Here is a 57671-nt window from a genome sequence, read left to right as displayed (position 1 = left end):
TTTGATTTTAGGTATTCTGGGATTTATGGAATTGTTTTTCGGTGCATTTCTTGGGATTCTTGTGATGGTTTCATGTAAAATCCTCAAAATGAAGCACATTAAAAACTCCATTGATTTGGAGCTTCTAATAGTTTTGGTCTGCTCGTTGTCAATAGGTGTCGCCATTCAGAAATCGGGTACGGCTGGGTTTATTGTCGAAGGGATAAAGTGGGTTACGGATGAAGGCTCTCCAATTTTCAATATCGGCATCCTATTTTTGATAACTATGGGATTGACCTCTTTGATCACCAACGCGGCTGCAGTATCCATTATGTTTCCGATCGCTTTGGAAATGGGGACCCAATCTGGCGGGATGCTGACCCCCTATTTTGTAGCCATAGCATTTGCGGCCTCTGCGGATTTTATGACCCCCATTGGATACCAAACCAACCTGATGGTCATGGGGCCAGGAAACTACCAATTCTCAGACTATGCAAGAATCGGATTGCCGTTGACTATAATTTATGGTTTAAGTACGCTTGTCTTTATTAATTTTTATTACTTCTGATATGGAAAATCACATACATCCTGCGGTTTTTAAAATTTCAAGGCAGTTGAGAATCGAACGGCTGAATCAAAAGCCCAAATTGATTTGGTTCACTGGGCTCTCGGGGTCTGGAAAATCCACGTTGGCGAATGCGGTGGAAGTCCAGTTGTTTGAGGCTGGATATTCGACCTATCTTTTGGATGGGGATAATATTCGTACGGGATTGAATAAAGATCTGGGGTTTTCAAAAGAGGACAGGGTGGAAAACATCAGAAGGATAGCAGAAGTCGCCAAATTGATGATGGATGCAGGTTTGATCGTGGTTTCTGCGTTTATTTCCCCTTTTAGGGTAGAGAGACAACTGATAGCTGAGTTGGTGGGCGCCGAAAATTTCCTCGAAGTCTATGTGGATTGTCCATTGGAAGTTTGCGAGGAAAGGGATGTAAAAGGACTTTACAAAAAAGCCAGAGCGGGTGTGATTAAGAATTTTACGGGTATAGATTCTCCCTACGAAGCTCCGATAAGCCCTGCAGTGCACATCCACTCGGATAAGGAAGACTTGAAAATTTCAGTAAAAAAAGTAATTGGAGTAATTTCGGCTGCAATCGGCCACTAAGTTTAATAGTTACATTAGCCATGGGATCTTATTATTTGCCTCATTTGAAGGAACTTGAAGCTGAAGCGATTTTTGTAATAAGGGAGGTTGTGTCTCAGTTTGAAAGACCCGCTCTCTTATTTTCAGGCGGAAAGGACAGTATAGTCTTGTCACATCTTGCGAAAAAAGCCTTTTATCCGGCCAAAATCCCTTTTCCATTGATTCATATCGATACTGGCCACAACTTCCCGGAAACCATCGAATTTAGGGATTGGCTTATTGGAAACTTGAGCGTTCAGCTGATCGTGGGATCGGTGCAGGAAAGTATCGACAAGGGGAGAGTAAGAGAAGAGACTGGAGTTAATGCCAGCAGAAACGCCCTTCAGACGGTGACTCTGCTGGATACCCTGGAGGCCTTTAAAATAGATGCTGCAATGGGCGGCGCCAGGAGGGATGAAGAGAAGGCTAGAGCCAAGGAGCGTTTCTTTTCTCACCGGGACGAATTCGGACAATGGGACCCGAAAAATCAGAGGCCGGAATTGTGGAATCTTTTTAACGGTAAAAAACACCATGGGGAACATTTCAGGATTTTCCCGATTTCCAATTGGACGGAAATGGATGTATGGCAGTATATCAAGGAGGAAAACATCGCACTTCCTTCCCTGTATTTTTCCCATGAAAGGGATTGTGTCGTGAGAGATGAGGTCATTTTGGCCAAATCCGAATATTTGCCATTAAAGGAAGGAGAGCGGGTGCAGAGGCTTGTGGTCAGGTATCGAACCTGTGGGGACATGCCTATTACGGGGGCGGTGCTTTCCAATGCTGATACGTTGGAATTGATCATCGAGGAGGTCGCGACAACCAGGACTACGGAACGAGGCACACGGGCTGATGACAAGAGGGGCGAAACAGCCATGGAGGATAGGAAAAAGGCTGGCTATTTCTAAGTTTTAGTTTGCGTGTCAAATGAACCAAAGAAATGAAATTTTACACTGATTTTTTGACTCTTAAGATTCAACGTTTAAATGAGCATACAAGAAAACAATCAACTTCTACGATTCACCACGGCAGGCTCTGTCGATGACGGGAAAAGTACGCTGATCGGAAGATTGCTTTACGATTCAAAATCGATTTTCGAAGACCAAATCGAGGCGGTGAAGACTTCTTCGGAGAAAAAAGGCTTTGATTATGTGGATTTGTCGCTTTTGACAGATGGTCTTAGGTCAGAGCGGGAGCAGGGAATTACCATTGATGTCGCTTATCGATACTTTGCCACGCCAAAGCGAAAGTTCATCATAGCGGATACCCCGGGACATATTCAATATACCCGGAATATGGTCACGGGGGCTTCGACTGCGAACCTTGCGATAATCTTGATAGACGCTCGAAAGGGGCTCTTGGAACAGACACATCGACATTCCTTTATCGCTTCGCTGTTGAAAATCCCGCATGTGGTCGTCTGTGTGAACAAAATGGATCTGGTCGACTACTCTGAGGAAGTGTACAACCGGATTGTTGCCGATTACCAGGCATTTTCCAGTAAGCTGGACATCAAGGATGTCCAATTCGTGCCTATCTCTGCGTTAAACGGAGACAATGTAGTGGCCCGTTCGGAGAATATGGATTGGTATGAGGGGGCCACATTATTGTATCATCTGGAACATGTTCATATCGCGTCTGATTTCAACCACATTGATTGTAGATTTCCTGTCCAAATGGTGATTCGTCCCCATACCTTGGGTTTCCAGGATTTTCGGGGATATGCAGGCAGGGTTGACGGTGGCATTTTTAAGCCTGGGGATGAGGTGAAAGTCTTGCCTTCTGGATTTACTTCGAAAATCAAGAGCATTGAGCTGGACGGTAAATCCATCGTTGAAGCCTACGCCCCCATGTCCGTCACGATGACTTTGCAGGACGAAATAGACATAAGTAGGGGAGACATGATCGTAAGACCAAACAATCAGCCCAATGTGGAGCAGGACTTGGAGGTGATGGTATGTTGGATGAATCAGAAAACCTTGCAAAGCCGAACCAAGGTGATCGTAAAACATACTACCAAGGAATGTCAGGCAATGGTGAAGGACATTCAATACTCCGTGGATGTCAATACGCTGCATAGAATCGAAGGAATAACGGAAATCGGAATGAACGATATTGCCAGAATTTCCCTCCGCACGGCCCAGCCTTTATTTTTTGATTCCTATCGAAGGAACAGACAAACAGGTTCGCTTATTCTCATTGATCCGAATACCAATGAGACCGTCGGCGCCGGAATGATCGTCTGAGAAACAGGGTATAGAAGGAAGTATCCGAAACAGGTTTTGTGAAAAAAAATCCAGCTTGTCAGTGGATCGACCAAAATCTGCCACCAGAAAAAATACTTGTCGGTACTTGGGAGTGTACCATACAGTTCACAGGCCTTAAGAAATAGAGTTATGCATACAATCAATTTAAGGGAACTTACAGCCTTAGCCAAGGAGGCCTCCTTGGCAGCTGGAAATGCGATGATGGACATTTACAAGTCAGACGACTTTGGGATAGAGATCAAAGGGGACAATTCGCCATTGACCAAAGCAGATCTAGCTGCCCATCGAGTGATATGCGGATTTCTGGAGCGAACTGGTTTACCGATACTCTCTGAAGAAGGCAAAGATATATCCTATCACGAAAGGAAAAATTGGGACTACTTCTGGATGGTAGACCCATTGGACGGAACCAAAGAGTTTATAAAGAAGAATGGGGAATTCACGGTAAACATAGCCCTAATCCACAAGGATGTCCCTGTTTTAGGCGTAGTATATGCTCCCGTTTTGGGCTGGCTGTACTGGGGGAATGAAGAGGAAGGGGCATGGAAACAGGCAAATGGAGCTTCTCCATACCAGCTTGAAAGACGAGAAAGGCCCGAGGTCAAAACAATTGTTGCCAGCAAATCCCATTTGAATCCCGAGACGCAGGAGTTTATTGCGCGATACCCCGGTGTTGAAGTGATTTCCATGGGTTCATCCTTGAAATTCATGCTGGTGGCGGAGGGAAAAGCACAGATTTATCCAAGATTTGCCCCAACCATGGAGTGGGATACCGCGGCTGCTCATGGCGTGGTGATTGCTATGGGTGGGAGTGTCGAAATCTATCCAAGCGGAGACCCACTTCCCTACAATAAGGCAGATTTGCTGAATTCCTGGTTTCTCGTTTCTTAAAAAGATTATTTTTTTTCTCGTCTAGAGGAATATAGGGACTTCAAGTAGATCCTACCCTTAGTGCCTGAAGAGATCAAGGCACGAGTGAAATTTCAGGAAGTTTTAAAACATAATTGTTATCAGATTTTGGACCATGCCTCAATTTAAAAGGGCATGGTTTTTTGTTTGATCAATGGCCAGAAATGACGATTTGAATACCCGTTAATCGATGGGCTGGTAACGGACTAGAATGTCAATGCGGGTTTTTTGGTAGACTTTTGGGGAAAATTGTCCATAACTGCCGATTGCAGTATAGAACTTCATCAAATAAATTTATTGGAAGGCATGATGGAATCATAGGCGAGACAGCTGCCTGATTTTTTTCCGAAATTTCAAAGAAGTTGATAATTATGGGCTTATCAGTGTCAAAATAGTTCGGGTATAAGTATTCTCTTCGTTTTTGGGAAGGGCTCAAATTTGGCAAATTCTTTGTTTTGCTGGTTGACCATCGACAAGTCGCTTTTGAAAACTTCCCCATTTATTAGGTGAAGTCATACTTTGGGATTTGTATGGCGGCACAAGAGCATTTGCCCATCGATATGAAAAAAACGATAAAAAACAGGAATATAAATGAGTACAAAAATTGCTCGTTTTACTACCTTTGCTGCAATAGAATTTTAGAAAATGCCTCAAATTTTCATGTTGAGGCCGTTTTTTTTTAGCAATAACCCATAATAGCCAAGGTTTAAACTTCTAATGCAGTTGTTAAACCTGCTAAGACCAACGACTTAAAACCGAAAGAAATTCGAAAAGACATCAGGCATTCATTTTTGTCTGGATTTACTTTTCATCTTCCGGAATTTGATCAAGATGGGACTGAAAGGGCGAAGCTGTGTCCGGCTGTCAATTTAGGATAGCGCTTGAAGGGTTGGATGGTATTGGGAAATAGATTTTGTGATTCTTGAGATTTGAAGTTAATTGGGAGGGTGAAGTGGATTTCGGTCAATCAATTGAAAGCAATTTTTGCAACCAATAATTGAAAGTTTTTTAAGATCATGGACACTCGTAGGTTTAGAACATTCAACGTAATTCTTTCAGGTGGGGTAGGGTCAAGGCTTTGGCCACTGTCCCGAAAGAGTAAACCAAAGCAATACTTGCCGATCTTTGAGGGACAGACGCTTTTTCAAAAGACTGTACTCAGAAACAAGAGTTTCTGCGATGAACTGATCGTAGTGGGCAACAGCGACAACTACGGACTTTCCCGTACTGATCTGACGAATGCCGGGATAAACACCTATTCGGAAATCATCGAAGCCTGCCCAAGAAACACCGCGGCAGCGATTGCATTTGCCGCCTTTGCGGTTGATCCAAACGAGATCTTATTTGTCACACCCTCTGACCATCTCATTCATGCGGATGAACACTACGCTTCTGCTGTTTCAAGAGCGATGCAGCTTGCGGGGGAGGGTTTCATTGTGACCTTTGGTTTGAAGCCAACCAAGCCTGAGACGGGCTACGGATACATCGAATCAGATGGAGAAGATGTGAAGAGTTTTAGAGAGAAGCCAGACTTGACGACCGCGCTGGGCTTTTTGGAGCGAGGAAACTTCTACTGGAATTCGGGCATGTTTTGCTTTAAAGCGGGAGTTTATCTGAAGGAGCTTCAGGAATTTGAACCTGAGGTTTTTCTGGCCGCTAAAGAGGCCTACGAAAATTCAGAATCAGGGAAACTGGACTACACCCTATCCATGCGGATCCCGTCCATATCGGTAGACTATGCCGTGATGGAGCGGACCAACAAGATAAAAGTCGTGCCTTCTTTGTTTCAATGGTCGGATATGGGTTCATTCGAGTCCATCTACGAATACCTGGAACAAACCGGGCACCCCAAAGATGAACTGGGAAACATGGTCATCGGGACTTCGATCCACACCGAGTTTACCGGACTCACCAATACCATCCTGATCCAAACCCCAGATGCCATCTTGGTGCTTCGAAAAGAGAATGCCCAAGAAGTGAAGAAAGTGTATGAGCGGCTCGAGAAAGAACACCCTGAGTTGGTATAGTTGGTTAAGAGTTAACTGTTAATCGTTAAACATTGGCAAGAATTGACAGCTTTGAGGACTTGGAAATTTGGCAAGAGGCAAGGGTTTTATGCATGAAAATTCGTATCCTTACGCAAGAAACATCGTTCAAATCAGACTTTCGTTTTTGTTCTCAGTTCAATTCAGCAGCGGGGTCAATAATGGATAATATCGCCGAAGGTTTTGAAAGAGATGGCAACAAAGAGTTTATCAATTTTCTCTATATAGCAAAAGGTTCAAACGGCGAAGCTCGGTCCCAATCCTACAGGGCATTTGACGCAGGTTTCATTTCAAAAGAATCCCTTGAAGATCTATTGGGTAAAACAGAAAGGCTCAAAAGAAAAATCAATAATTTAATTATCACTTTAAAAACAAGCGGTACCAAGGGTTACAAATAATAAATTCTTAACCCTTAACCTCTTAACCCATAACCCTTAACCCATAACCCTTAACCCTTAACCTCTTAACCCATAACCTCTTAACCCATAACCCTTTAACTCTTTAAAATGAAGCGAATTCTTGTCACCGGTGGTGCCGGTTTTTTAGGCTCACATCTTTGTGAGCGTCTGTTGAATGAGGGGAACGAGGTGCTTTGCGTGGACAATCTTTTTACGGGTAGAAAGTCCAATATCCATCATCTCATGGATGATAAGAATTTCGAATTTCTGAGACATGATATTACTTTCCCCCTCTATGCTGAGGTGGATGAAATCTATAATCTAGCCTGTCCTGCAAGTCCTGTCCACTACCAGTTTGACCCGGTACAGACGACAAAAACATCGGTGATCGGAGCAATCAACATGCTCGGATTAGCCAAAAGACTTCGGATTAAGATCCTTCAGGCAAGCACCTCCGAAGTCTATGGAGATCCCGAGGTCCATCCCCAGCCGGAGTCCTACAAAGGAAGCGTCAGCACAACGGGGATTAGGGCCTGCTATGACGAAGGAAAGCGATGTGCAGAAACATTGTTCTTTGACTATCAAAGACAACATAAGGTGGCGATCAAGGTGATGAGAATCTTCAATACCTACGGTCCAAGAATGCATCCCAACGACGGCCGGGTGGTCAGCAATTTCATTGTCCAAGCGCTCAAGGGCCAGGACATCACCATCTTTGGAGACGGCAGACAGACGCGGAGCTTTTGCTATGTGGATGACAATATCGAAGGGATGTACCGCCTGATGAACTCCAGGGACGGCTTTACCGGTCCGGTCAACATTGGCAATCCCGGGGAGTTTACCATGTTAGAACTTGCAGAGTTGGTTATTGCGCTGACCAACAGCACGAGCAAACTCAAGTTTTTGCCCTTGCCTCAGGACGACCCCATGCAACGTCAGCCGATCATTGATCTGGCAAAGAAAGAGCTGGACTGGGAGCCGACGGTGGATCTCCGTACTGGACTTGGGAAGACGATTCAATACTTTGACGAACTGCTGAAAAATAGTTAAGGGTTAAAAGAAACGAGTTAATAGTTAAGTGATAAAAGTTAAGCCTGGCCAGAGAAGAGAATTTTGACGAACTTTTTAAAAAACAGTTAAGAGTTAATCGTTAAAGGTTAAACGTGGCCAGAATTGAGAATTTTGAAGAACTTTTGAAAAATAGTTAAGGGTTAAAAGTTAATTGTTAAGCGTGGCCAGTTTCGCTACATGTCCAAGGGGTCATGTGGAGCGGTTCGCTCTCAGAATTATAGCGCGTCGGATTGCGGGTTTATATCCGAACCAGAATTTGGGGGATGTTCTAGCAAGGACAGAAAGGCTCAAGAGGAAGATACACAACTTGATAGTAACTCTCAAAAAATAGCAGCACGAAAGGATATAGATGAGCAACGTCCTTAACCCTTAACAATTAACCCTTAACAATTAACCCTTAACCCTTAACCCTTAACCCTTAACCCCTTAACCCTTTAACTCTTATCCATTACGATTAACAAACCAACTTTTAGATGCTTACAAACCTAGAAAACAGTAAAATCGCCATCATCGGCTTGGGCTATGTTGGCCTTCCTTTAGCAACCGCTTTTGCGGAAAAATTTAAAACCGTGGGCTATGACATCGACCCCAAGCGTGTCGATGAGTTACAAAAGGGGCACGACCGAACCCTGGAGGTTGAGGATGATCAGTTGCAGGCAGTCTTGGTGAAGACATCCCTGGAACTGGAAGACAAGGGAAAGGGCCTTCTGATTACAGATGCCATCTTGCCCATTTCCTCTGCCAATATCTATATCGTGACAGTGCCCACTCCGACGGATAAGCACAACCGTCCGGTGCTTACTCCCATGCTGAAGGCCTCTGAAGCGATAGGGAAAATCCTGAAGAAAGGAGATGTCGTGATCTATGAATCCACGGTCTATCCGGGAGTCACAGAGGAGGAATGTATACCAGTACTGGAGAAAGTCTCAGGTCTGAAGTTTAACGAAGATTTCTTCGCCGGCTACTCTCCGGAGCGGATCAACCCGGGAGACAAGGAACACACCGTAACCAAGATCCTAAAGGTGACCTCCGGTTCGACTCCCGAGGTGGCGGAGTATGTGGATCAGCTCTATAAAGCAGTCATTACCGCAGGCACCCACAAGGCTTCGTGCATCAAAGTGGCCGAAGCCGCAAAGGTCATCGAAAACTCGCAACGGGATATCAACATCGCCTTTGTGAATGAGTTGAGTAAGATCTTTAATCTTCTGGGGATTGATACTCAGGAGGTCTTGGAAGCGGCGGGAACCAAGTGGAACTTCCTTCCCTTCCGTCCGGGATTGGTAGGGGGCCATTGTATCGGTGTGGATCCGTTTTATCTGGCCCAAAAGGCGCAGGAGGTAGGCTATCACCCGGAGATTATCCTGGCCGGTCGTCGCCTCAATGATTCTATGGGCAAGCATGTGGCTACAGAGGTGATCAAGCTGATGATGCGAAAGGACCTCAAGGTGATCGACTCCAAGGTACTGATCTTGGGTTTTACCTTCAAGGAAGACTGTCCCGATGTTCGTAACACTCGGGTGATCGATATCTACAATGAGCTAAAGTCATTCGATATGGATGTCTGCGTCTACGACCCATGGGCGGATCCCGCCGAGGTAAAGCATGAGTATGGTGTAGATGTGATCAATGGAGGTGCCAAACCGGATCTTGCGGATTATTCAGCAGTGATCTTGGCGGTGGCCCATAAAGAGTTCAAATCCTGGCCGATCCAAGCTTCCAGCGAGTGTGTGGTGTTTGATGTGAAATCAGTATTGGAAAAAGATAAGGTAGATGCACGACTTTAAAAATATACTATGAAAGGTATAATTCTAGCCGCTGGATCAGGAACAAGACTTCATCCATTAACATTAGATGTGTCGAAAGCAATATTTTCCATCTATAGATAGTCCAAAGATCTATTATCCTTTGTCGGTGTCGATGTTAGAATAACGCACCACGAGGAACAAAATCCAATGCTTTAGGAGGTGGTTTTCCATTTTACGCAAATTTGATCGTTTCATTTACTAAAAATGTATAATCTCCAAACAGGGGTGAATTAGGAATTGTTTCCGTGAACCAAGCTTACCTAGCAAATGATCAATTGAAATTCCAAACAAAAACTTACGGATTGCTTCCCTAAATGCCGACACATAAGCATCTTTGAGAGAAGTAAATGTCTATATGAAAGCCGTAGAAAGACGAGGTGTTATAAAGACAGCATGTTTGGAAAAAGTTATATTTAACTATATTGGATTATAAAAAGTAAACGGTCAAATAATGTCAAGTAATTGGAGGGAGATTGTTATGATTATGTTTAAAAACGTTTTTCACTAAAATAATCTTTAAAGCCCATTTTTAGGCTTTGAAAGTGTCTTAATTTAAAAACTGTAATTAAATGATTCCAGTAACCAAACCGTTTCTTCCGCCTGTCGAGGAGTATAAAAAATATATTGATCGTATATGGCGACGGCAATGGTTAACCAATATGGGACCTTTGGCGTCAGACTTGGAAATGAAGCTAAAAGAGTATCTAGAGTTAAAGCATCTGCTTTTTGTTACCAACGGCACAGTAGCGATTCAACTTGCAATTAAGGCTTTAGGTCTAAAGGGAGAAATTATTACCACTCCATTTTCATTTGTGGCAACAACAAGCTCCATCGTATGGGAAGGCTGCTCTCCCGTATTTGTTGATATTGACAAGAATACATTATGTATTGATTCGTTAAAAATTGAAGAAGCAATTACAGAAAACACGTCGGCTATATTAGCCACCCACGTATATGGAAATCCTTGTGATGTGATAGCTATAGAAAGAATTGCTAGAAAACACAATTTGCGGGTGATTTACGATGGTGCACATGCTTTTGGTGTTGAAATTAACGGAAAATCCGTTTTTGAATTTGGGGATATTTCTACTTGTTCAATGCATGCCACAAAATTATATCACAGTATAGAAGGGGGATTTATAGTTACTAATAACGCAGATTTATTAAAAAAAATAGCCTTTATGCGTAACTTCGGTATTTCAGGATTTGATTCATTTTCTGAACTAGGATTAAATGGAAAAAATTCAGAATTGCATGCGGCAATGGGATTGTTAAACTTAAACTATATAGATAATATTCATCAGAAGCGTAAAGAACTGACAGAATATTACGACGAGAAACTAAAATTTCTACGCGCGGTTAAGCCGATCTGGCATGCGGAAGCGAGTTTAAACTTTGCATATTATCCAATAATTCTAGAGAGTGAGGAGTTATTATTAAAAATTAAGAAAGAACTGGATATAAATGAAATATTTACTAGAAGATATTTTTATCCTTCACTAGCTTCTTCCTTACCATATATAGAAAAGCAATCCCTTTCTGTAACTGATGACATTTCTAAAAGAATACTTTGTCTGCCATTGTATTATGAATTGAGCTTGGAGGAAGTGGACTTGATTTGCCGATTGATGTTGAGAATTCAAAATAATTGAGAATATTTTAATATTGGGGCCAATTGGTTTTGCTAAAGAAATCGTGGATGTTTTTAGACCTCACAATTATTTAAAAAGTCATGCTTTTTACGACGATGTTACTTAGAGATATTCTATTTATGATAAGTTTCTTATTTTAACTTCTTTGGACGTTGTGCGAAGCTATTTGAGTGAAATTACGATTAGTGAAGAAGGTAATATTTTAAATGAAGTTAAGATATCAAATGGTGTAAGAATTGATCTGGCCCCGCTCATATATTGTAAAATCACTCATAACATGATTGTAAAATCGGAGATTTTATGATGATTTTCCTAAGGCGATAATCTTGGGAAAAGTCCATATATACGAATTAATACACATATTGGGGCAAACGCCACAATATTACCAGATATTAAATTGGAAATAGTGTGGTAATTACCTCTGTTTCTGCAGTGACAAAAGATATTGTTAGGGGTTATATTGTTGCTGGCGTACGAGCGAAAACTATTGGACTTAAAAATGAGGATACTCCATATAATTGATGATGAGAAGTTTATAAAATTCTGCAAGAATACCTTTGATATTTTTTATGTGGAAAATTACTTTTTGAAAAGTGGAGAAGTTAGTGTAAACTATTTATCAGATAATAGTATAGATGTAATTTTTGTTCATTACTTAAAGGATAAGGAGGTCGATTTTTTCTACTTTAATAGTATACTTTTACCTAAAATTTGGATGTTTTGGGGCGCGGATGGATTTTCACTGCCTTTATTTTACAATAAATTTTTAGATGGTGGCTCAAAGGAATTTCTGAATAAAGTGAAACTAAGTACTAGTTTCACGGAGTATTTTAAACATAAAGTCAAAATTCATTTCAATAAATTGTGGAACCAAAGTTTTGCTACTAGAAAAAAGCTTAAAGTCATCAATCAATTCAATTATATTGTCCCAATAGTTCCAGGGGATTTTAGTTTACTTTCCAGTTCTTATAAAATAAGCTCGAATTTTTTTCATTTTAACTATGTGACTGATTTACAAGGGGATGTGAGTAAAAACACTGAAGGAAATATTTTTTTAGGAAACTCTTCCTCTATTTTTAATAACCATTTATCCATTCTTCGAAAACTGAATGAAGCAAAATTGGGTTCTAGAAAAGTTTATGTTCCGTTAAGCTATGGTGATCAACATTATAAAAAGAGTCTTTTGGATTTCATAATCGATCTTAAAAATCCTAATATTATTCCATTAGCAAGTTTTATACCCTTTTCAGAATATACTAAGATTATAAATAGTTGTGATATAATGATCATGAATCATCAGAGGCAGCAAGCATTGGGCAATATTATTTTAGGACTAATAAATGGCTGCACAATTTTTATGAATGAGTCATCTACGCTTTATAAATTTCTTCTGAGTGAAAATTTTTTGATTAATACCGTAGGCGAATTAGATCATATGCATGTACTATCGCTTCAGGATAGACAGCATAACTCACAAATAGCAAAACAAGTATTTGGTAGAGAAAGACAATTGTTAGCCGTAGATAAATTATTGAGTGTCTTTAGATAGTCAGGTTAAATCCGGAGTAAAATGGACAACAGCCAGTACCATAGTTTTGGCTGTGACGGCAATCCTGAAGATTTCCATTTTAACTCGATTTCTAGACAAAAGTGATTTCGGCTTAATGGCCTTGGTTACTTTTGTGATGGGATTTATGGAGTTGTTTAATGACATGGGTTTGACATCAGCAATACTTCACAAACAGGGAATCACTAAGCAGCAGTATGCTAGCTTATATTGGATTAATTGGTTAGCGAGTGTAGTGATGTATCTTATTTTGGTTTTCATAAGCCCGTTCGTTGCTGCTTTTTACAACCAGCCGCTATTAAGCATTCTAATACCTTTAATAGGGTTAAATCTCCTTTTTACAGGGTTGGGACGGCAATTTAAGACAATTGAGCAGAAACATATGCTTTTTGATAAGACTAGCATTATCGATATCTCCGGTGCATTGCTGTCCCTGGGGATTTCTATTCTGTTAGCGATATATGGATATGGAGTGTATGCTTTGGTGTATTCTGTTGTGTTTCAATCTGTGTTTTCAAATTTTTGTTATTTTTGTATAGGAGTAAAAAAGTACGGAATTTTATTACATTTCAAATTGAATGAAACGAAGGAATTTCTCTCAATAGGAGTTTATCAAGTCGGTGGACAAGTTGTGAATTATTTTAACAGAGATTTGGACATATTGATTATTGGGAAGTTTTTTTCTCCGGATGTTCTGGGAGGGTATAGTTTAGCAAAGCAGTTGGTTTTTCGACCTGCCCAACTGATCAATCCTATTTTGGTTAAGGTGGCTGCTCCGGCTTTGGCTTTGAAACAAAATAATGTTCAGGAATTAAAAGCTGCATATCTTAAACTGGTAAATATTGTAGCATCAATTAATATACCCGTATATTTGGGGATAACTATTTTTACCCCGTGGATCGTAACCATCCTATATGGTGAGGGGTTTGATGATATTTTTTCGCTGGTGAGGATATTATCGATTTATATGATTTTTAGGGCTTTGGGAAATCCGATTGGCAGCCTGGTAGTTGCTACTGGTAGAACCAAGTTAGAATTTATCTGGAATATTGTCACCCTCATTGTGTTACCTTTATTTATTTATTTTGGTTCAAAGTTTAGCATTGAAGGAGTTACTGTAAGTCTAGCATTATCTATGATTATGTTATTCTATCCCTCATGGAAAGTACTTGTTAACAGTCTGTCAACAGCGAGTTTGAGGGAGTATCTCTTGGCTTGCTTTAGATTAAACTGGGAATTTATCTTCTCCTTAAAAAAATAAATGAATATAGCCAATAATCTATTTTATGTATTGTTGTTTTTGGGTTTCTTTATGCCAACTAATAACAGTTTTTATATTCCATTGCCTGGATTTTTTTTGAAGGTTAATGAAATAGCTTTCTTATTGCTTCCGCTAATTAACTTATTCTGCACATCAGTTTACCAAAAGTTCAGGATAGAAAGTAAATTATATAGATATATTTTGTTTTATTTGCTTTTAGTGTTTATTACTGAATTTTTTTTAAAGCCAGTTATTTTCGAGCAGTCAATAAGTGATTCATTCAAAGCTTTTAGATTGGGTATACCCTTGTATTCTTCCCTGCTCCTTGTTTTTGTCGGAATTAAAGCCGATGTTAAGATTATATGGAACGTATTGCTATGGGCTATTGGATTTTCTGTTTTGCTTTCTGTTATATCAATGTTTGTGGATTTGCCAATTTATTATAACCTGGAAGATGAGGATATACTAGAAATGTCTAATGGTCGTATAGTGAATTCAAATGCTTCATTTGGTATAATTGGGCTATGTCTTTTATTTTCAAGTAGAGATGCTTGGTATAATCGGGGTGTGCTTGTTAGGTACGTTTCTATTTTGAGTATAATTTCTCTATTACTAACGTTTAATCGAACCTATCTAGCGCTATTTGTTTTGTTATTTGTTTATCTGTCATATATTACTTTTTCTAGAAAATTTTTTTTAAAGACTGTTTTTATTCCAATTTTATTTCTCGGATTAACATTTATTCTTTATACTAATATTGATACCATTCAGAGACAAATAGATAGGCGTATATTATCTATTATTTTTCAGGAAACATCTCTTGTTGAGTCAACTATCGAAAGCAATAGGGATGAAATTTATATCGGCATTCTAGAGAAAATTGAGAAAGGATATTGGATTATTGGATTACCATATGATGTACCAATATTTGTCCGTTCTGCCAGATTCGGAAAAGAAAGCGTCCTCCTTAGTACTACAGACACTTCATTTGCCAATATACTGTTACGTTTTGGCGTCGTCTCCTTGCTACTATACCTTTTAATACTTGCACGATTTGTGAAAATTGACCGTGCCAAGGCTTTTAGTATTGTGTTCATTATTTATTTACTGGCCTCGTTGAATGTAGATTCTTTAATGGCCCAAAATTCTATTTTATTTTTAGTTTTGTACTTCTATATTACAAATATCCAAATTTATGAAAAGAATAGTATTTATAGCTAAAACAAACTTAAATAACGACGGGAGAATTTTGAATCAAATCAAGTTTTTGCAGAATCACTTTAAGGAAAAGCTAGATCTCCATTTTTTACTTTTACCAGATAGACCTTATTTTGAAAATTTAGGAACGGGTGTAAAAATACATGATTTAAACACTTCTTTTCGGAATAGTAGGTTTTTAAGGATATTTACTGTTCTTGAGTTCACCCAAAAGGCAATACGAAGAATCATACAATTGAAACCATCTGTTATTCATGTTCAAGACATGACAGTTGTTTTACCTGTTTATCTATATAAAAAATGCTTTGGAAATCGCGTTACGGTTATTTATGATGATCACGAGATGCCAAATGAAAATGAGTCCCTGCAATATAGACTTTTTCAATTTTTTGAAAGAAGGTTAATGCAAGTTGCGGATTTTGTCATTTATGCGAACCAAGAGAGACGGGAGATACTTGATAAAGAATTGGGTATTGCGAATAGTTCGTACTTTTTAAATTTACCCTACTATGATGATCAGCGTATTGAAGTCGATGAGAAAATAGATCCAATATTTCAAAGCAAGTTGGATCAGCTCATCAAACTGAAGAAGGATGGAGTGAATATTATTGTTCATCAGGGGCTTTTGGAAGTTGAACGAGGTAGAGAAAAATTGGCAAATTTCAGTAAATTAGATTTTCCTAAAACCAAAATTGTTGTCATTGGAATTACTGAGTTAGATTTTAATCTCTTTATTCAACAATATAATTTAGACTATAGTAATTTTTATTTCGTTGGCAGTGTTCCCTACAAAATCCTGAGAGAATTTTGGAAATTGGCGGATGCTGCTATTATTATGTATTTGCCAACATATATTAATAATAGACTCTGCGCCCCAAACAGGTATTTTATAGCTTTAGAGCTCGGAATTCCTACAATAGTAAATATTGACAATCCTGTTTTATCTAGTTTTACAGAAAAGTATAAATCTGGGTTTTACATAGAGGATATTGTTGTGAAAAAAGATATAGATAGAGTAATTTCTCATTCTTATTCTATAGATACATTGAATAAACTGAAGGAGAAGGAGCTTATTAAATTTGGAGCCATATATGAAAAGTTTATTTAGCTTACTGATCGTTCTGTTGTGTCACACCGTGACTGGCCAACAGAGTGGAAACGACTATACCGAAAAGGACATACAAAGGTACAAAAATAAGCCCAATTATATTGTAACTGATAGAAGTCAGCTGTTAGCTGCTCTTGAAGAAGCAGCACCTTATAGTATTATCTATGTAAAAGGAAATGCACAAATAGATCTGTCTGGAGAAAAAAATATTATTATTAAAGAAGGAATTAAGTTAATTGGAGATAGAAAAAAAAATAAGAAAGAACTTGGTGCAGTTTTATTTACCAGCAATGCAGGGGTACATCCTTTTTTTAAAGTTGATGGGGATAATGTCTTAATATATGGTGTCACCATAGTTGGTGACGATGGGAATGTTTTGGTCAAAGACGATTCTTTTGAGGAAAAAAAACAAGTAGATGTAAAAAATAGTTATATGGAATTGTACCATAATAATATGTATGCTACTCCAGTATCTTCGGGAGTTGCAACCCAGATGAGAAACTTGGTGATCGATAATTGCGAATTGTCACAGTGGACCTATACAGCAGTGTACGTTCGGAAAGGAGCTGAGAATATACAAATAAAAAACTCTTATATCCATCATAATCAAAGATTTGGTCTTGGATATGGTATTACAATTGATCAGGGAGAAGCTATTATTACAAATAATGTTTTTAATTACAACCGTCATTCTATAGCTTCTACAGGAAGGGAAGGGTCTAGGTATACGGTTGAAGGAAATTTATTTTGCAAAGATGGAAATAACACTTGGGCAATCGATATGCATGGTGGAAAAGATTGGAATGATGGGACAAATATAGCTGGAGATTACGCAATTGTAAGAGATAATGTGTTTTATATTACGGGCAAAGGACAAGCGTTTGTTATCAGAGGTAAGTCTTTAAAAAAGTCTATTATTACCGGAAATGTTGTTTATAAAGACAAAATGTCTTTAATTTCAGCTGCGCGGGTCTTTGAACAAGTAAATGCTAAGGGCAATCTTGAAATTAAAGATAATAAGGTTAAGTTAAAATAAGATACATGCTATCCGTTATTATACCTTCGTATAAACCACAAGACTATATATATAGATGTTTAGATAGTGTTTGGGGGCAAACCATAGATAGAAGTAAGTATGAGGTTACAATAATTTTAAATGGGGAAAAGGAGCCTTTTTTTACTTCTATTAACGAATATATAAGTCTTTTTGATAATTTTAAATGCGTTTATAGTCCGGTTAGAGGTGTTTCAGCAGCTAGAAATTTTGGATTAGATAGAACGGTTGATTCAGAATTTATCGTGTTTATTGATGATGATGATTATGTTTCACCAAATTATCTTGAGATTTTGTATAACACTATCGTAGTGACAGAGTCGGAAATAGTACAATCCAATTTTAAAAACGATGTGTGTGGGGCAGTACATGATGACTATATATCAAGAGCATTTGATGAACTGCATGGGAAGTTATTTGATATCGTTTCCTTTAGAAAATTTTTTTCAAGTGTATGCGGTAAGGTTTATAACCGGAAGTTTATAGGTAAGTTTAGATTTAATGAGAATGTTACAATTGCTGAGGATGCTATTTTCCTATTTACGTTGTCAAGAAACTTAACAAGGTTTGAGTTGTCAAGTATGAACTGTATTTATTATCGTTGTGTGAGAGAAGGATCAACTGTACGATCCTATAGAAGTTTCTATAAAATATTTAACAACTATTTTGTGAAGATCTACATCTTTTCTTTAATTTTTTTTCGAAATCCCATTGAATACAGTTTTATTTTTTATTTGACCAGATTGTTGGCTATAACAAAGACATTAGCCGGTGAATTGAAGACGGCATTGACGTATAGAAAATGAAGTTCTATTTTCTGAACTTGAATTTTTATTCGTGTTATATTTGTATTTTTTTCGAATTGGATATGATTCGAGCATAGTTGTTGTGGAAACTAATTGAGATGGGTTTAAATCTTGGTAGTAGTGAAGAACTTCGTATATAGGTTTTTCTATTTGTAATAAATTTTTTGAATTTTTAGACTTTTTCGATTATGATGAATTTTGTAAATTTCAATGCTACTATCAACTAAATTATTTAAAAATAATTGTACATCAGGAGACGTTTAATGCGATTACTATTTATCACCGACAATTTTCCGCCTGAAGTAAATGCTCCCGCAAACAGAACGTTTGAACACTGCAAGGAGTGGGTGAGGGCTGGTCACGAGGTAACTGTCATTACCTGTGCACCTAATTTCCCTCAGGGAAGGGTCTACGACGGATATAAAAATAACTGGAAGTCCGAAGAAATAACAGAGGGGATACGGGTGATTCGGGTATGGTCCTACATCACTGCAAATGAAGGAACATTCAGACGGATCTTGGACTACGTAAGTTTTGGCGCGACGTCATTTTTTGCCGGACTTTCAGTCAAAGCAGATGTTATCTTAGGAACGTCTCCTCAGTTTTTCAGCGCGATGTCCGCGTGGGCGCTTTCTGTGGCAAAACGGAAAAAATGGATCATGGAAGTTCGGGACCTATGGCCGGAGTCTATTGTTGCGGTGGGTGCGATGACTAACAGACGGTTGATTTCGTTTTTGGAGACCCTGGAAATGAGCATGTATAAATCTGCCAATAAGATTGTAGTCGTAACAGACGCGTTTAAAAAGAAAATCTCAGAAAAGGGTATTGTAGCTGACAAGATAGTTGTACATAAAAATGGTGTCGATCTTTCGAAATACTATCCGGGGATTAAACCGGTAGAATTGCTTGATCGGCTCGGATTGCGGGGCAAATTTATTCTCTCGTATATTGGAACTCACGGGATGGCACATGGTCTTGATTTTGTTTTGGATCAGGCAATTGAATTGGAAGCTGTCTATCCGGATTTACACTTTTTGTTGATGGGGGATGGTGCCAACAAAGCAAATCTAATCAAAAGGGCGGAAGAGGCAGGAGTCCAGAATATAACCTTCCTCGACTCTGTTCCCAAGGACGAGGTAATAGACTATCTTCATTTGATGGATGTGGCACTGGTCAATCTCAAAAAATCAGATACGTTTCTTACGGTAATTCCATCTAAGATCTTCGAGGCTGCTGCAGTCGAAAAGCCTATTTTGCTCGGCTTGCAGGGAGAAACTAAGGGTATTATTGAACAGTATGGGGCCGGAGTATGCTTTGAGCCCGAAAATGGAAAGGAATTTAAGGAGGCGTTAAACATACTGTATTCATCCAGAGGTAATTTTGAACACTACGAGCAAGGCTGTAGAAATCTGGCAAAGGCTTTTGAAAGAAATAGGATCGCCAATTTGATGCTGACAACAATTCAATCGGTCTGATTAAAGTTATGAAATACCTGTACGTCCTCCTATTGATGACATTCCTTGTCCCTTTTTCATTTGGGCAGGTCTTGGGCCCTGGTTTCTGGCTTCAGGAGAGGCAAAGAAGAGATCAGCTTTTAGGTGACAGTCTCGTCGATCAAAGCTTTCTATTAAGACCTATGGTCAATTCCTCCCAAACGAAAGATCGGCTGCAAGAAGAGCCGGATTTTGGAGGCCACTTGTTACCTGCCTTTGTTTCCTTGAAAGCACTGAATAAGAGGTCTTATGGTTGGGGAGATTATGGTCTTATTCCTACTCCCGGAATTCAGGTGGGAGTTATGCCCGGAGGGCGAGCCTTCTTCAAGGATATTGTTGTACTGGATATACAGCCTGAACTAGTGTACGCGAGTAATGCAGCCTATAGGGGATATGAGGGATTTGGTGAAACAATTGATAGAGGGAAGTTTTTCTTATGGAATAGCAGCGAATTTCCAGAGCGTTTTGGAGAGGGGGCGTATAGCTATTTCGGATGGGGTCAAAGCAGCCTTACCCTCGGCACTGGAGCATTTGAAGCGGGAATTTCGACGAAGAATATTTGGTGGGGACCCGGACGGTGGAATTCCCTGATTTTTTCAACCAATGCTCCGGGTTTTCCCCATGCTACCTTAAATACTCGTCGCCCGGCTAAGACTTTTCTTGGCAACTTTGAAGGACAAGTGATCATGGGTAGGCTTCAAAATGGAGGATATCCTGCACTTCAGAATGAGGAGCTCAACGCACTTTATTTCCGTGAGTTTCCAGATGACTGGCGTTACCTCAACGGAATTACGCTGAACTATTCACCCAAATGGGTGAAAGGGCTTAGCGTTGGATTTAGCCGAACATTTCAAGTCTATCGTGCACTCATGGAAGATACTTTTTGGGATTACTTTCCCATCTTCGAGGCCTTTCAAAAAGCCGGATTTTTTGAAAATGGAAACACAGTGGACTATGACGACAACGGACGATCTCAGCAAGTTAGTTTTTTTGGCAGATACTACTTCCAAAAGGCAAAGGCAGAAATTTACTTTGAATATGGTAGAAGGGATCATTCCTATACTTGGAGAGAATTTACTTTAAACCCCGAGCATGCCAGAGCCTATCTGATCGGATTCAATAAAGTGTTCCCTGAACTTGTCCATGGGTTCGATTTTCAGCTAAGTTCTGAGATCACTCATCAACAAGAGTCTATCAATCGAATCATTCGTTATAGTCCATTAGGTGGACTTTCATGGCATTCACATACGAGAGCGGGTGGATTTGCCAATATGGGCCAGCCTCTAGGTGTTGGCTTAGGTCCGGGTTCAAACGTGCAGACCCTTGAACTGGCGCTCGTGAAAGACTTCGATAAGATCGGGCTACTGTTTGAGCGCTTGGAGAATCATCAAGACTTTTACAACAAGGCTTTTGGGCAACAGTCAGAACGCAAGCCATGGGTAGACCTTTCCCTTGGCTTTCTATATGACAAAAAAATAGAGAACCTCATCATAAGTTCCAAGCTTCAGCTGATCCACGCGCGAAACTACCAGTGGCAGCTCGATCCGGCGAGCACGCCGGAATTCCCGAAAGGGGAGAACCTGACATCAGTGATGGCCCAGGTTTCGCTTGTTTACTTTTGGAATAAAACAAAGATTCAATGATTAACATTACCCTAGTCGCAGGGGCGCGGCCCAATTTTATGAAGATTGCCCCCATCGTGCACGCCATCCAAAAAGCCAAAAAAGAAGGCAAGCCCTTGGATTTTAGATTGGTTCACACCGGTCAGCATTATGACAAGAAGATGTCCGGGGATTTTTTTGAGCAACTGAACATCCCCGAACCCCACGCCAATCTCGGGGGAGGAGGGGGGACCCAAGCCGAACAGACTGCTGCTATTATGGTAGCGTTTGAAAGGGAAGTCATGGAAAACCGCCCCACACTGGTCATAGTTGTGGGTGATGTCACCAGTACGCTGGCTTGCTCTATCGCTGCCAAGAAACTCGGTATTGATGTAGCGCACGTTGAGGGAGGAATCCGCTCCGGTGACCTAAGCATGCCAGAGGAAATCAACCGAATGGTCACAGACAGTATTACTGATCATTTCTTTACAACATCCGAAATCGCAAATTCTAATCTAAGGAAGGCAGGCGTCCCTGAGGCTCGCATTCATTTTGTCGGAAACACCATGATTGATACACTCATGGCGCAGTTGCCAAAATTCAAGAAACCGGAAGGAGAGATCTTTGAAGCATTGACTCCCGGTAATTATTTTGTGATGACGATGCACCGACCCGCCAATGTGGATCAGGAGCACTCTCTCAAGGCAATGATTGATGCAATCCTGGAAGGTACCGGTGGCCTTCCCATCATTTTCCCTGTTCATCCAAGGACGGCCAAAAATCTCCAGAACATTGGAATCACTGCCGAAAATCTGCTGATGACAGACCCGCTGGGATATCTCGAATTCAATTACCTCGTAAAAAATTCGAAAGGAGTAATTACTGATTCCGGAGGGGTAACAGAAGAAGCTTCCGTGATGAACGTCCCCTGCGTGACTCTCAGAGACAATACCGAACGTGCCGAGACCATCCATCTTGGAACCAATGAATTGGTTGGCACTGACCCAGGGAAACTGAAACCCTATTTGGACAAGATTATGAAAGGGGAATGGAAACAATATCAAGGGATTCCACTGTGGGATGGTAAAACCTCAGAGAGGATTGTATCCAAGATTGTAGAGGCCTATTTATAAAGTCTGTCCACCTCATTTCTACACCATGTCCGAAACTTCTGCCAGCACGCCGGAATTCCCGAAAGGGGAGAACCTGACTTCCGTAATAGCCCAAGCCAGTCTGATATACTTCTGGAATAAAGCGGAAAAATAAGCATTTCGGAATACAGCGGTCTTCTGAAACAGAACTGGAAGAATTAGAACAACAGAAAACGCCTTTGGGGAACAGAGGCGTTTTTTTATGCTCCGGATGGCTGCCGTCGGCTTGCGTTACCCGACATCAATCTGTCCCCCTTGCATTTCTCCATCCCTTTTTTTAAGGAGTCTTGGACGTACCGCAAAGAGATCTTCAGTCTTCGGCCTTCCAGCCCCAAGAACAAAGGGAATTGGGTTAGTGGTACGATTGCTGATAATCATGAATAAAATATCCGGTCCATTCAATCAAATCCTGAAGTCAAACTGGCTTAAAATCCGAATCCGTCATTCTTTGTCCCAAAAAGACGGTCAAATTTCAAGATCCCTTGTCAGAGTCGGAGAATTGGAATAATTTAGTTTTAGGAGCAAGGTAAAAAGCCTTATTTTTCCAGTAGCTATAATCCCAATACCATGAACGAAAAGATCCACCACGGCCGGAACATCAAGCGCTTCCGTGAGATGATGGGAATCAAGCAGGAGTCACTTGCCTTCGAGCTCGGCCCTGACTGGTCGCAAAAGAAGATCAGCCTCCTGGAGCAAAAGGAAGAAGTGGAGGAGGAGCTGCTCAGGCAGGTAGGCGAGATTCTTCGGATTCCTGTGGAAGCCTTTCAGAATTTTGATGAGGAGCAGGCTGTAAACATCATATCGAATACATTCAATAAAGAGGCATTCATTGCCAATTCAGGAGGAACTTTTCAATTTAATCCATTCGAAGAAATCAAAAAACTCCACGAGGAAAAAATAGCCCTTTATGAGCGGATGCTCAAGGAGAAGGATGAGATGATGGCCAGACTGGAGGAGCTGTTGAGCAAATAGCTCATTTAAAGGATTTCCTTAACTCGAATTTTTTGATTTGGGGTCAATTGTTTCGGGTGAGTATTCTCACCGTGGTGTGTATCCGCGCAGACCAGTTCTCCTTCTCAACAGGCAGCGCAAACTTACCAGTCCCCTCAGTCACGCCAATTGGCGGAATTTTTAGTCTGAAGCGAAAAAAGACAGCCCGAAATTTTGAAATGTAATTTCGTTATTGCTAGATTAACATGGAGCTTTTAGTTCTTCTAATGCATCATACTGTTAAATCTTACTTTAACATGTCCTTATTTTTAAACACAGCTGCTATGGAAAGAAATACATCGATCAATTGCACAGGCCTTTTGATCAAACTTCACGCGATCTTAATACCAACCTTCAATATCCTGCCAGACTCTCCGCATGCTCATCCCTACCTGCCTGCCAGATGCTGGGACAAGGAAAGGCATTTCCGCTAGAACAGCCTAAGGTATAAAACAATCAAAGACTATTCTAAGACCAATACATAAGCAATAGACATGCAATACGATATTGATTTGAAATTGAAAAAAGAATGATATCTATTTGATTACTTATTACGTTACACTAACTTAAACCACATCGGATCAATAGGTTAAGATATGGGGAGGGTAAAAGGAAGTATACTGGAAGGTATCAGAGGCAAGGTAGGAGACTTGGTGTTCTATCAACTGGACGGTCAGACCTATGTACGGCGGGCTCCCGGTAAACAAAGTAAAGCAACAAAACAAAGAACTTCTGACGCAAAAAAAATCAGTCAGTCAGTAAATACACAAACCCATAAATTTCTCCGATTTTTTACGCATTTGGTCCGTTTTGGTTTTCAGGAATGGCAGACTGGCGGGAGGAAAGCCTACCATGCGGCTGTTTCGTTTACGGCCAAGAACAGTTTTTCTTTTATAGGAAGCGGCAGGGAAAAGGAGCTTAATATTTCCTTGGTCAAATTCAGTCGGGGATCACTGCTCGGACCGGCGGAGTCCAAAGCGGAAAGGACCCCAACCGGTGTCCTGTTTACCTGGAAGAACAATTCATGGATAGCAGGGTCCCATCCACGAGATACATCGTTCTTGGTTTTGATCCACGAAAACAGGCAAAACTCGGTATGGGAGTTTATGGGAAATTCCAGGGAAAAGGAAAGCCATTTGTTGACGTTGCCCTTTCCCAAATCCAGTGACAGGTGGCATGCATTCCTGGCTTTCAGCCAAGAGAATGGCTGGACCAAAAAGAGGACGTTTTCAGACTCACTGTATCTGGGAGAAGTGTGACCTCAACCATCTTATCTTCCTTCGATAAGATTTTGGGCCAACGGCAATGGTGGTTCCCTAATGTTCATCAAAGGGCTGCCATATCCTTGGCGCATTTCAATTGTCCTTTCACTTTAACCTTGCGTACCTAATATTTTCGATGGAGGTACTTTTGTAGAAATTTTCCCCCCTTCGTTGATTTTTGCAGCAGCTGATCGATGTCTAATTGGCACTCGGTTTAGGGTCATAGAGAAATTTCTTTCCCAAATAGCGAAGCATCAAGTTTTTAGCACAAGCCCGCTCAAAGTTTTTTACGATTGGACGCATAGCTCCATTTTTAAACACTACAATCGATTGCATAACAAGTTCGAATGAGCAATTTTATCAAATTTGCACATTGATTTTGTGTGTTTGAGTAAAGGTAAAAAGGCCTAGGATAAAAGCCGGGATTGGTCTTTCTGGTATTAAAAATTACTAAACAAAGTCAATGGAAAATCCATTTTGGATGATTAAAATTGGTTCTTGGATTCAAATAAAATCAGTATAAACTAATATTTCATTCATTAGGAATTTTTCAAAGTTCGCCTTGTTTGGTTTTTTATTCGTCAAAAACTAGGTATAGAATTTGCCGACTTGTAAATTTGTAAGAGCTTTCGCCTTTTAGACCAACCTATTATGTATTTTCTTTTAGCTACCCTTACCTCTTTTTCGCTGGGATTTTTGATTACCCCAATCGTGATTTCTATCCTTAGAAAGGCAAAAATTGGCGATGTGCCCGGAGGTCGAAAAATACACGCTAAGTTCACTCCTTCCATGGGAGGGATTGGATTTGTACTGGCAACGTATATTTCACTTGCCATTTGGGGCTGGCAGTTTCCTGTACCGGATATCCGCTATCTCTTGGGAGCAATTGCACTGATGTTTTTTGTTGGTTTGAGGGACGATATGGTCGAGCTGGAAGCCAAGCATAAGCTCCTGGGCCAACTAGTTGCTGTACTCCTAGTGGTGGTGGCCGGAGATATCCGGATAAAAGACTTCCATGGATTTTTAGGCTTGTATGAGATTCCCACGATTATTAGCTACCTATTCAGCTCCTTTGTTCTCCTCGCCTTGACCAATGCATTCAATCTAATCGATGGACTGGACGGTCTTGCAGGCACTATAGCTACCATCACGCTTAGTCTTCTCGGTGGATGGTTTTACATACAGGGTTTGGAAAGCTTTGCCGTTCTCAGCTTCGCACTTTTGGGAAGTGTGCTTGCATTTTTGGTATTCAACTGGCATCCTGCAAAAATCTTTATGGGAGATACCGGATCCCTTGCCCTGGGTTTCTCGTTGGGCAGTCTGACGGTAGCTTTTATGGAACATAATGCGGCTCTACCCTCTGGAGCTTTCCTAAAATTGGAACCTTCCTTTACCGCTGGTGTCGTATTGATGATTTACCCGCTATATGACATGGCAAGAGTATTTGCAAGAAGGATTTCTCAAGGAAAGCACCCCATGTCGGCAGATAAAAGCCATATCCATCATTTTCTGATGAGAATGGGAATGAGACATGATCAAGTTGCATTGATGTTAGGTTTTTTGCAATTCATACTCATTTTATTGGTTTTTATTTTAGGGGATTTTTCAGATAATCTTGTGATGCCGATCTTGTCTGCTCTGGTACTTTTCATGGGCTACAGGCTCGATGCCGTCACGGTTAGGTTTGTTAAGAAAAAGGTAATTAACTCGCCTAGAGTGCTGGAAAACAGGGTGATACATCCGGCGCGAAGAGTTAAAATCAAGCTTGAAAAGCAATCAGTGGAATCGGGCAGGATAAATTCAAACTAGCCCTTTGCCGCAAAAAATGATAAAAAAAAGTCCGTCGTAGGACTTTTTTTATTTTTGGGCCTCGCTTGGTGGTTTGCTTTTTGCATTTAAAGAGTTATGTTTATCCAAGTCTAAATTTCACCCAAAATTCAATGGCTTATATTCTTCCTCTTTCCTCTCCTGTTTTTGACGGTAATGAAAGCCATTATATGCAACAGGTGATAGGCTCTGGCCTGTTAGCGACGAATGGTGAGTTTATAGAGAAGTTTGAGAAAAAGCTTAGCTGGAAAATAAGATCCCATCAGGCCGTCGCGCTAAACTCTGGAACTTCCGCCCTACATCTGGCTTTGATTCTTTTGGGAGTGCAGTCGGGAGATGAGGTGATTTGCCAATCTTTTACTTTTTGTGCCTCAGCCAATCCCATTGTCTATTTGGGAGCGACTCCGGTTTTTGTGGATAGTGAAACCGATACCTGGAATATGTCTCCTGAATTATTGGAGGATGCTATTTTAAGCAGAATATCCCAAGGCAAGAAACCAAAGGCTATTGTCGTGGTTCATTTGTTTGGAATGCCTGCCAAGATGAAGGAAATCCTGGAAATCTCTGAGAGATACGATATTCCGGTGTTGGAGGACGCCGCAGAGGCAGTTGGCAGTACCTACATGGGGAGGAGCTGTGGCTCCTTTGGCAGAATCGGTGTGTTTTCCTTTAATGGGAACAAGATTATTACCACCGGAGGCGGTGGCGCCCTGCTTTCTAACGACGTGAGTATTGTTGAAAAAGGCAAGTACCTTTCCACCCAAGCAAGAGAAGACTTGCCATACTATCAGCATCTGGAGATCGGATACAACTATAGGATGAATAATATGGCTGCTGGAATTGGCCTCGCCCAGCTGGAAAAGCTGGATGAATGCGTATCTAAGCGAAGGGCCGTGAATCAGCTGTACAGAACACTTTTGGAAGGTTTTCCTGGTATTGAATTTCAGCCGGAACTTGCGGAGTCCGCTTCTAATTTTTGGCTGAGTACCATCCTGATAGATGAAAAGAAAACCGGATTTTCAAACGATAAGTTGCGGGTAAAGCTATTCCGAGAGGGTATTGAAACCCGTTTTTTATGGAAACCATTGCATCTTCAGCCGGTATTTAGAGGCGCTCGTTTCTACGGAGGACGGGTTTCCGAAAAGCTTTTTCTAAGTGGCATTTGCTTGCCAAGTTCAGAAAACCTCAGCCATGAGGACCAGAAAAAGGTTGTCCGTGTCTTTGAGAAAACGCTGAGTAAAGTTTTGTGAAGTGGTTTACAGGGATTACGGAAAAAGGGGTTTGGACCTCTTCCTTTCCTCATTGATGCTTATTGTATTTTCGCCCGTCTTTCTATTCCTTTTTTTGGTTCTATCCGTTCACTTTCAAGGGTCCCCTTTTTTCTTGCAAAAGAGACCGGGTAAAGATGCTGTCCTATTTCAGATCCTGAAATTCAAAACCATGAACGACCGGAGGGCGGAAGACGGAATCTTGCTATCTGATGGAATGCGGATTACCTGGCTTGGCAAATTTGTAAGAATGACCTCGCTAGATGAAATACCGCAGCTGATCAATGTATTGAAAGGGGATATGAGCTTGGTCGGACCGCGGCCGCTTCTTCCCGAATATTTGGAGCTCTACAGTTCTGCGCAGAAAAGACGGCATGAGGTCAGACCGGGGGTCACTGGATTAGCCCAAATCAATGGGCGTAACACGATCTCTTGGAGACAGAAGTTCGACTATGATATCCAATATGTAGAAAAGGTGTCACTTGGATTGGACCTGAAGATATTGTTTCAGACCCTGTGGAACGTGCTGCGGGGTAAAGGTGTCAGTCAACAGGGGCAGGCGACAGTAGGAAAATTTAATGGGACAAACTAAATAGTGAGAAATTTTGTGATGAGTTAATATTAATCAACTGATAATCAATCGAATATATTTTGATTGTGTTCATTTTTTTGATTTTTCGAGAAAGCTTTCCTAAAAAATATGCTAAAAACATACAGAAAAAATGTGGTGATTTTTAGGCATAAGTATTGCGAGCTCCAAGCACTGTCGAAAAGTGTAGAAAAGTGGGGGAAATTAAAAAAACTGTTTACTTTGCGGCTGGAAAAAATGATTTAATAGTGGGCGCAACCGTTTTTGGCTATTTGAAACTATCTCTACTATGAATTTTTTGTCCGGCCTCAAGATCCTTCCAAGATGGATCATTGCCACCCTAGACTCACTGATTCTTTTTCAGTGTGCGCTATTCGGCTATTTGGTCAGGTTCAATTTCGAATTGGAGCTAATCGAACAATACGACGCTTTCGCCGGAAGCTTCACTTTTATGGTAGGGGGACTTCTGGTCATGCAGAATACCCGAAGCTATGAGGGAATCGTAAGACACACAGGCTTCCGTGATGGTTCGAACATTTTCAAGACCGTTCTCGCCAATTTCATCCTGTTGCTCTTTCTCAATTTTTTCAATGGGAACCTTCTAAACGATAGATTTCTTCTTCCGACCTCTGTTCTGGTCATAGCCAGTTTGTCGGCGATGTTTATGCTGATTTTTTATCGCTTGCTCGTAAAGGAGCTTTTTGTTTACATCAAAAACGGATTCGCGGAGCGTGAGCTTCGGCATGGTGTCATCTTCGGTGCAGGCGAGGCGGGAATAATCGCACAAAGCGCAATTAAAAAGGACAGCAAGAGCCAGATGAATATCGTCGCGTTTTTGGATGATGACTCAAAAAAAGAAGGCAAGAACATCGACGGAAAGCGGATTTACAAAGGCTTGAATGACTTGGAAAAGCTCGTAAATCTCTATGGAGTCACCGATCTGATCATCAGTGTGAGGGATCTTTCTGTCTCAAGAAAAAACGACATCATCGACGAATGCCTTCGGCTTAACGTTTCGGTGTCCATGGTGCCGCCTGTGGACCAGTGGATCAATGGGGGGCTTACCGCCGGAGCCATACGTGAAATTAAGATTGAAGACCTCTTGAGTAGAGAACAGATCTTATTGGATAACCCGAGGATTGAGGAGGACTTAAAGGGGAAAGTAGTGCTGGTGACGGGCGCGGCTGGGTCCATAGGATCGGAGCTTTGTAGGCAGATTTCCCACTACCACCCTAAGCTGATCGTCATGCTTGATATTGCCGAATCTCCGCTTTATGATATAGAGCAGGAGTTTAAGGAACATCATCCGGATTGTTCGATTAAGGTGATTTTAGGCGACGTAAGGAACAAGAAAAAGATGAAAGAGGTATTCCGGGAATTCAAGCCTGGTGTGGTCTTTCATGCCGCTGCTTATAAGCATGTGCCGATGATGGAGAATTATCCCGAAGAGGCGATTTTATCCAATGTAATTGGCACCAAGATTTTGGCGGACCTATCCGTGTTAGCCCAGGTCGAGAAGTTTGTCTTTGTGTCCACGGACAAAGCGGTGAACCCCACCAATGTAATGGGAGCCAGCAAGAGAGCCGCGGAGATGTACGTGCAAGCCTTGAACCAATATTTGGATACCCATCACAAAAAGATACATACTAGATTTATCACCACGCGATTTGGAAACGTGCTGGGCTCAAATGGATCCGTAATTCCACTTTTCAAAAAGCAAATCATGAATGGGGGGCCGATTACCGTTACACACCCAGAGATAACCCGCTATTTCATGACCATTCCGGAAGCTTGCCAGTTGGTATTGGAAGCTGGAGTAATGGGTGAAGGGGGGGAGATCTACGTCTTCGACATGGGGGAACCCGTGAAAATCCTGGATTTGGCGAAGAAGATGATACAGCTCTCCGGCAAAAAGGTGGATGTCGACATCAAAATCAATTTCAGCGGCTTGAGAGAAGGGGAAAAGCTTTTCGAAGAACTCTTGAATGATTTTGAAACCGTGAAGATTACCCATCATCCCAAAATCAAAATCGCCCAAGTATCACCTTCTTCCTATCATAGAATCGACGGACAGATTGAGTTTTTCCAAGAGCTGATCGGCAAGAACAACGAAACGGACCTTGTCAGACATTTGAAAGCCCTAGTCCCCGAATTTATTTCCAATTCTTCTCGGTTTGAGGTTTTGGACCGGATGAACTGACAGCGTTACATACTAGCCATTCAAAGCCGTTTTTTAAGACGGCTTTTTTATTTCCCAAACTTTCTTTGCCCTTTGTACCTTTGCGGGGATTTAAGGATAAAAACCTTACCATGAAAAAGACACTTACCCTCCAACTGAGTCCCGAAGAGGCCTATAACCCGGACAGTTTTAAACTAGCCGTACTCAAAGCTTCCGGCCTGACGTCTGATACTGAAAATGCATTTGCCAGACAGACCAAAAGGTCTATCGATGCCCGGGGACGTCGTGTCAAAGTGAATGTTGAGGCTGAGCTGTTTTTAAACGAGAAGCCGGGCTCCCTTTTGGATCATTTTTCTGAGTACCCGAATGTAAGGACTGCTGATCCACTGATAGTCGTTGGTGCTGGGCCGGCAGGCCTTTTTGCCGCACTGAGGGCGATTGAGTTGGGCATTAAGCCCATTGTAATCGAAAGGGGAAAAGATGTCAGAACCCGACGCAGAGACCTCGCCGCCATCAACAAGGAAGGAATCGTAAATCCGGATTCAAACTACTGCTTTGGAGAAGGCGGTGCCGGTACCTATTCCGACGGCAAACTATACACCCGCTCCAAGAAGAGGGGGGACATTCGGAGGATTATGGAAATTTTGGTTGCTCATGGAGCAACGGAGGAGATTTTAGTCGACGCGCACCCCCATATTGGAACCAATAAATTGCCCGTTTTAGTCGCCAAGCTTCGGGAGAGTATCCTGGAAGCAGGCGGGGAAATTCTCTTTGAGACGCGTGTCGAAGATTTCATTTTGGAAGGAGGTGAGCTCTGTGGTGTAGTCACCCAGCAAGGAGACCAGATTAAAGGTTTGGGGGTGATTTTGGCAACGGGGCACTCGGCTAGGGATATTTTTCATCTCTTGGACCGCAGAAAGATTCTGGTCGAAGCCAAGCCCTTTGCATTGGGAGTGAGAATAGAGCACAGCCAAAATCTCATCGACCGGATTCAGTATCATTGTGATTTGGATAGGGGACCCTATTTGCCGGCGTCTTCTTATTCACTTGTTCAGCAGACGGATTTCCGGGGAAAGCAAAGGGGCGTTTTTAGCTTCTGTATGTGCCCAGGGGGATTTATCGTCCCGGCTGCCACCGCTCCTGGAGAATTGGTAGTGAACGGGATGAGTCCGAGTCGCCGCGACAGTAAATTTGCCAATTCCGGAATGGTTGTCTCCGTAGAATTGGAAGACCTGCCGGAATATCAAAAGTACGGATCGCTTGCAGCTATGAACTTCCAGGCCGATGTGGAAAAGAAAGCATGGGAGCTCGGCGGCAAAACCCAAGTTGCCCCGGCTCAGAGGATGGTGGATTTTGTAAATGGTAAGGTAAGTGCGTCGCTTTTGGATACGTCTTACCAGCCAGGATTGAAGTCGGTAGACATGAGGGATGTGCTTCCTGGTTTCATCTCGGCTCGATTGGCCATGGCATTTAAGGCTTTTGGTCAAAAAATGAAAGGCTATTTCACCAATGATGCCCAGCTAATCGGTGTCGAGAGCCGAACTTCCTCACCGGTCCGAATTCCGAGAGATAGAGAGACTTTCGAGCATCCGCAGATCAAAAGACTTTACCCTTGCGGAGAAGGCGCCGGCTACGCAGGAGGGATTGTCTCCGCGGCGATGGACGGAGAGCGTTGCGCGGAGAAACTCATTGAGGCATATGCCAAATCAAAGGTCTAAAGCAAAGTCAAACCCATAGATCTCGCCTCGGACTAATCAGCTCTACTTGCCTCCAACTATTACTCACCGATATTGTATTCCGGTTTCCAGTTTTTGATCTCGCCGGAGTAGAGTGACTCATTGGCCAATGCCACGGATATTGCCGTTTTTCCGCCGGTAGCCACGTTGGATTCGGGTTTTGTTGCTTTGGAGAGAGACTCAAAATATGCCTCTAGTGCATAGATAGTTCCGTCTTTCGTTGGCTCCTCGGTGAGTTGGATTCCCTTTTTGTCGCTTGCCCAGATCAGTGGAGTAGCACCGCTTACCCCGTCCACTTCTTCTAACTCTTGCCTAGTCTGAGGCTCAGGATAAAACATCCCCTCGTTGGTCAGCAAGTTTATCATGCCCTTGGAGCCTTTGATCTTAAAGGAATAACCTTCGTGCTGATTTGCGCAGGTAGCGCCAAAATTCCCGACCATTCCCTGATCTTCGTACCGTACAGTCAACTGCACATTATCAAAGGTCTCCCGTCCATCTTGGTAAAAATCAATGCCGCCAGTGCTGAATAGCGTGCTGGGATTGGTCTCAAATGCCCAATGGATGAAGTCCATCTGGTGGGAAAGCAACTCAGCTACGAGTCCGCCAGAGTAGTCTTTGTACATTCTCCAGTTGATTTTTCGCTCGAGGGCCGGGTCATGCACAGGCCGACGCCAGTTCCAGTTGCGATCCCATCGTGCATCTATTGAAGTCACCTTGCCCAGATAGCCTTTTTGGATATAGTCCTTGACTTTGAAATAAAGGGGAGAATAGCGGTATTGGTGGCCGATTTGGACAATCTGTTTGGGGTAGCTATGTGAGATCTTCACCAGATCCAAGGCTTGGTCGACTTGGAAAGTCATCGTCTTTTCCAAGAAAAGATGTTTTCCTGCCTCCAGCGTAGCTTTTCCGTGCTGGTAATGAAGGTAGAGAGGAGTCGCAATAATGACTACATCAACATTCCTATCTTCGAGCAATTTTCGGTAGTCTTTGTAGTAGACGATCGCTTTGCCCGCACTGGCTTTTTTGGCATTTTCCAGTCGGAAATCCAGCTCATCGCAAATGCCAATGACTTCAAATTTGTCTGAAAGCTTGGTGATGGTGTTGTAGATTCCCGAACCCCTATCCCCAAAACCGATGATACCAACCTTGAATTTTTGATTGGCGGGCTTGGCAATACTCCAAAGTCCCGAACTTCCCAAAACCGCAGTAGCCAAACCGGCAGACTTGATAAACTGTCTTCTTTCCAAAACCTGTTCTATTTAACTTATCCCGAAAAATAACGAAATCGCAGAAGGTGCCGTCCTGATTTGGGCAGGAAAGCATGGGATGCGGTGGATAAACTACGCAAACGATTTCACGAAAAGTTGTTTGGGAAACTTTTGTTTACTGGGCTGCATTTTCGTTTGGAACTTCGATCTGTCATTTTGCGTCAGGGATTCTGCTATGCCGGTCAATCGACTTACCTTTGGACCTTAGGAAATGGAATTTGCCATAGTAGATATAGAAACTACCGGGGGCTCACCCTCCGGGGGAGGGATCACGGAAATCGCCGTATTGATACATGATGGGGAGCAGGTAGTCCGTGAGTTTCAGACCTTGATCAATCCAGGACAGTCAATCCCAACCTACATCACCGGTCTTACTGGGATTGACAACCAGATGGTCAGCGACGCTCCCAGTTTTGAAGAGATCGGCGAGGAGCTTTGGGATCTTTTAAATGGACGGGTTTTCGTCGCCCATTCAGTCAATTTTGATTTCGGATTTATCCGAGAAGCATTTTTGAAAATCGGGAAAGACCTAAAATCCCCAAAGCTATGTACCGTGAGACTTTCCCGCAAAGCCTTCCCTGGTTTGAGCTCTTACAGTTTGGGACGGCTTTGTGAAAACCAGAAAATCCCAATCCTGGCGCGTCACAGGGCTATGGGCGATGCAAGGGCGACGGCAATTTTGTTTGACAGAATTATTAAGGAAAATCAGGAAGTGGTTTTTTCATCAATGAAGAGGAATTCGGGCGAGGCATTTCTTCCTCCTAATTTTCCCCTCTCAAAGTTCCGTCAAATTCCGGAGGCCTGCGGCGTCTACTACATGCTGAATGCCAAGGGCAAGATCATCTATGTAGGCAAGGCTCTGAATATCCGGGAGCGCTTCAAGGGACATTTTTCCGGAGGGGTTTTGCCCCAGCTCAAGCAGCAGCTGAAAAGCGAAGTCACTGACCTGCAATGGCAGCTGACTGGATCCGAGGTAATGGCTTTGCTGGTCGAGACTTTGGAGATCAAGCGGATTTGGCCTATCTATAATTCCGCCTTGAAATTGCCGAAAACACTATGGGGTCTTTTCCACTACCAAGACGGTTCGGGATACTATCGCTTTCAGGTAGCTAGGGTGACAAAGAACCTCATTCCCCTCGAAACCTTCTTTTCTTCCGAGGAAGCGATGCAGTTTTTGAAATCCGGGATTGAAACATATCGCCTTTGCCAGAAACTATGTGGACTGAGGAGGGTAAGCTGCGAGGTCGTTCACGACGAAACTTGTCTTGGCGCCTGCAAGTCTTCAGAAGTTCCCGGAGATTACAATTTGCGAGTGGAGGAATTCCTTACCTTAATCCATGAATCCAAAAGGGATCTCATGCTGAGTCTCCCCGGAAGGGTGGAGGGGGAAAAGGCGTTTTGCTACTTCGAAGCGGGAATGCTCAGTAGATATTCCTATTTGAAAATGGATGATTTCCCAAATCCGGATGATCTAGAGGTCGTGCCGAAGGTACCTGAGACCTTTTATGTCCTGAGGCAGTTTATCCACCAACTTGAGCCTGAGCAAATCAGGGTCTTTGCTGGTCGCTAGAAACAGCGCTGAGTGCCGAAAAGCAAAAACACAACCTGATTTACGTATGTTGATTCATGCATTTAGTTTCCACTCGCCCTCTATAAAGCTATAGTAGATCGTGTCCCTTCTTCGCCCATGGGTGAGCAAAGTGTGGCTACGGAGTATCCCTTCCTCGATAGCGCCCAATTTCAAGAGGGCCTTTCGTGCTGGTATATTTAACACGTCGGTTTTGATCTCAACCCGCTTCAGTCTCATGGTGCCAAAGCAATAGTTCAGCATGAGTTTTTTCATGGCCTGGTTGATTCCGGTTCCCTGAAAATCCCTTCCCAACCAAGTCCAACCGATTTCTATTCGCTCGTCCCTAGGGGAATAGTTGCCGAATGCGGTGGCCCCCGCAACTTTTCCGCTCTCTTTATCCACAACTGTAAATTGTAGTCGCTCTGCCTTGAAATGCGGCTCAGCCCATTTTTCCATCTCCTTCGGTATACTCAAGTCATAGGTGAAATAGGTCCACATTTCAGCGTCCAAGGCTATGGGCTGAAGCAGCGGTAAGTCCTCCGCTTTCATTGGAGCCAGACGGATGCGACTGTCTTCTAACACCAAGTCACGGTCAAGCCTCATCCCAATACTTCCTTGATTGCTTTGTTATAAAGTGCAATTTCCTCGAGGGTGCCAGTCGAAATCCTGCACCAATCGTTTAGCGGAGGGAATGGCCTACCGATGATAAAGCCTTTTTCAGCCATCGTTTTTCCCAATTCGGAGATGTCCTTTCCAGCCTGAAAGAATACAAAATTGGCATGTGACTCCAAATAGGGCAATTTCAATTCATCCAAGGTCGAGGTGATCATCGTTTTGGCTTCTGCGTTTTTCTGAAGGGAAAACTTGTAAAAGTCCTTGTCTGCGAGGGCCGCTTTTCCCGCTTCGATGGCCATGATGCTGGTATTTGCGACGACTCGATCACGCAGTTTTTGCGCGAGCTCGGGTTTGGCAACCAAGTATCCTATCCGTATTCCGGCCAATCCATAGACCTTGGACAGGGTGCGGGACACGACTACATCATGCCCTTTTTTCACCAATTCAACCATACTAGGATAGTTGGCGGTCGTAATGTAATCATAGTAGGCTTCGTCGCTGAAGACCACGGTTCGTTTGCTTACCGTTTCGCAGAAATCCACAACCCGCTCTGCCGGCAGGAGCTTGCCCGTGGGATTATTGGGATTGCAGAGGAACACCAAGCCTGTCTCGTAACTCACGCGTTTTTCTATCTCATCCAGGTCAAAGTCAAGATCCTTGTTTAGCGGTACCCAGTTGATTTCGGTACCCCAGAGCTCTGCGTATTCCATCATGGAAAGGAAGGTTGGGGCGCAGGTGATGATTTCCCTGCCTTTTCCAAAAGTAATACCTGCGACTTTGAGTCCTTCTGTAGATCCGGCTACCAAGACGATATGGTCTTCGGGCACGCCTTCTTTTTCGGCGATCATTTTCGCCAAAGAACTGTTTTGGCTCCAGGGATACCGGCAGCCACTGTCAAAAGCCGCCGTCATGGCTTTGCGCATCGATTCGGAGGGGCCGTAGGGATTTTCATTCGATCCTAAACGTATAGGGCCTGCGAAGGGGCGGGGATTATACTTGCGGATTTCAGCAGCGCTCAGCGAAGATACCACTCCTCCAGCACCCAACAGTACGAGGCCACTCCCAAGCGAAGTGGTTTTTAACCAAGTCCTTCTTGATAGACCCTTCATTGTATTTCTGTTTTGATTGTTAAAATACTAAGGTTTTGCCGACAGTTTTGGAAATATTTCATTTTTCAAGATACTTTATTTGTAGGAAGTTTTTGGGGTTAAAATCAGATAAAAAATGTTTTTATTCTGAAAATTGATTTTTTACGGAATAAATATTTAAATTATTCCAAGCACAATTAACCCTAAATCCAATATAACATGAAAAAGATTTTAATGCTCTTGGTTTGTGGGTTGCTATGGGCGGGAGTCCTCAGAGCCCAGCAAACTCAGTATATGGTATTCGAATTCATCAAGGTGGAGAAAGACCAGCTTTTTGACTACATCGAGTTTAAGGATCTGATGGAGAAGGTCTATCGACAAGCACTCAACGACAAGCGGATAAAAGCTTGGGATTTTTGGTCCCTACAAAACGGCGCGGACGAGGGTGATTTCCAATACATCATGGTGACGACCTACGACGATCCCGTCAAAATGATGAACGGATTGGATGATGAAGCAATGATGGAATATACCAAAATCGCATATCCCCACCTGAGTGGTACGCAGGTAATGGCGCTATTTGAACAGTCCTTGAGTATGCGGGATATGCCTATGCGCCTCTATATGCGGGAGATAGTCTCGACGGATGACAATTTTCAGTTTAGGCCTGGGGCTTTGGCTTCCTTTGACCTGATGAAGGCCGTAGAAGGGAAGTTTGAAGATTATGAAAAGGCGGAAATTGAGGTGTTCAGGCCGATTCACCAGAAAAGGATCGAGCAGGGTTTGATGGGACATTGGAGCTTTTTGAGAACTGCGCTTCCCCAGGGATCAGAGGCAAAATCTACACACCTAACCCTGAATATGTACAAAGATTATATGCAGTTTTTCAATGCCCAGGCCTATGAAGATCTCTCCCAAACTGCTGAACAGAGAAAAGCAGTCAATGAAGGCCTGAACTCAAGGGACCAAAAATGGGTTTACTTGGCAACACTCGAAAATGTAGTTAGATAATAGTCCGGTTTGACTAGTTTTGAAAAAGAGGCTCCTTTCTGGGAGCCTCTTTTTTGTCGTCGATAGATTGCTTGGGATGCTAGGCATCCAATATAGTTTTGATCAGCGCGATCTCCTCGATGCTGAATTTCGTGTTTTTGATGGCAGCTACATTGTCGTCCAGTTGCTCTGCCTTGGAGACCCCAATCAACACCGAGGTGATCCTAGGATCCTTCAGAAGCCATGAGATCGCCATTTGCGCGAGTGTCTGATTACGTTCTTGGGCGATTTGGTTGAGCTTGGCGATGAGCTCCAGTTTTTCGGGGGCGATTTGGGCGGCTTTCAAATACCGGCCGTCCTTGGCTGCGCGTGAGTCGGCTGGGATCCCTTTTAGGTACTTGTCAGTGAGCAAACCCTGTTCGAGTGGAGAGAATGCAATGCTTCCGATTCCATTGCTGCCGAGTACATCCAAAAGGCCTTTTTCCACCCAGCGGTCGAGCATGCTGTAGCGTGGCTGATGGATGAGAAGGGGGGTACCCATAGCTTTTAGGATCTGATAGGCTTTTTCGGTGTCTTCAGGCTTGTATTGGGAGATGCCCACGTATAGGGCTTTGCCTTGACGCACTAGCTGATCCAAAGCCCCCATTGTTTCCTCCAGAGGGGTATTTGGGTCTGGTCTGTGGTGGTAGAAAATATCCACATAGTCCAGCCCCATACGCTTAAGGCTTTGGTCGCAGCTTGCGATCAAGTATTTTCTCGATCCAAAATTCCCATACGGTCCCGGCCACATATCCCAGCCAGCCTTGGAAGATATCAGCAGCTCATCGCGATGGGCAACAAAGTCCTTTTTGTAAATCCTGCCGAAGTTTTCTTCCGCGGACCCATACGGAGGACCGTAGTTGTTTGCCAAGTCAAAGTGGCAAATGCCTAGGTCAAAAGCTCTTCTCAGGATTTTTCTGCCTAACGTGAGATCTGCATTATGGCCGAAATTATGCCAAAGGCCCAGACTGATTTCGGGCAGCATAAGTCCGCTCTGCCCGCAATAGCGATAGTTCATTTGGCCGTATCGATCCGGGGCGGCTTGATAGGTCGGAAGTGGATTGTGATCGTTGATTTGCATAGGTTACCAGGATTGATTTCAGTTAGGCAAACCAAAATAAGGCAAGAAGACATGATATCAAACCTATCCCAAGCAAGAGCGCAAAGCTTTTCCAAATATACTTGATCCATTCGTTGTAGGCCACTCCCGCAGCGGCGATGACGGCCATCATACCTCCATTGTTAGGGATGACCAGATCCATCAAACCCGCAGGATACTGATAGGATAGGACTGCGATTTGTCGGGATACTGTCAGCAAGTCCATGAGGGGGCTGGCTAGAGGAATGGTCAGTACAGCCTGGCCTGAGGTGCTGGGGACAAGGCCATGTACCAGAGCTTGAGTGACAAAGATCCCCACGGAAGCCATCGCCGTGGGAAGAGCCTCCAAAGGAGAAAACATCGCTTGGATTAAGGTGTCGATGACCTGCGCTTTCTCCAAGATCAGATAGACGCTTCTGGCCAAGCCGATCAAAACTCCTGCAAAAATCATCTCCGAAAACCCTTGGGAGTAGGCTCTTGCCGTTCCGTTGACGCCGAGTCCGCTGATCAAGCCACAGGCTGTTCCGATGACAAAAAACAAAGCAGACATTTCGTTGTAGCCCCAGTCTTTTTGGATGATTCCCCAGGGCATGATGATCATTCCAGCGCCGGTCAGCAGGAGGATAATTCCGTGTGATCGGGATATCCTAACTGGAGCAAATTCTCCTTTTTCCAAATTCACGGATGGGATTTTTCCCCATCTCAAGTGGAAAGCAGTCCAGGAAAAGAATGCCAAAACCAAGAAAACCATACGATAAAGGAAGCCTTGGGAAAAGTCCACTTCTGCGATTTTTTGGGCGAGGAGGGAGCCAAAAGGGTTGATTGGTGAAAAGGATGCGCCCACCAAGGCTGACCCAAGGGAAAGCGCTATAATCGCCCGCAGATCGTAGTTGATTTTTTTGGCGAGTAAAACCAGGACGGGAACCATAGCGATGATCTCTTCCTGCATCCCGAAACTTGCTCCCCCCAGAAAGAAAAAGCAACTGAAAATCACCAAGAGGATGAATTGCGAGTTTCTAAAACGATACACCAAAGCCTCAATCCCAACCTGGAGAGCGCCGGTTTTTTCCACGACATAAAAGGCACCCCCGATCAAAAGAATCAAAACGATGATATCCGAACCGAGTATGATTCCCTCAGGTATGGAAAGCAATGTGTCGAATAGCGTGACATTCCGGTCTTCGGTCAGTTGAAAACTGCCCGGTACGACAATCTCTCTCCCAGTCTCCTCATCCAACTCACGCTCAAAGCTTCCCGAAGGAACAAGGAATGTGGCAAGTGCAGCCAGGATCAGAAAGCCTAGCAAGATGACCATGGGATTGGGGAATGAGAATTTCATTGGGGGTTTATTGAGCTATGACTTTGATGATTTCACTGGGGATAGACTTTCGAAAATCATACTTGTCTTCGGAATTGCAAATCAGAAAAAGACCGACCTCAAGGCTGGGAGCATATACCAATATGGAACTGAAACCTCCTTGCTCCCCAAAGTGGCCAAAAAATTCGATATTCTGCAGCGTGATCTTTTGGAATCCCGCGGGACTTTCTGTTCCGGCCTTCAGCCAGTTTAGCTCTTGGTCAAAAGCCCCCATACTTCCCCGGCACAAATGCAGCAAAGCTTTTGAAAGATCATCAGCGGTCAAAACCAAGCTTGAGGAAGGGGAGGGGAGCCGCTCAAATTTCAAATTTTCAGGCTGGATTCTTTTCCAAAGAAAGGTTCGCTTATGGCCCGGGGAAGTAAATAACCTTTCCTCGGAAAAAAAACTTTGCGCCATACCGGCAGCCTCCAGCGTATTGTCCCTGACCAAGTCCCCAAATCGCCGGTCGGAGCTTGCCTCGAGTACATATCCTATGAGATCAAAATTTACGTCTGCATATCGGTAGGCCTTATTTTGCTGATCCGGGGATGTCAGATAGTCGGGCAAGAGGCTGAGTTTGCGTTTTTCTTCCTGAGCTAAAAGGTTTTTTATGGAGCGGGAGTCTTTAAGTCCCGAGCGATGCTCCAGAAGCTCGCGAAATGTAATCTGACCAATTTCAGGTGGCAACTTTCCGTCCCTAGGCATCAGGGCGTTGACCGCCGTATCTATGGAGAAGCCCTCCGCCAGTCCGTAATTTGCCAAGGCCAAGGCGGTGAAAATCTTGGAAACTGACGCCACCGGGAGCTGGCTCTTTAGCGTCAGGCTGTCTTTGGTTTCCAGGTTTTCATAGCCGAATGCTTTGAGATAGGTGATTTTCTCGTCTTCAACGATACCGACGGCAATGCCCGGAATCAGAAAGTCGCTCAGGCTACGGACAAGAATGGAATCGATGGTTGCCTCACGGGATTCGGGGTGGGATTTAGGTGTCAGTCTTACTTTGGGGTAGCTTTGCCACCACTCCCAAGCCAGAAATAGCAATAGCCAAAATGCGATGCCCAGGATGGCATATTTGATTTTCCAGTTCATGTCCTGAGGTGTAGGTTTTCGGGTGAAAAATCGGCAAACTGGAGATGCTTGATTTCGGCCATTCGGGACGTGGTGTTTTTGGGCGACAGGAATCTTTGATGTTTTTTTTGCTTTCCGAAAAGATAAAATCCAAAGAGGTGTTTTACCTGCCAATCAGTTTCTTAAGGTAAAGGAAAAAAAACAAAAACCGGCAAAAATAGACAGTAAGCTGCATTGCTGCATTTCCTGTTTTTCTCAGGAATGCAAGAGGAGTTTCTCCAGAGTTTTCATTCCCTCAGTCGCTTTTTGTTGGATCACCGTCACATCCTTACCAAGATTAAAATCGGGGACTTGTGGGTCAATTAGGAATTTCTTCGCCATTCGGGGGACATAATTGATGAGGCTTGCCGCGGGATAGACTTGCAGTGAAGTGCCCAAGACCAAAAAGAAGTCGGCTTTTTCAGCGAGCTTCATCGCGGGAATCATCATGGGTACTGCCTCGCCAAACCAGACGATGAAGGGCCTAAGCTGGCTGCCTTTTTCACATTTGTCTCCGACCTTGATCTCCCAATGCTCAAGGGGGTAGACGAGGCTTGGATCCAGAGAGCTTTGCGCTTTGGCGAGCTCACCATGTAGGTGAAGGACCTGTGAGGAGCCGGCCCGCTCGTGGAGGTCATCGACGTTTTGGGTGATTATCTGTACCTCGAAATGTTCTTCTAGCCTGGCCAAGGCCAAATGAGCTTCATTGGGCTGACATTCCCGGGCTTGTTTTCGACGCTGATTATAAAAGTCAAGGACAAGGTTCCGATTTTTTTTCCAGCCCTCCGGAGAGGCCACCTCCATGATGTCGTGATTTTCCCAAAGACCGTTGCCGTCTCTGAAGGTTCGGATGCCGCTTTCTGCTGAAACACCGGCGCCGGAGAGAACTACCAGTTTTTGCTTCATGGCTGGGATGGAAAAACAAACCCGAGGTGCGGGACCTCGGGTGCTTTAATTTAGGTAGAGAGAATGTTGGCGACTCTAAGGTCCTCTTCGTCGACGGTTTTGTCATCGACGATGGCTTTGACTATCGGGGTAAACACAACTTTGTTGTTGATCATACCTGCCATCACATCATACTTGCCCTGCATGAGTCCTTCGACTGCTGCCACGCCGAGCTTGGAGGCTAATAGTCTATCGAAAGACGATGGAGCGCCACCGCGCTGCAAGTGTCCGAGTATGGTGACTTTGATGTCGTAGTTGGGAAGGTTTTTTTTGACTTTTTCCGCAATTTCCTGTGCCGAGCCACTTTTGCCTCCTTCTGCCACGATGACGATGTTGGAGGATTTCATGGCTTTGGATCTCGACTTGAGCTTTTCCACCAGATTTTCGATTGGAGTTCTGTTTTCGGGGATAAGGATCGCAGCCGCAGCACTTCCTATGCCTGCATTGATGGCAATAAATCCGGCATCCCGTCCCATTACTTCCACAAAGAACAAGCGGTCGTGGGAGGTAGCCGTATCCCGGATTTTGTCGATGGCGTCTATGGCCGTGTTGCAGGCAGTGTCGAATCCTATCGTCGAGTCTGTACCCGAGAGGTCATTGTCTATGGTGCCGGGAAGTCCTATGGATGGGATGCCGTGCTCCTGGAAAAACAGATGGGCTCCTGTCAGTGAGCCGTCACCGCCGATGACCACAAGTGCGTCGATGCCATGGGACTTAAGATTGTCATAGGCTTTTTTGCGGCCTCCCGGAGTGCGAAACTCCTCGCTGCGGGCGGATTTGAGGAAAGTCCCTCCTCGTTCCAACACATGGGTGATATTTTTGGAATCGAGCTTCTTGATGTCGTTTTGGATCATTCCCTCGTAGCCGCGGTAGATCCCGTACATTTCCAGATTGTAGTAAAAGCCGGTCCTGACCGCGGCACGAATGGCGGCGTTCATTCCCGGTGCATCTCCACCCGAGGTGAGCACACCTATTTTTTTGATGGTTTTGGCTTCCATTTGTTAAGATTGTGTTAAGGCTTTAAACATGAGTGCCGCAGAGGCGGGATTGGTGGCCAAAGGAATGTTGTGTACGTCACAGATCCGCATGAGCATTTGCACATCGGGTTCGTGGGGATGCTTGTCCAGAGGGTCGCGAAAGAAAATCACCGCGGAGAGCTTTTTTTCAGCTGCCAAAGCGGCGATCTGAGCATCGCCTCCCAAGGGCCCCGACAGAAGACGTTCTACTTCAAACCCAGCTCTCTCGATATGCGAACCGGTGGTGCCAGTGGCAACCAGCTCGATATCAGTTCGATGCAAGGCATCGCGAAATCCGGTTAAAAAATGTACCATGTCGGCTTTTTTTCCATCATGGGCAATCAGGGCGATTTTCATGAATAGGTTCTAATAGGTTTGAATCAAAGTTAGGAAAAATTCGCGTTTTCGGCCTTAGGCCAGTTCTTTATGCCGGTTTAAATTAAGGCCAAAAAGAAAATTAGTGTTCCGTTTTTCCTTCCAGCATCAATAGAAAGGAATATTCCAACGCAAGCTCTTTAAGCGCATTGAATCTCCCCGAAGCTCCTCCATGGCCTGCTTCCATATTAGTCTCCAGCAGTAGCAGGTTTTGGTCCGTTTTCAGCTCTCTGAGTTTGGCTACCCACTTGGTGGGCTCCCAATATTGGACTTGGGAATCGTGAAGCCCTGAAGTCACCAGTAAATTGGGGTAGGCTTTTGCCTCCACATTGTCATACGGAGAATAAGAGAGCATGTAGTCGTAGTATTCCTTGTCCTTGGGATTGCCCCATTCCTGAAACTCGCCCGTGGTCAATGGGATACTTTCGTCCAACATGGTGGTCACGACATCGACGAAGGGCACGTTGGCAATGGCTCCTTTGAATAGCTCGGGTCTCATGTTAACCACCGCCCCGACAAGAAGTCCGCCTGCGCTTCCGCCCATAGCATAGAGATGCGCAGACTCCGTATAGGCGTTTTGGACCAAATGGTCGGCACAGGCGATGAAATCCGTGAAGGTGTTTCGCTTACGAAGCATCTTGCCGTCCTCGTACCAATGCCTGCCCAAGTCCTCACCGCCGCGGATGTGTGCGATGGCGAAAACAAATCCCCGGTCCAAAAGACTCAGGCGATTGCTGGAGAAGTAGGCATCCATGCTGTAACCGTATGATCCGTAGGCGTAGAGCAGCAGTGGGCTTTCGCCATTTTTGGAAAACATGGATTTTTTATAGACTAGCGAAATAGGCACTTTTGCACCGTCCCCAGCTTGTGCCCATACCCGCTCCGAGTGGTATTGTTGTGGATCATAGCCACCCACGACTTCCTGCTGCTTGAGCAAAACCTTTTCCCCGGACCTCATGTCATAGTCAAAGACCGAGTTAGGCGTCACAAGGGAATTATAGCCAAATCGCAGCAAGTCGGTGTCAAACTCTGGATTGTTGCTGATCCACGCGGTATAGGTTTCATCATCAAACTGAAGGGAAAAGCTGTCTTTTTCCCAAGGCTTGATCTGGATTTGGGTGAGTCCATTGGACCGCTCCTGCGTTACCAAATATCTGGAAAAAAGGTCGAAATCCTCCAGCAGGACCTCGGGACGATGTGCAATCACGTCCACCCAGTTTGCACGGGAGGGTGAGGAAATCGGCGCTTTGACCAATTTGAAATTTTGTGCGTCGGCGTTGGTTTTGATCCAGAAGTGATCTCCGTAGTGGTCTGCAGCATATTCCAAGTCCGGAATCCTTTCTTGCAAAATCTGAAACTCTCCCTCGGGAAGATCCGATCTCAGGAAGCGCATCTCCGAAGAAATGGTGCTTTCCGAATGGATGAAGAGATATTCTTCTGTCTTTGACTTATGGACCATGCAGGAGAATTCTTCGTCAATTTCCTCAAACACGAGCTCGTCAAGCTGGCTGTCCGTGCCGAGTACGTGTTTGTAGATACGATGGGAGCGTAGAGTTTCCGGATCCTGTTTGGAATAAAAAAGTGACTTATTGTCCGCGGCCCAAACGAAGTTGCCCGTGACCTCCGGAATAGGCTCGAGATAAATCTCTCCTGTTTCCAGATTTTTGAACCAGATGGTATAGATTCTTCTTCCAACTTCATCGGCGGCGAAGGCTAGGGTTTTTTGGTCCGGAGTGGTGGAGGTACCACCTACCTGGTAGAAGGCCTTCCCCTTGGCCAGTTCGTTGACATCCAAGATGACTTCTTCAAGTCCCTCGAGAGATCCTTTTTTACGGCAGTAGATGGGATACTCTCCGCCCTTTTCGTAGCGGACATACCAATAGTAGCCCGACTTGAAATAGGGAACGGTCTGATCGTCTTCTTTGATCCTGCCCTTCATTTCCTCAAAAAGACGCTTCTGAAAATCTTCGGTGGATTTCATGGCCGATTTGGTGTAGGCGTTTTCGGCTTCGAGATGGGAGATGACCTCTGGGTTTTCCCGATCGTTCATCCAGTAATACTTGTCAATTCTTTGGTGGCCGTGGGTTTCCAAAAGTTGGGGTATTTGGCGGGCAACAGGGGCTTTCATTCGGGTGTATTTTGTTGCAAGGTTAATGAAAAATCGAAGGGCTTGGTTCAAAGATTTCCATTCTTGGATGGTTTTTTTGGTGATACTCTCGACGAAATTTGGTGGGGCTGTTGCACAAAAGCGTAATTTTCAGAATATTGATTTATACTTCAACCAACCTTATACTTTATGGGATTATTGAAAGAGTTTAGAGAGTTTGCCGTCAAAGGGAACGTAATAGACCTGGCTGTCGGTGTGATCATCGGCGGAGCCTTTGGCAAGATTGTTTCGTCCTTTGTCAATGATGTGGTGATGCCTCCGATTGGCTTGCTGGTAGGTGGGGTTGACTTTAAGGATCTGCGGCTGATTTTAAAAGAAGAATCCACCAATGCTGCCGGTGAGGTAGTGGACGCCGTCACGCTTAACTACGGGATGTTTATCCAAAACATCGTCGATTTTGTGATTATCGCGTTCGTGATCTTCATGGCGATCAAGGGGATCAACAGGCTGAACCGAAAGAAAGAGGAGGAAGCGGCACCTGCTCCGCCTCCAGGACCTACTCCTACCGAGAAGCTACTCGAAGAAATCCGGGACTTGCTGAAGAAACAATAGAAAATTGCCCCGATCAATCAGTCGGGGCAATTTTTTTACCTTCTCTCTTCTCTACTTCTTTGGTAGAGATGTCGGTTGAAGTCCCTCGCTACGTTGTTCAACATCAGGATTTGCTTGGAGCTCAACACTTTGGAGGCGGCGGTCACAAATGTCTGTTCCTCCTGTAGCAGTTCCCCTTGCAGCTGAAGCCGCTTTTGGATCCTGGCCTTGGCTTCCTCTTCACCGATGGTATCCAGATCTTTTCCCAATTGGGATATTTGGCGCATGGTGTTTTCCCGAGAGTCGCTATACTCGTTGAAAATGGGCCAAAACTTTTCCGCCTGCTCGGGTTTCAGGTCAATTCGCGTAGTAATGAAGGCAATTCTCGCGGCTTCCAGCTTCTCGCGATCCACAGGCGGTCTCTGCGCCCATGCTCCCCAGCTCAATGCCAGGAACAGGATGAGGGCTATCGAATATTGTTTTTTCATAAGATCAAAACCAGTTTAATTCATCTTCTATCCAGAGCTGCTCGTCTGAGGAAGGCATTTCCTCTTCGATGATTTGGTCAAGTATTGCGTTGGGATCATCGGCCAGACTCAAAACATCCTCCGAAGACCATACTTGGCTTTCTATGTACAGTTGGGCCTCCTCGTCTATCGAAAGTGCCGGGCTTTCGGGCGTAAACATGCCCGATTGCCAGCTAACCCCCAAACCGAGGACAACAATGGCCGCGGCTGCATATTTTATCAACGAGGGGAATTTCCGGGTCTTTTCCTTGGCGATTATCCGCTCGGGAAGCTGGTCAAAATAGCCCGCTGGCACCTGGAAATCTTTGAGTTTCGGCAGTTGGTTCATCGTGGATTAGACTTGGGTGAATGTATAAAGTTTATTCAGACAGCACATATTGTTCTATTTTTTTGACCGCGTGATGATAGCTCGCCTTCAGCGCACCGATACTCGTGCCGGTGATTTCTGACATTTGTTCGTAGGTCAGCTCTTCTTGGTATTTCAGATGAAAAACCAGCCTTTGTTTTTCAGGAAGCTTGAGTAGGGCTTTTTGGAGGCGGAGTTGGATTTCGTCTCCATTCAGATTGCCGTTTTGGTCAAGATAACTTTCCATTTTTTCCCGGTGATCCTCTAGTGAGAAGAAATAGCGATTCTTCTTCTTTTCCAGAAAACTCAAGGCTTCATTGGTAGCAATCCTATAGAGCCAAGTGAATAGTGAAGAATTTCCCTGGAATCTGTCAAGACTGCGAAATGCCTTGACAAAGGTATTTTGGGTCAGGTCATCTGCATCCTCGTGGATGATGACCATTCGACGAATGACCTGATAGACTTTTCGCTGATAGGTTTCGATCAATTGTCTGAAGCCAATCTCCTTGGTAAAGGGAGAGCGGATCCGCTCCAGTATTTGTTGATCGGTTTGGTTCATTCGTAGGCCATTGGACTTGGGGAATGAGAAAAGGTTTAAAAAATAGTTTTCGTCCGACATTTGGACTGCACCCTGTTCTTAGGCCAATTCCGACCATCCAGGTTACTTATATCTCCAGGATATAGTCCAAGATGCCGGCGTTTTTGCCCTTGGGTCTGGTCACCAGCAAAGGTAGGCTGTCATTGAACTGTATCAGACGCTCCGCCATGCTGCCGATGAAGAGGGCGGTGGCGGCGGTGCGTCCCTTGGCACCGATGATGATGGCATCGGCTTCGATTTCCATCGCTTTTGAGACGATCTCCTGCACAGGATCGTCATCGTCATCTTTGGTATAGATTGGGGTGATTTTGATGCCTTTGGTGTCGATCTTGCGGATAAACTTCCGGTAGTTAATCTCGGCGTGCATTTTCATGATTTCCGTAAACTCCTCGTAGCTTTTTCCGGTGAAATGATAGCCGGTGGGAACAGTAAACACGTTTTGGCAGACGATCTCGACATTTCCTCCATGCTTGGCGGCGATCATCACCGCTTCCTCCAAGGCATCTTTGGAATAGTCAGAGAAATCACTGGGTACCAAAAGTTTGGAGATCTTGGGTTTTGAGCCTTCGGGGACGATAAGAAGGGAACAGCTGGCTCTCCGGGCTAGTCTTTGAGATGCCACACCGGTACCGGGCAAGTCCACCTTTCGGCCGATCAAAATCATATCGGCGGATTTTTCCTCTGCCAGTTTGAGTACTTTTTTGGATAGGTTTCCCTCCTTGACTACATAGCTGATCGCAAGGCCCTTGATTTCCGGGAAGAATTCGGCTACCATCTTTTCCATCGCTTCTTTCCTTTCGTTGATCATGTTTTCGATCAGGTTGGGGAATTCTTCCAAAACCTCCTTGGGGATTGAGAGGTTTTTGATCACGTTGGTAAAATAGATCTTCTTGGTTTGATTGACTCTGGCGATGAATGCAGCATGTTCGATCAGGGTTTGATCCAAGGGGGTTTGATCGAGGCAAACAATCAATTTCTTAATCAGGTACATAGTAGCCGAGGATTTGCAGTGCAAAGTTATTTGAAGACCTATAATCTATCGAGAAATTCGCAAAATATAATTCCGATTGTGAGGGAAGGATGGCTAAAATCCTGATTTTGATCGGCTTCGAATTGAATTTATGGGAAATAAAATTTGGATGGAGTTTTTTGGTTCCCAAAAAGGGCGTCGATTTGGGTGACGGATTTCCGAATTCCGGATGAATTTGGCGAACACAAAGGATTTGATCCCGTATATTTGTGGAGTCCGGGCCGCCGACTTGTTCAAACTTCACAATTTAATTACAATTACGAGTGAAGCCCTCTCCAAAAACAGGCCTCACCCCGATCCAGATCGCTATCCGGACGGGGCCTCGCACAAAACGCAGGATAACAGTGGAAGTTTGCGGTTTTCAGGCAGCTCAAATCTTGTCAGTACGGAGGTTTGTAACACTCTAAGGCCCGGACTTTTTTAGTTTACTTCGGATCCATTTCCATTCTTCCTTTCCCACTCCCAAAAGCCGAGACGTTCCCAGGAAGATTCCCATAATCATGATAGTCCGGCTGGCAATCATCAGCATGGGATCAAGGCGGTCTCCGTCGACAAACATCACCAAAAATGTGGGGACTCCAACCAAGAGGATTTTCAGGGTCTCCCGGCTAAAGGGATCCAGCTGGAGTTTGGCCTTTAAGTAGCTGTATTTGATCAGATTAAAAGCCAGCATCACGGCAGCCGAACCGATCGCGGCTCCCTCGATGCCAAAAATAGGGATCAGCCAATAGTTTACTCCGATGATGAGGATACTCATTGCGATGGTCAGCACTAGGTTGAACCGGTAGTAATTTGAAAAAACCAGGATCTCGCTGTTGACTGAGAAGGCGACGTCGAAGATCTTTCCCAAAGCAATGTAGAAGACCACCCATTTGCCAGCCTGATAGATTTCACGATTGGGCACGAAATGGTAGATGCTGTCAATGTTGCACCAGATCAGCGCAAAAAGCAGCATACAGATGTAGAGCTGTCGATTGGAAATCTGACGATAGAGAGCGTTGATGGCTGGGATTTCATTTTTCGAAAAATGATCTGCTATCACTGGCATGCTGACTTGGGAAATCGCCCGCCGGGGAAGTTCCACCACCAAAGCCATATAAAAAGCGATAGAGTAGATGGCATTGGCTTCCAAGCTCACCATCGAGCTGACCATGATGCTGTCGATTTTCATGATTAGCGTGGAGGCGGCTGTTGCCAGAAAAGTGATAAGGCTGAAGCGGACAAATGAGGACCTGAAGCCTGGGGGAAAGTTTTTCCAATTGAAGTCCAATTGGATTTTTCCCAACCAGACCAGGTAGAATAGCACGCCGAAGAGCGCCAATCCGTAAACAGCAACCAATCCCTGCATGACACGGTCAAAGTCAATCCAACCCAGAAGGTAGGCGCCTATCAAAACCGAAGTGAGCAGCCTTAAGAATACCTCCCTGAAAAACGTCGGGATTGCGACCTTGAGATAAGATCGGCCATAGGCATCCAGCACACTGCTGAGTAAGGCAAACAAGGTGACCAGCAGCACGATTCCCAGAAAATCGATCACCTCTGGGGAATTGGAGGCAAACAAGTCTACGATTTGTTCTTTTAACCCAAAAAATGCCAAGGCTACCATAGTAAATCCCAGGAGCGAAAATCCCAAACTGTAGGTCAGAAAGGCCGATTGGTGTCGCTCGAGTTTTGGGAAAAAGCGGGTGATCCCGTGTCCGACTCCCAGCTGGGCAAATGGAACAAAAAGAAGCCCCAGATCCTGAATAGTGCGAAAGGTGCCCAATTCGGTGGCATTCAGCGCATAGGGGTAGAGCCATAGCACATTCAGGTAGCCCAATAACACGCCTATGTAGGAAAAGACGGTGGTTTGGATGCTTTGCCGGGCGATTTTACTCATTGTCGAAAAGTAGAAAAAAACCGGGAATCCTGATGAATTCCCGGCTTTTTTAGGATTTGGCGCATTTGTCGCAGCCCGGCTGCTTGGCGGGTTTGAGAAAATATTTCTTGGCTAGGTAGACCAAGGCTCCCAGGACAATAAGGCCGACTATGATTTCCTGCCACATGGTTTAGGATAAGATTTGGTAAGTGATCAGCGCTCCAAGGTAGGCAAGCACGCTCATGTATATCGTCTGGATCAACGGCCATTTCCAGCCTTTTGTTTCCCGCTTCACCACAGCCAGCGTGCTCATGCACTGCATGGCAAAGGCGTAGAATACCATCAGCGAAAATGCAGTTGCCGTATTGAAGGTTTTTTCTCCAGTATTGGCATTGATTTGCTGATCCAGTTTTTCGCGAATGGTCAGCTCATCTTCCAGATCGCCGCCAATACTGTAAATCGTTGCCATGGTTGACACAAACACCTCTCTTGCGGCAAAGGATGTGATCAAAGCTATTCCTATCTTCCAGTCATAGCCCAAGGGCTTGATCGCCGGCTCAATGGCTCTACCCATGATGCCGATGAAGGAGTTTTCCAGCAGATGTGAGTTGGTTTCGGCTTCGATCTCTGCGATTTGGGTCTCATCGCTTACGTTTTCGAGCCGTGCTAGTCCTTCTTGGCGGATTTGTTCCATTCGGGATGGTGGCCCATAGGACGCCAATACCCATAGCACGATAGAAATGGCCAAAATGACCTTGCCCGCCTCCATGACGAAAGTCTTGGACTTCTCAAACATCGTGATTCCTACGTCGCTCCAGCGGGGAATCCGGTAGGGAGGAAGTTCCGACAGGAGAAAGCTTTTCTCGGAGGTTTTTAGGATCAATTTCAAAAGAAACGCCGTGCCGAATACTCCAATAATACCCAAAAGGTAAAGCCCGAGCAAGGCTAGTGCTTGGAGGTTGACGAAGCCTAATACCACTTCGTCAGGCACAGTGAGGCCGATGAGAATGATGTAGACCGGCAGCCTTGCGGAGCAGCTCATTAATGGTGTGATCAGGATAGTGATCATCTTTTCCTTCCAGTTGGAGATGTTTCTAGCGGCCATCACGCCGGGAATCGCACATGCGACTCCAGACACGAGTGGCACGATACTTTTGCCATGTAGCCCAAAAGGCCTCATCCATCGATCCATTAGGAATACGACCCGCGACATATACCCAGTATCTTCCAAAATTGCCAAAAAGCCGAAAAGCAGGGCGATTTGGGGAATAAAGATCACCACTCCACCAATTCCCGGAATCACGCCCTCGGCCAGAAGCCGGGTAAGCGGACCGTCGGGTAGGGCCGAGGATATCCATCCGCTAATGTCCGCAAAAAGCCCATCAATCAGATCCATGGGGTAAGAAGCCCAGGTAAAAATGGTCTGGAAAATCAGCAAAAGAATGCTGATGAAGATAACATATCCCCATATGGGATGCAGGAAAATCCTGTCCAGACTGGACTTTGGTTTCGGTTCTGTTTTCTTGGTGAGCGCCTTGGTGACGATCTCCGTAATCTTTTTGTAGCGGATCTTGGTCTCTTCAAGCTGGGCTTCTTCCAAATCGAATTCAGACTTTTGGGCAAGGGCTTCAAGCCAAGTGCGGTCGTCAGGAGAGACGGCTTTGTCCCTGGTGCCGAAGCGGATCATCTGGTAGGCCTGGTAGAGGTTTTCAAGTTCAAACTTGCTTTTTACCTGTTCCAGCATGTCTACCGGCACCACCTGCTGAATGTCAATGAAGCCGGGCGCCCTGTGAAAATTGCGTTGGCTAATCAGGTTTTTTACCTCTTCCAACCCTTTTTGGTTTCTGGCATCCGTGGAGAGGATAGGCACTCCCAAAGCCTTGAAAAGTTCGTAGGCCTTGATCTCCAAGTTGTTCTTTTGGGCCAAGTCGGCCATATTCAGGATTACCGCCAGATTTACTCCCAAATCGATCAGCTGGGACGCCAGAAAGAGCCCTCTCGACAGCTGGGAGGAGTCGACTATCATCAGGACATGGTCTGGCTTGGCTTCGAGTTTGGTGTGGTTGAGCACCCTGTGGGCAATGATCTCATCTTCGGAATTTGGAAAAAGGCTATAGGTGCCCGGAAGATCGAGGATTTCAAAAGTCTCTCCGTTGATCTGTGCGGATCCGGTTTTTTTGTCGACCGTCACGCCCGGATAGTTGCCGATTTTCTGGTTGAGGCCGGTGAGATAGTTGAAGATGGTGGACTTGCCAACGTTGGGATTGCCTACCAAAGCGATCCGCGAGGTATGGGTCTTTGGGGAAAGGGTAGTTTCGGCCATGAAATTAAATCTGTTCTACACGGATCAGGGCAGCTTCCGATTTTCGAAGTGCCAGGAGAGTTTCCTCCATTTGGAAGGCCATCGGTCCGCCGGATGGCGCCAGATGCTGAAGCGTGATTTTTTTGCCCGGCAGAAAGCCCAATTCCATCAGGTTGATTTTAAGCGGGGAAGGTAATATCTCCAATATTTTGCCGGATTTGTTTAGAGGCAGGGTGTCAGCTGTCATCGATCAAGTTCTCCTTTCGGCAAAAATAGGATTATTTGGAATGAATCTAAGGAAAAACGGAAGATTTTACCGCAAGGTGGGCAGGGTAGGTGTGGATGAAGCGATCCCTGACAGAAAGAAGCCCATCCTCAAATGGCTTGTTGAAGTAGCGACAGCTTTGAAATGTGATTTCCGGATCATCCGGGGAATATAATTTGAGCTAGATAGCCTCCAGAATCTCTTGGTGTGCCGGCATTCGTTATTTGGGATGCTTTATATTGTGTTTCAAATATAATTTAGAAGATTTCAGGCCTGATTTAGGTGAATCTTTTTCTAAAGTATATTTAAGAGTAAGAATTTCAGGAAAATCCGCTTGGATTTTTTTGGTCATTACAAGGAAAAATGGTTAGATTGATTCTCTATTTTTCAATTTTCAATCGATTTCGGGGCAGGTTTTTCACACAGTGGCGGAAGCAATCCATTTGTAATTGTGAAATAGTTTTTGTTTCAACCCTCAATTTTTTATCAAATGGAAAAAGACCAGTTAAGTGCTTTACTCGCTGAAGTATTCGGTCACCTTCAGCTAAGCGATGCCAAAGATACCAAGCTGTGGGAGGAAGGGCTGCCCTTATTTGCCAGGAGTTTGTTGGTCTCCAAAGATCTTAGCATCAAGTCTGAGTCGTTCAGCTTTGAGCGATCCCAGCTTTTTGCCCAAGAGCGGATCACGACGACGCAGATGGAGAAAATCCGGGAGACGGTAGAAAAGGCCAAATCGGAGGAACAGCCGTCGAAAGCTGAAAGTACTGCGGCGGCGAACATCAAGGTGGCAAAGGAACCCGAGCTGAAGCCCTTTGTGAGGGAGGTGCCAGTGCGGACGACCCAACTCAAGACCAGCGTGCCAGCCTGGGCTGCGGGAGCGAAGGTGGAAAAAACGATAGGCCCTTTGCAGCGGGAGGATGGTCGGCTTGTTCTTATTGATTTCTATAAAGTGGTAAAGCTGTTGGGGTTGTACCAACAGAATAGTCCCCTGCCAGTCATCCTTTTCCAGGCAGAATTTCAGACTAAATTGGTTCAACCGGTGAATAGTCCACCTATAGAAGTAACCAAGGACTATAAGATTGTTGCTGGAAGCGTGTGGATCCGGGCGGATATGTTGGCCCAAACTGCTCCGACCAATCGCTATGCAGGACTCAAAGTTGTTTCCGGCAAGATACAGCTAAGTCAAAACCCCGTTTTGCAAAATGGAAAGCTGGTATTGGGTGCGCAGACGGGCGTGCAAGTGAGCTTGGACTTGGCCCAGACCGGTGCAGTTGCTGATCCGAAAAAGAAATACGGCAAAGATGGTTTGGATGCAAAAGTTCAGACCCCGGGCAAGTTGGCTTTTTCATTTACCGGCAGTACCAAGGCGCAAATTGCCTCAGTGGGTGAGGGTAGTGCCGAGCTCTATGGGCAAAAATTCGTTTTCCAACAAAAGAACGCAGCTCCCAGCTACAACACACAGGCCAGCCGTTTGCTTATCCCGATGACGAGCAACCAATCGGAAATCAAGCCCGCCAAACAGAAAAGCCCACTTCTGGAGTTTTCCGAGAGCGCACTTTTGAAAGGAGCCTTTTGGGCGATTCCTGCCGCTGAGCTGGATGTGGATAATCCATTGGAAGCGGCCGGTACCGGCGGTTTTCTTTTAGAGGGGAAGACGGGACTCAAGTGCACTTGGCAAGGCTTGCAAGCGAGGAATCTCAAACTTTTGTCACCACTGATTTTGGTCGATCCGGGGCGGATTGGTGTTACGGATCTTTCGGCAGGAGGAGAAGGTGCTTTTCAGGACTTTGGTCATTGGAAAGATGAGCAAAATGAGCACGGCACCAGTCTCAGTGTGTTTCTGAACAAAAAGTCCTCTTTTCTTTACAATTCCCTGGCAGAGGGAGTCGAGCTACTTGTTGCTTCGGTCAACGCGGTGCACTACGTGGATAGGCCCGTGATGGTAAACGGTTTGCCCGTTGGGGTGAAAACCAAAGACAGCCTCCTGATTTTGGCTGGAACTGAAACGAAGAATATTCTTTATCTCATTGATGATAATATTCTTTGGGACAATAAGTTACCCAATGACAAGGTGCCGAAATTCAAGAGTTTAGCGCTTGCTCTGGAAAACGCGCTTTTCACCGTAACTCCGGTAAACGGTGCGATGATTTTTGGGGAATGTTCGGCGGATTGGTTGCGCATCGTCAGAAGCGAGACCATCTTGGTCTTTGGACTGTTGGGTTACCTGCCTACCTTGCCCGATCCCTATCTCGCCAACATCGCCTACTTGAAAAGATTACAAAGGGGCGAGGGGACTCGCGGCTTCGAGGGCATCATTACCTGGCTCGTATGTCAGATCTCCCAAAAACCGCAGGACAAAAAAGCTGACAATGTCAAAGTAAGCTTTCATTTTGGAAATGAGGCTTTAGGACAACAGGGACAGGGGGCGAGTCTCGGGGTTTCGGGTGAATTGCAGGCCAGTGCGGTCAGTAGCACAACGACCCTTTCCACTTCTTCTGTGGCATCTGCAGCAATAATGGCCAGAAGCGCCAATAAGCAGGAGCCACTTCCTCCCTATGAGCAGCAAGCGACACCGCATATCCAAAAATATCAAAATGAGTTTTTTGCGCTTTTGGACGTCAGTTCCAATGCCAACCAGGTCGGCGTCAGCTTGGGAGTTCCCTTTTCCAGAGGCAGGACAACCGGAGTGGCCGTCGGCAGAAGCGAAAATGAAGCGCACATAGAGCAGGCATCCAACCAGCTGTTTGGGGTAGAGGGAATGGAAGTAGTCGTTGCAGGTTCTGCGGCTCGGATATTTTTGCTGCCCCAGGTCGCCTGGGAACCAGTTTACAATTTGACGCCTCCGGGGGAAAATGTCCTGGGTGATCCGCTCGAGTTTTTCAACTATTATCCAAACGATGGCGGAGCTACCCGCATCGCCAACTATCACTCCGGTCAGGTGCCACTCGCTCCGAAGCCCATGGTCAACTATACGCTCGAGCGATACAAAAACCAAAAAACGCCCGTAGACGCTTTGTTTACGCTGCCATTTGGAATCAAAGCCTTGGCGCAGCTTTCCCATACCGAACCGAGGGAATCCCAAAAGCCGGAGCTCAACCTGGTCGAGCCAAAATTCCCCGACGAGTTGATCGGAGGTATCCAGATCCGGGCGATCGCAAAAGACTACGGGAAAGACGCCATGGTAGGCGCTGGAGCGGACAGCCCGATGTTCAAGGGCTTTACGGTTCAGTTGGCCAATATCCTCGGGATGAATGGGCAACCTAACAATACAAGCACCTTGGGGAGAAGTGTCACCAGAATATTCAACGGGGAGTTTTTTGTAGACGAAGGAACACCCCATATCCTCAAGAAAAGGGGCGTGCCCCTTTCCAAAATTGACTTTACCGGCTATGGAGCCAGTACTTTCAGCAATTGGCTGAGCCCACGTGCAGCGGTAGCCAATACCAGTCAAGCGCGGTTTGACATCATGCTCGGCAGGACCGGGCACGAAGTCATCCAGGTCAAAAGTATTCTTTATCCTTGGGGGATTCGTGTGGTGAGAACCATCACGCTGTTCCGCAATGGCTCCGGTCATGTCTACCGGACCGATAGCGGGTGGCAGGCGGAATCGGACGGCCTTTTTGACTTCAGGTACAGCTATATCGACAAAAACAAACCGATTGTTGGACAAGATCCGGATACGGGCGAGACGATCTACCACACAGAGACGGTGGAGCCTTACGAGCTGCACACAGGAGCTATCCGTGGATTGTTTAATGTAACCAATATCCAGGAAGACGGAAGCGTCGCAGAATACAAAAGGGAGAAGGCAATCGTGATTGGTACAAACCAATTTCACGTGGATGAATTTGGGGAGTGGTCTAAAAATCTTGGACTTCCAATTGAGCAGAGCGTCATCCTTACCCCAGTCTGGTTTGACGCCGAAGTCAAAATGGACAATTTGGTTCAGGGACACAAAAACGGGATGACGCCTGCGAAGAAGATTCTTGGGTATGTGCAGATATCTCCTCCCAATATCACTATTCCGAAATTTGATTTCCAAGCGTTGCTACAGATGCAGGGTGGCTTGATCGGTGGAGATGTGGATTGTGTCATGGACTTGAACAATTCCGGACAGATGATGCGGATTACGCGATTTGACGTATCGCCTTCCGTCAAGCAAA

The 57671-nt window shown here is 44.5% G+C and carries 49 protein-coding genes and 1 pseudogene (2 of these 50 only partly in view); 32 read left to right on the top strand and 18 right to left on the bottom strand.

All coding sequences use genetic code 11. From position 1 onward, the window contains the following. From J0A67_RS09695 to J0A67_RS09565, 27 genes and pseudogenes are all read left to right on the top strand, one after another. On the top strand, positions 1-547 hold the final stretch of the coding sequence (locus J0A67_RS09695) for an SLC13 family permease (protein ID WP_317195057.1). 1211 nt of this gene lie to the left of the window's left edge; 547 of the gene's 1758 nt are visible here — the last part of the coding sequence; its start codon lies beyond the left edge, outside the window; the stop codon is at positions 545-547. A gap of 1 nt (position 548) precedes the next feature. Continuing rightward, positions 549-1142: an adenylyl-sulfate kinase gene (cysC, locus tag J0A67_RS09690; RefSeq protein ID WP_206569112.1), complete on the top strand. Its 594-nt coding sequence runs from the start codon at positions 549-551 to the stop codon at positions 1140-1142. 20 nt (positions 1143-1162) lie between these two features. Then, positions 1163-2068, top strand: coding sequence for a sulfate adenylyltransferase subunit CysD (cysD, locus tag J0A67_RS09685; protein WP_206569111.1), 906 nt, complete (start codon positions 1163-1165; stop codon positions 2066-2068). 78 nt (positions 2069-2146) lie between these two features. After that, the gene (gene cysN, locus J0A67_RS09680; protein ID WP_206569110.1) at positions 2147-3406 is read left to right on the top strand and encodes a sulfate adenylyltransferase subunit CysN; all 1260 of its coding nucleotides are present in this window, start codon (positions 2147-2149) and stop codon (positions 3404-3406) included. A gap of 150 nt (positions 3407-3556) precedes the next feature. Continuing rightward, the gene (gene cysQ, locus J0A67_RS09675) at positions 3557-4318 is read left to right on the top strand and encodes a 3'(2'),5'-bisphosphate nucleotidase CysQ (protein WP_206569109.1); all 762 of its coding nucleotides are present in this window, start codon (positions 3557-3559) and stop codon (positions 4316-4318) included. 1034 nt (positions 4319-5352) lie between these two features. Further along, a complete protein-coding gene (locus J0A67_RS09670) occupies positions 5353-6363 on the top strand; it encodes a mannose-1-phosphate guanylyltransferase (protein ID WP_206569108.1) in 1011 nt (336 codons plus the stop codon). A 32-nt stretch (positions 6364-6395) separates the two neighbouring features. Further along, positions 6396-6779: a four helix bundle protein gene (locus J0A67_RS09665; protein WP_241265129.1), complete on the top strand. Its 384-nt coding sequence runs from the start codon at positions 6396-6398 to the stop codon at positions 6777-6779. Between the two features lie 108 nt (positions 6780-6887). Beyond that, positions 6888-7829, top strand: coding sequence for a UDP-glucuronic acid decarboxylase family protein (locus J0A67_RS09660; protein ID WP_206569107.1), 942 nt, complete (start codon positions 6888-6890; stop codon positions 7827-7829). A gap of 494 nt (positions 7830-8323) precedes the next feature. Next, on the top strand, positions 8324-9634 hold the full coding sequence (locus tag J0A67_RS09655) for a nucleotide sugar dehydrogenase (RefSeq protein ID WP_206569106.1): 1311 nt from the start codon (positions 8324-8326) through the stop codon (positions 9632-9634). Positions 9635-9643: 9 nt separating this feature from the next. Beyond that, a pseudogene (locus J0A67_RS09650) lies at positions 9644-9773 on the top strand (sugar phosphate nucleotidyltransferase); the annotation flags it as partial. Positions 9774-10224: 451 nt separating this feature from the next. After that, the gene (locus J0A67_RS09645; RefSeq protein ID WP_206569105.1) at positions 10225-11307 is read left to right on the top strand and encodes a DegT/DnrJ/EryC1/StrS family aminotransferase; all 1083 of its coding nucleotides are present in this window, start codon (positions 10225-10227) and stop codon (positions 11305-11307) included. 499 nt (positions 11308-11806) lie between these two features. Then, on the top strand, positions 11807-12856 hold the full coding sequence (locus J0A67_RS09640) for a TDP-N-acetylfucosamine:lipid II N-acetylfucosaminyltransferase family protein (RefSeq protein WP_206569104.1): 1050 nt from the start codon (positions 11807-11809) through the stop codon (positions 12854-12856). Next, complete coding sequence (locus J0A67_RS09635; protein ID WP_206569103.1) at positions 12843-14135, top strand: MOP flippase family protein; 1293 nt, start codon at positions 12843-12845, stop codon at positions 14133-14135. The genes J0A67_RS09640 and J0A67_RS09635 overlap by 14 nt, the downstream gene beginning before the upstream one ends. Further along, positions 14136-15356 (top strand): hypothetical protein, encoded by a 1221-nt coding sequence (locus J0A67_RS09630; RefSeq protein WP_206569102.1) that lies wholly within the window; start codon positions 14136-14138, stop codon positions 15354-15356. After that, positions 15331-16461 carry a glycosyltransferase family protein gene (locus J0A67_RS09625; protein WP_206569101.1) on the top strand — a complete coding sequence of 377 codons (1131 nt, stop codon included), beginning with the start codon at positions 15331-15333 and terminating at the stop codon, positions 16459-16461. The genes J0A67_RS09630 and J0A67_RS09625 overlap by 26 nt, the downstream gene beginning before the upstream one ends. Then, positions 16445-17497 carry a right-handed parallel beta-helix repeat-containing protein gene (locus tag J0A67_RS09620; RefSeq protein WP_206569100.1) on the top strand — a complete coding sequence of 351 codons (1053 nt, stop codon included), beginning with the start codon at positions 16445-16447 and terminating at the stop codon, positions 17495-17497. Before J0A67_RS09625 ends, J0A67_RS09620 begins: the two co-directional genes overlap by 17 nt. Positions 17498-17502: 5 nt before the next feature. Beyond that, positions 17503-18321: a glycosyltransferase family 2 protein gene (locus J0A67_RS09615; protein WP_206569099.1), complete on the top strand. Its 819-nt coding sequence runs from the start codon at positions 17503-17505 to the stop codon at positions 18319-18321. Between the two features lie 263 nt (positions 18322-18584). After that, positions 18585-19796 (top strand): glycosyltransferase family 4 protein, encoded by a 1212-nt coding sequence (locus J0A67_RS09610; protein WP_206569098.1) that lies wholly within the window; start codon positions 18585-18587, stop codon positions 19794-19796. Positions 19797-19804: 8 nt separating this feature from the next. Next, complete coding sequence (locus J0A67_RS09605; protein WP_206569097.1) at positions 19805-21457, top strand: capsule assembly Wzi family protein; 1653 nt, start codon at positions 19805-19807, stop codon at positions 21455-21457. Beyond that, on the top strand, positions 21454-22548 hold the full coding sequence (gene wecB, locus J0A67_RS09600) for a non-hydrolyzing UDP-N-acetylglucosamine 2-epimerase (RefSeq protein ID WP_206569096.1): 1095 nt from the start codon (positions 21454-21456) through the stop codon (positions 22546-22548). Before J0A67_RS09605 ends, wecB begins: the two co-directional genes overlap by 4 nt. A gap of 585 nt (positions 22549-23133) precedes the next feature. After that, positions 23134-23538, top strand: a complete 405-nt coding sequence (locus J0A67_RS09595) for a helix-turn-helix domain-containing protein (RefSeq protein WP_206569095.1) — start codon at positions 23134-23136, stop codon at positions 23536-23538. Between the two features lie 614 nt (positions 23539-24152). Then, complete coding sequence (locus J0A67_RS09590; RefSeq protein ID WP_206569094.1) at positions 24153-24815, top strand: DUF6266 family protein; 663 nt, start codon at positions 24153-24155, stop codon at positions 24813-24815. Between the two features lie 654 nt (positions 24816-25469). Continuing rightward, positions 25470-26627 (top strand): glycosyltransferase family 4 protein, encoded by a 1158-nt coding sequence (locus J0A67_RS09585; RefSeq protein ID WP_206569093.1) that lies wholly within the window; start codon positions 25470-25472, stop codon positions 26625-26627. Positions 26628-26758: 131 nt separating this feature from the next. Next, complete coding sequence (locus tag J0A67_RS09580; RefSeq protein ID WP_206569092.1) at positions 26759-27895, top strand: aminotransferase class I/II-fold pyridoxal phosphate-dependent enzyme; 1137 nt, start codon at positions 26759-26761, stop codon at positions 27893-27895. Between the two features lies 1 nt (position 27896). Then, a complete protein-coding gene (locus tag J0A67_RS09575) occupies positions 27897-28505 on the top strand; it encodes a sugar transferase (protein WP_206569091.1) in 609 nt (202 codons plus the stop codon). 286 nt (positions 28506-28791) lie between these two features. Then, positions 28792-30702 (top strand): polysaccharide biosynthesis protein, encoded by a 1911-nt coding sequence (locus J0A67_RS09570; RefSeq protein ID WP_206569090.1) that lies wholly within the window; start codon positions 28792-28794, stop codon positions 30700-30702. Between the two features lie 110 nt (positions 30703-30812). Next, the gene (locus J0A67_RS09565) at positions 30813-32399 is read left to right on the top strand and encodes an NAD(P)/FAD-dependent oxidoreductase (protein ID WP_206569089.1); all 1587 of its coding nucleotides are present in this window, start codon (positions 30813-30815) and stop codon (positions 32397-32399) included. 59 nt (positions 32400-32458) lie between these two features. On the opposite strand, the gene J0A67_RS09560 is transcribed toward J0A67_RS09565, so the two are convergent. Further along, positions 32459-33664 (bottom strand): Gfo/Idh/MocA family protein, encoded by a 1206-nt coding sequence (locus J0A67_RS09560; protein ID WP_206569088.1) that lies wholly within the window; start codon positions 33662-33664, stop codon positions 32459-32461. Positions 33665-33896: 232 nt separating this feature from the next. Here J0A67_RS09560 and J0A67_RS09555 point away from each other — a divergent pair, with 232 nt between their 5' ends. After that, entirely contained in the window at positions 33897-35255 is a 1359-nt protein-coding gene (locus tag J0A67_RS09555; protein ID WP_206569087.1) for an exonuclease domain-containing protein, read from the top strand. 54 nt (positions 35256-35309) lie between these two features. Here J0A67_RS09555 and J0A67_RS09550 read toward each other — a convergent pair whose 3' ends face one another. Beyond that, complete coding sequence (locus J0A67_RS09550; RefSeq protein WP_206569086.1) at positions 35310-35858, bottom strand: GNAT family N-acetyltransferase; 549 nt, start codon at positions 35856-35858, stop codon at positions 35310-35312. After that, positions 35855-36979, bottom strand: coding sequence for a pyridoxal phosphate-dependent aminotransferase (locus tag J0A67_RS09545; RefSeq protein ID WP_206569085.1), 1125 nt, complete (start codon positions 36977-36979; stop codon positions 35855-35857). Before J0A67_RS09545 ends, J0A67_RS09550 begins: the two co-directional genes overlap by 4 nt. 198 nt (positions 36980-37177) lie before the next feature. Here J0A67_RS09545 and J0A67_RS09540 point away from each other — a divergent pair, with 198 nt between their 5' ends. Next, positions 37178-37969, top strand: coding sequence for a hypothetical protein (locus J0A67_RS09540; RefSeq protein ID WP_206569084.1), 792 nt, complete (start codon positions 37178-37180; stop codon positions 37967-37969). A 79-nt stretch (positions 37970-38048) separates the two neighbouring features. Here the strand turns inward: J0A67_RS09540 and mgrA are convergent, their stop codons facing one another. From mgrA to J0A67_RS09505, 7 genes are all read right to left on the bottom strand, one after another. Next, entirely contained in the window at positions 38049-39068 is a 1020-nt protein-coding gene (gene mgrA, locus J0A67_RS09535; protein ID WP_206569083.1) for an L-glyceraldehyde 3-phosphate reductase, read from the bottom strand. 22 nt (positions 39069-39090) lie between these two features. Continuing rightward, positions 39091-40425 carry a YfcC family protein gene (locus J0A67_RS09530; RefSeq protein WP_206569082.1) on the bottom strand — a complete coding sequence of 445 codons (1335 nt, stop codon included), beginning with the start codon at positions 40423-40425 and terminating at the stop codon, positions 39091-39093. A 7-nt stretch (positions 40426-40432) separates the two neighbouring features. Beyond that, positions 40433-41530, bottom strand: coding sequence for a serine hydrolase domain-containing protein (locus J0A67_RS09525; RefSeq protein ID WP_206569081.1), 1098 nt, complete (start codon positions 41528-41530; stop codon positions 40433-40435). 234 nt (positions 41531-41764) lie between these two features. Then, positions 41765-42454: an SIR2 family NAD-dependent protein deacylase gene (locus J0A67_RS09520; protein ID WP_206569080.1), complete on the bottom strand. Its 690-nt coding sequence runs from the start codon at positions 42452-42454 to the stop codon at positions 41765-41767. 50 nt (positions 42455-42504) lie between these two features. Beyond that, positions 42505-43491, bottom strand: coding sequence for a 6-phosphofructokinase (pfkA, locus tag J0A67_RS09515; protein ID WP_206569079.1), 987 nt, complete (start codon positions 43489-43491; stop codon positions 42505-42507). A gap of 3 nt (positions 43492-43494) precedes the next feature. Beyond that, complete coding sequence (locus J0A67_RS09510) at positions 43495-43866, bottom strand: methylglyoxal synthase (RefSeq protein WP_206569078.1); 372 nt, start codon at positions 43864-43866, stop codon at positions 43495-43497. A 100-nt stretch (positions 43867-43966) separates the two neighbouring features. Next, complete coding sequence (locus tag J0A67_RS09505; protein ID WP_206569077.1) at positions 43967-46012, bottom strand: S9 family peptidase; 2046 nt, start codon at positions 46010-46012, stop codon at positions 43967-43969. Positions 46013-46180: 168 nt separating this feature from the next. On the opposite strand from J0A67_RS09505, the gene mscL reads away from it, so the two are divergent. After that, positions 46181-46603 carry a large-conductance mechanosensitive channel protein MscL gene (mscL, locus tag J0A67_RS09500; protein ID WP_206569076.1) on the top strand — a complete coding sequence of 141 codons (423 nt, stop codon included), beginning with the start codon at positions 46181-46183 and terminating at the stop codon, positions 46601-46603. A 35-nt stretch (positions 46604-46638) separates the two neighbouring features. Here the strand turns inward: mscL and J0A67_RS09495 are convergent, their stop codons facing one another. From J0A67_RS09495 to J0A67_RS09460, 8 genes are all read right to left on the bottom strand, one after another. After that, the gene (locus J0A67_RS09495) at positions 46639-47070 is read right to left on the bottom strand and encodes a hypothetical protein (protein WP_206569075.1); all 432 of its coding nucleotides are present in this window, start codon (positions 47068-47070) and stop codon (positions 46639-46641) included. Positions 47071-47074: 4 nt separating this feature from the next. Next, entirely contained in the window at positions 47075-47437 is a 363-nt protein-coding gene (locus tag J0A67_RS09490; RefSeq protein ID WP_206569074.1) for a hypothetical protein, read from the bottom strand. Between the two features lie 31 nt (positions 47438-47468). Next, positions 47469-48014, bottom strand: coding sequence for an RNA polymerase sigma factor (locus J0A67_RS09485; RefSeq protein ID WP_206569073.1), 546 nt, complete (start codon positions 48012-48014; stop codon positions 47469-47471). Positions 48015-48120: 106 nt separating this feature from the next. Further along, positions 48121-49044, bottom strand: coding sequence for a universal stress protein (locus J0A67_RS09480; protein ID WP_206569072.1), 924 nt, complete (start codon positions 49042-49044; stop codon positions 48121-48123). A 442-nt stretch (positions 49045-49486) separates the two neighbouring features. Next, entirely contained in the window at positions 49487-50962 is a 1476-nt protein-coding gene (locus tag J0A67_RS09475) for a lipopolysaccharide biosynthesis protein (protein ID WP_206569071.1), read from the bottom strand. 49 nt (positions 50963-51011) lie between these two features. Further along, positions 51012-51128, bottom strand: coding sequence for a FeoB-associated Cys-rich membrane protein (locus tag J0A67_RS09470; RefSeq protein WP_206569070.1), 117 nt, complete (start codon positions 51126-51128; stop codon positions 51012-51014). Between the two features lie 3 nt (positions 51129-51131). Further along, positions 51132-53264 carry a ferrous iron transport protein B gene (gene feoB / locus J0A67_RS09465; RefSeq protein WP_206569069.1) on the bottom strand — a complete coding sequence of 711 codons (2133 nt, stop codon included), beginning with the start codon at positions 53262-53264 and terminating at the stop codon, positions 51132-51134. Between the two features lie 4 nt (positions 53265-53268). Beyond that, on the bottom strand, positions 53269-53490 hold the full coding sequence (locus J0A67_RS09460; protein WP_206569068.1) for a FeoA family protein: 222 nt from the start codon (positions 53488-53490) through the stop codon (positions 53269-53271). 40 nt (positions 53491-53530) lie between these two features. Here J0A67_RS09460 and J0A67_RS09455 point away from each other — a divergent pair, with 40 nt between their 5' ends. Then, positions 53531-53683, top strand: a complete 153-nt coding sequence (locus J0A67_RS09455; protein WP_206569067.1) for a hypothetical protein — start codon at positions 53531-53533, stop codon at positions 53681-53683. A 315-nt stretch (positions 53684-53998) separates the two neighbouring features. Continuing rightward, positions 53999-57671 carry the 5' portion of a hypothetical protein gene (locus J0A67_RS09450; RefSeq protein WP_206569066.1) on the top strand. The gene runs 1763 nt beyond the window's last position, so the window shows 3673 of its 5436 coding nt (coding positions 1-3673); it begins with the start codon at positions 53999-54001; its stop codon lies beyond the right edge, outside the window.

Origin of the sequence: Algoriphagus aestuariicola, from assembly GCF_017254835.1 — a bacterium.
GTDB classification, from domain to species: domain Bacteria; phylum Bacteroidota; class Bacteroidia; order Cytophagales; family Cyclobacteriaceae; genus Algoriphagus; species Algoriphagus aestuariicola.
Note: the sequence above shows the minus strand (reverse complement) of the source record. Positions and strands in the feature narration are given on the sequence as shown.

Excerpts from the sequence above, each read along its gene's own strand:
- cysD (WP_206569111.1), top strand. The coding sequence starts at position 1,163 with ATGGGATCTTATTATTTGCCTCATTTGAAGGAACTTGAAGCTGAAGCG.
- J0A67_RS09570 (WP_206569090.1), top strand. The coding sequence starts at position 28,792 with ATGAATTTTTTGTCCGGCCTCAAGATCCTTCCAAGATGGATCATTGCC.
- J0A67_RS09455 (WP_206569067.1), top strand. The coding sequence starts at position 53,531 with ATGAATCTAAGGAAAAACGGAAGATTTTACCGCAAGGTGGGCAGGGTA.
- J0A67_RS09640 (WP_206569104.1), top strand. The coding sequence starts at position 11,807 with ATGAGGATACTCCATATAATTGATGATGAGAAGTTTATAAAATTCTGC.
- J0A67_RS09645 (WP_206569105.1), top strand. The coding sequence starts at position 10,225 with ATGATTCCAGTAACCAAACCGTTTCTTCCGCCTGTCGAGGAGTATAAA.
- J0A67_RS09495 (WP_206569075.1), bottom strand. The coding sequence starts at position 47,070 with ATGAAAAAACAATATTCGATAGCCCTCATCCTGTTCCTGGCATTGAGC.
- J0A67_RS09520 (WP_206569080.1), bottom strand. The coding sequence starts at position 42,454 with ATGAAGCAAAAACTGGTAGTTCTCTCCGGCGCCGGTGTTTCAGCAGAA.
- J0A67_RS09490 (WP_206569074.1), bottom strand. The coding sequence starts at position 47,437 with ATGAACCAACTGCCGAAACTCAAAGATTTCCAGGTGCCAGCGGGCTAT.
- J0A67_RS09625 (WP_206569101.1), top strand. The coding sequence starts at position 15,331 with ATGAAAAGAATAGTATTTATAGCTAAAACAAACTTAAATAACGACGGG.
- J0A67_RS09540 (WP_206569084.1), top strand. The coding sequence starts at position 37,178 with ATGAAAAAGATTTTAATGCTCTTGGTTTGTGGGTTGCTATGGGCGGGA.
- J0A67_RS09590 (WP_206569094.1), top strand. The coding sequence starts at position 24,153 with ATGGGGAGGGTAAAAGGAAGTATACTGGAAGGTATCAGAGGCAAGGTA.
- J0A67_RS09610 (WP_206569098.1), top strand. The coding sequence starts at position 18,585 with ATGCGATTACTATTTATCACCGACAATTTTCCGCCTGAAGTAAATGCT.
- J0A67_RS09660 (WP_206569107.1), top strand. The coding sequence starts at position 6,888 with ATGAAGCGAATTCTTGTCACCGGTGGTGCCGGTTTTTTAGGCTCACAT.
- J0A67_RS09460 (WP_206569068.1), bottom strand. The coding sequence starts at position 53,490 with ATGACAGCTGACACCCTGCCTCTAAACAAATCCGGCAAAATATTGGAG.
- J0A67_RS09630 (WP_206569102.1), top strand. The coding sequence starts at position 14,136 with ATGAATATAGCCAATAATCTATTTTATGTATTGTTGTTTTTGGGTTTC.
- mscL (WP_206569076.1), top strand. The coding sequence starts at position 46,181 with ATGGGATTATTGAAAGAGTTTAGAGAGTTTGCCGTCAAAGGGAACGTA.
- feoB (WP_206569069.1), bottom strand. The coding sequence starts at position 53,264 with ATGGCCGAAACTACCCTTTCCCCAAAGACCCATACCTCGCGGATCGCT.
- J0A67_RS09670 (WP_206569108.1), top strand. The coding sequence starts at position 5,353 with ATGGACACTCGTAGGTTTAGAACATTCAACGTAATTCTTTCAGGTGGG.
- J0A67_RS09510 (WP_206569078.1), bottom strand. The coding sequence starts at position 43,866 with ATGAAAATCGCCCTGATTGCCCATGATGGAAAAAAAGCCGACATGGTA.
- J0A67_RS09620 (WP_206569100.1), top strand. The coding sequence starts at position 16,445 with ATGAAAAGTTTATTTAGCTTACTGATCGTTCTGTTGTGTCACACCGTG.
- J0A67_RS09550 (WP_206569086.1), bottom strand. The coding sequence starts at position 35,858 with ATGAGGCTTGACCGTGACTTGGTGTTAGAAGACAGTCGCATCCGTCTG.
- J0A67_RS09485 (WP_206569073.1), bottom strand. The coding sequence starts at position 48,014 with ATGAACCAAACCGATCAACAAATACTGGAGCGGATCCGCTCTCCCTTT.
- J0A67_RS09470 (WP_206569070.1), bottom strand. The coding sequence starts at position 51,128 with ATGTGGCAGGAAATCATAGTCGGCCTTATTGTCCTGGGAGCCTTGGTC.
- J0A67_RS09615 (WP_206569099.1), top strand. The coding sequence starts at position 17,503 with ATGCTATCCGTTATTATACCTTCGTATAAACCACAAGACTATATATAT.
- J0A67_RS09585 (WP_206569093.1), top strand. The coding sequence starts at position 25,470 with ATGTATTTTCTTTTAGCTACCCTTACCTCTTTTTCGCTGGGATTTTTG.
- J0A67_RS09595 (WP_206569095.1), top strand. The coding sequence starts at position 23,134 with ATGAACGAAAAGATCCACCACGGCCGGAACATCAAGCGCTTCCGTGAG.
- cysC (WP_206569112.1), top strand. The coding sequence starts at position 549 with ATGGAAAATCACATACATCCTGCGGTTTTTAAAATTTCAAGGCAGTTG.
- J0A67_RS09545 (WP_206569085.1), bottom strand. The coding sequence starts at position 36,979 with ATGAAGGGTCTATCAAGAAGGACTTGGTTAAAAACCACTTCGCTTGGG.
- pfkA (WP_206569079.1), bottom strand. The coding sequence starts at position 43,491 with ATGGAAGCCAAAACCATCAAAAAAATAGGTGTGCTCACCTCGGGTGGA.
- J0A67_RS09475 (WP_206569071.1), bottom strand. The coding sequence starts at position 50,962 with ATGAGTAAAATCGCCCGGCAAAGCATCCAAACCACCGTCTTTTCCTAC.
- J0A67_RS09565 (WP_206569089.1), top strand. The coding sequence starts at position 30,813 with ATGAAAAAGACACTTACCCTCCAACTGAGTCCCGAAGAGGCCTATAAC.
- J0A67_RS09555 (WP_206569087.1), top strand. The coding sequence starts at position 33,897 with ATGGAATTTGCCATAGTAGATATAGAAACTACCGGGGGCTCACCCTCC.
- J0A67_RS09655 (WP_206569106.1), top strand. The coding sequence starts at position 8,324 with ATGCTTACAAACCTAGAAAACAGTAAAATCGCCATCATCGGCTTGGGC.
- J0A67_RS09605 (WP_206569097.1), top strand. The coding sequence starts at position 19,805 with ATGAAATACCTGTACGTCCTCCTATTGATGACATTCCTTGTCCCTTTT.
- mgrA (WP_206569083.1), bottom strand. The coding sequence starts at position 39,068 with ATGCAAATCAACGATCACAATCCACTTCCGACCTATCAAGCCGCCCCG.
- J0A67_RS09505 (WP_206569077.1), bottom strand. The coding sequence starts at position 46,012 with ATGAAAGCCCCTGTTGCCCGCCAAATACCCCAACTTTTGGAAACCCAC.
- wecB (WP_206569096.1), top strand. The coding sequence starts at position 21,454 with ATGATTAACATTACCCTAGTCGCAGGGGCGCGGCCCAATTTTATGAAG.
- J0A67_RS09525 (WP_206569081.1), bottom strand. The coding sequence starts at position 41,530 with ATGAACTGGAAAATCAAATATGCCATCCTGGGCATCGCATTTTGGCTA.
- cysQ (WP_206569109.1), top strand. The coding sequence starts at position 3,557 with ATGCATACAATCAATTTAAGGGAACTTACAGCCTTAGCCAAGGAGGCC.
- cysN (WP_206569110.1), top strand. The coding sequence starts at position 2,147 with ATGAGCATACAAGAAAACAATCAACTTCTACGATTCACCACGGCAGGC.
- J0A67_RS09530 (WP_206569082.1), bottom strand. The coding sequence starts at position 40,425 with ATGAAATTCTCATTCCCCAATCCCATGGTCATCTTGCTAGGCTTTCTG.
- J0A67_RS09480 (WP_206569072.1), bottom strand. The coding sequence starts at position 49,044 with ATGTACCTGATTAAGAAATTGATTGTTTGCCTCGATCAAACCCCCTTG.
- J0A67_RS09580 (WP_206569092.1), top strand. The coding sequence starts at position 26,759 with ATGGCTTATATTCTTCCTCTTTCCTCTCCTGTTTTTGACGGTAATGAA.